The sequence below is a fragment of the Candidatus Uhrbacteria bacterium CG10_big_fil_rev_8_21_14_0_10_50_16 genome, assembly GCA_002774875.1.
Classification (GTDB): Bacteria; Patescibacteriota; Patescibacteriia; order UBA9934; family UBA11717; genus UBA11717.
In genome coordinates this window covers 132,986-190,277 of the sequence record PCYM01000001.1, presented here as the reverse complement: position 1 = coordinate 190,277, position 57,292 = coordinate 132,986, and the positions used below count along the sequence as shown (strand labels likewise).

General features: G+C 48.1%; 68 protein-coding genes and 1 pseudogene (2 of these 69 cut by a window edge). 30 read left to right on the top strand and 39 right to left on the bottom strand.

Annotated elements, in window-relative coordinates:
• A protein-coding gene (locus tag COV06_01055) for a hypothetical protein (GenBank protein ID PIR47972.1) crosses the window boundary here: on the bottom strand, positions 1-479 show its 5' portion. It extends 64 nt beyond the left edge of the window; the window shows 479 of its 543 coding nt (coding positions 1-479); the start codon lies at positions 477-479; the stop codon falls past the left edge of the window.
• A gap of 82 nt (positions 480-561) precedes the next feature.
• Here COV06_01055 and COV06_01050 point away from each other — a divergent pair, with 82 nt between their 5' ends.
• Together COV06_01050 and COV06_01045 are read left to right on the top strand one after the other, a co-directional pair.
• Positions 562-831: a hypothetical protein gene (locus COV06_01050; GenBank protein PIR47971.1), complete on the top strand. Its 270-nt coding sequence runs from the start codon at positions 562-564 to the stop codon at positions 829-831.
• Between the two features lies 1 nt (position 832).
• Positions 833-1,279 (top strand): hypothetical protein, encoded by a 447-nt coding sequence (locus COV06_01045; protein PIR47970.1) that lies wholly within the window; start codon positions 833-835, stop codon positions 1,277-1,279.
• Positions 1,280-1,281: 2 nt separating this feature from the next.
• Here COV06_01045 and COV06_01040 read toward each other — a convergent pair whose 3' ends face one another.
• Positions 1,282-2,130: a GTPase Era gene (locus COV06_01040; protein ID PIR47969.1), complete on the bottom strand. Its 849-nt coding sequence runs from the start codon at positions 2,128-2,130 to the stop codon at positions 1,282-1,284.
• An 88-nt stretch (positions 2,131-2,218) separates the two neighbouring features.
• Here COV06_01040 and COV06_01035 point away from each other — a divergent pair, with 88 nt between their 5' ends.
• From COV06_01035 to COV06_00930, 22 genes and pseudogenes are all read left to right on the top strand, one after another.
• Positions 2,219-2,662, top strand: coding sequence for an RNA methyltransferase (locus COV06_01035; protein PIR47968.1), 444 nt, complete (start codon positions 2,219-2,221; stop codon positions 2,660-2,662).
• A 27-nt stretch (positions 2,663-2,689) separates the two neighbouring features.
• Positions 2,690-3,181, top strand: a complete 492-nt coding sequence (locus tag COV06_01030; GenBank protein ID PIR47967.1) for a hypothetical protein — start codon at positions 2,690-2,692, stop codon at positions 3,179-3,181.
• A gap of 3 nt (positions 3,182-3,184) precedes the next feature.
• Positions 3,185-3,904, top strand: a complete 720-nt coding sequence (locus COV06_01025) for a hypothetical protein (protein ID PIR47966.1) — start codon at positions 3,185-3,187, stop codon at positions 3,902-3,904.
• 178 nt (positions 3,905-4,082) lie between these two features.
• Positions 4,083-5,024, top strand: coding sequence for a hypothetical protein (locus COV06_01020; protein ID PIR48101.1), 942 nt, complete (start codon positions 4,083-4,085; stop codon positions 5,022-5,024).
• Entirely contained in the window at positions 5,011-6,645 is a 1,635-nt protein-coding gene (gene mviN / locus COV06_01015; GenBank protein PIR47965.1) for a murein biosynthesis integral membrane protein MurJ, read from the top strand. Before COV06_01020 ends, mviN begins: the two co-directional genes overlap by 14 nt.
• A 3-nt stretch (positions 6,646-6,648) precedes the next feature.
• Positions 6,649-7,110, top strand: a complete 462-nt coding sequence (locus tag COV06_01010; protein PIR47964.1) for a DNA mismatch repair protein MutT — start codon at positions 6,649-6,651, stop codon at positions 7,108-7,110.
• 62 nt (positions 7,111-7,172) lie between these two features.
• Complete coding sequence (locus tag COV06_01005) at positions 7,173-8,981, top strand: alanine--tRNA ligase (protein PIR47963.1); 1,809 nt, start codon at positions 7,173-7,175, stop codon at positions 8,979-8,981.
• A 137-nt stretch (positions 8,982-9,118) separates the two neighbouring features.
• Positions 9,119-9,337 carry a translation initiation factor IF-1 gene (locus COV06_01000; GenBank protein PIR47962.1) on the top strand — a complete coding sequence of 73 codons (219 nt, stop codon included), beginning with the start codon at positions 9,119-9,121 and terminating at the stop codon, positions 9,335-9,337.
• Between the two features lie 56 nt (positions 9,338-9,393).
• Positions 9,394-9,507, top strand: coding sequence for a 50S ribosomal protein L36 (locus COV06_00995; GenBank protein ID PIR47961.1), 114 nt, complete (start codon positions 9,394-9,396; stop codon positions 9,505-9,507).
• A 2-nt stretch (positions 9,508-9,509) separates the two neighbouring features.
• A pseudogene (locus COV06_00990) lies at positions 9,510-10,301 on the top strand (hypothetical protein).
• A 3-nt stretch (positions 10,302-10,304) separates the two neighbouring features.
• On the top strand, positions 10,305-10,922 hold the full coding sequence (locus tag COV06_00985; GenBank protein ID PIR47960.1) for a 30S ribosomal protein S4: 618 nt from the start codon (positions 10,305-10,307) through the stop codon (positions 10,920-10,922).
• Positions 10,923-10,931: 9 nt separating this feature from the next.
• Positions 10,932-11,654: a DNA-directed RNA polymerase subunit alpha gene (gene rpoA / locus COV06_00980; GenBank protein PIR47959.1), complete on the top strand. Its 723-nt coding sequence runs from the start codon at positions 10,932-10,934 to the stop codon at positions 11,652-11,654.
• Positions 11,655-11,658: 4 nt separating this feature from the next.
• Entirely contained in the window at positions 11,659-12,009 is a 351-nt protein-coding gene (locus tag COV06_00975) for a 50S ribosomal protein L17 (GenBank protein PIR47958.1), read from the top strand.
• 1 nt (position 12,010) lies between these two features.
• Positions 12,011-12,367 carry a 50S ribosomal protein L13 gene (gene rplM / locus COV06_00970; protein ID PIR47957.1) on the top strand — a complete coding sequence of 119 codons (357 nt, stop codon included), beginning with the start codon at positions 12,011-12,013 and terminating at the stop codon, positions 12,365-12,367.
• Position 12,368: 1 nt separating this feature from the next.
• Complete coding sequence (locus tag COV06_00965; protein PIR47956.1) at positions 12,369-12,770, top strand: 30S ribosomal protein S9; 402 nt, start codon at positions 12,369-12,371, stop codon at positions 12,768-12,770.
• Positions 12,771-12,847: 77 nt separating this feature from the next.
• A complete protein-coding gene (locus COV06_00960) occupies positions 12,848-14,275 on the top strand; it encodes a hypothetical protein (protein ID PIR47955.1) in 1,428 nt (475 codons plus the stop codon).
• The gene (locus COV06_00955; protein PIR47954.1) at positions 14,272-15,324 is read left to right on the top strand and encodes a hypothetical protein; all 1,053 of its coding nucleotides are present in this window, start codon (positions 14,272-14,274) and stop codon (positions 15,322-15,324) included. The genes COV06_00960 and COV06_00955 overlap by 4 nt, the downstream gene beginning before the upstream one ends.
• Positions 15,321-16,019 carry a hypothetical protein gene (locus tag COV06_00950; protein ID PIR47953.1) on the top strand — a complete coding sequence of 233 codons (699 nt, stop codon included), beginning with the start codon at positions 15,321-15,323 and terminating at the stop codon, positions 16,017-16,019. Before COV06_00955 ends, COV06_00950 begins: the two co-directional genes overlap by 4 nt.
• Before the next feature lie 9 nt (positions 16,020-16,028).
• Complete coding sequence (locus tag COV06_00945) at positions 16,029-17,564, top strand: hypothetical protein (protein ID PIR47952.1); 1,536 nt, start codon at positions 16,029-16,031, stop codon at positions 17,562-17,564.
• Between the two features lie 133 nt (positions 17,565-17,697).
• The gene (locus COV06_00940) at positions 17,698-18,081 is read left to right on the top strand and encodes a hypothetical protein (GenBank protein ID PIR47951.1); all 384 of its coding nucleotides are present in this window, start codon (positions 17,698-17,700) and stop codon (positions 18,079-18,081) included.
• 39 nt (positions 18,082-18,120) lie between these two features.
• Positions 18,121-18,342: a hypothetical protein gene (locus COV06_00935; protein ID PIR48100.1), complete on the top strand. Its 222-nt coding sequence runs from the start codon at positions 18,121-18,123 to the stop codon at positions 18,340-18,342.
• Position 18,343: 1 nt separating this feature from the next.
• The gene (locus COV06_00930; protein ID PIR47950.1) at positions 18,344-18,727 is read left to right on the top strand and encodes a hypothetical protein; all 384 of its coding nucleotides are present in this window, start codon (positions 18,344-18,346) and stop codon (positions 18,725-18,727) included.
• On the opposite strand, the gene COV06_00925 is transcribed toward COV06_00930, so the two are convergent.
• From COV06_00925 to COV06_00900, 6 genes are read right to left on the bottom strand one after another with little or no spacing between them, the layout of a single operon-like run.
• The gene (locus COV06_00925; protein ID PIR47949.1) at positions 18,708-19,622 is read right to left on the bottom strand and encodes a methionyl-tRNA formyltransferase; all 915 of its coding nucleotides are present in this window, start codon (positions 19,620-19,622) and stop codon (positions 18,708-18,710) included. The two genes, COV06_00930 and COV06_00925, sit on opposite strands and share 20 nt — an antisense overlap.
• A gap of 3 nt (positions 19,623-19,625) precedes the next feature.
• Positions 19,626-19,814 carry a hypothetical protein gene (locus tag COV06_00920; protein PIR47948.1) on the bottom strand — a complete coding sequence of 63 codons (189 nt, stop codon included), beginning with the start codon at positions 19,812-19,814 and terminating at the stop codon, positions 19,626-19,628.
• Positions 19,815-19,817: 3 nt separating this feature from the next.
• Positions 19,818-20,303: a peptide deformylase gene (gene def / locus COV06_00915; protein ID PIR47947.1), complete on the bottom strand. Its 486-nt coding sequence runs from the start codon at positions 20,301-20,303 to the stop codon at positions 19,818-19,820.
• An 8-nt stretch (positions 20,304-20,311) separates the two neighbouring features.
• Complete coding sequence (locus tag COV06_00910) at positions 20,312-21,919, bottom strand: hypothetical protein (protein ID PIR47946.1); 1,608 nt, start codon at positions 21,917-21,919, stop codon at positions 20,312-20,314.
• Positions 21,920-21,925: 6 nt separating this feature from the next.
• Positions 21,926-22,753: a hypothetical protein gene (locus COV06_00905; protein PIR47945.1), complete on the bottom strand. Its 828-nt coding sequence runs from the start codon at positions 22,751-22,753 to the stop codon at positions 21,926-21,928.
• Entirely contained in the window at positions 22,719-24,116 is a 1,398-nt protein-coding gene (locus COV06_00900; GenBank protein PIR47944.1) for a hypothetical protein, read from the bottom strand. Before COV06_00900 ends, COV06_00905 begins: the two co-directional genes overlap by 35 nt.
• Before the next feature lie 96 nt (positions 24,117-24,212).
• Here COV06_00900 and COV06_00895 point away from each other — a divergent pair, with 96 nt between their 5' ends.
• Together COV06_00895 and COV06_00890 are read left to right on the top strand one after the other, a co-directional pair.
• Entirely contained in the window at positions 24,213-24,623 is a 411-nt protein-coding gene (locus COV06_00895) for a hypothetical protein (protein PIR47943.1), read from the top strand.
• A 56-nt stretch (positions 24,624-24,679) separates the two neighbouring features.
• Entirely contained in the window at positions 24,680-25,006 is a 327-nt protein-coding gene (locus COV06_00890; protein PIR47942.1) for a hypothetical protein, read from the top strand.
• A gap of 13 nt (positions 25,007-25,019) precedes the next feature.
• Here COV06_00890 and COV06_00885 read toward each other — a convergent pair whose 3' ends face one another.
• On the bottom strand, positions 25,020-27,686 hold the full coding sequence (locus COV06_00885) for a type VI secretion system ATPase TssH (GenBank protein PIR47941.1): 2,667 nt from the start codon (positions 27,684-27,686) through the stop codon (positions 25,020-25,022).
• A 109-nt stretch (positions 27,687-27,795) separates the two neighbouring features.
• Between COV06_00885 and COV06_00880 the strand changes: the two genes are divergently transcribed.
• Genes COV06_00880 through COV06_00865 form a run of 4 tightly spaced genes read left to right on the top strand, consistent with a single transcriptional unit; the run spans position 27,796 to position 31,843 of the window.
• Positions 27,796-28,350 carry an RNA 2',3'-cyclic phosphodiesterase gene (locus COV06_00880; protein ID PIR47940.1) on the top strand — a complete coding sequence of 185 codons (555 nt, stop codon included), beginning with the start codon at positions 27,796-27,798 and terminating at the stop codon, positions 28,348-28,350.
• A complete protein-coding gene (locus COV06_00875) occupies positions 28,347-29,126 on the top strand; it encodes a hypothetical protein (GenBank protein ID PIR47939.1) in 780 nt (259 codons plus the stop codon). The genes COV06_00880 and COV06_00875 overlap by 4 nt, the downstream gene beginning before the upstream one ends.
• A gap of 36 nt (positions 29,127-29,162) precedes the next feature.
• Positions 29,163-30,617 carry a glutamate--tRNA ligase gene (locus COV06_00870; protein ID PIR47938.1) on the top strand — a complete coding sequence of 485 codons (1,455 nt, stop codon included), beginning with the start codon at positions 29,163-29,165 and terminating at the stop codon, positions 30,615-30,617.
• Between the two features lie 2 nt (positions 30,618-30,619).
• Positions 30,620-31,843, top strand: coding sequence for a hypothetical protein (locus COV06_00865; protein ID PIR47937.1), 1,224 nt, complete (start codon positions 30,620-30,622; stop codon positions 31,841-31,843).
• Positions 31,844-32,571: 728 nt separating this feature from the next.
• Here COV06_00865 and COV06_00860 read toward each other — a convergent pair.
• The 30 genes from COV06_00860 to COV06_00715 form a co-directional block, all read right to left on the bottom strand.
• Positions 32,572-32,751: a DUF378 domain-containing protein gene (locus COV06_00860; protein PIR47936.1), complete on the bottom strand. Its 180-nt coding sequence runs from the start codon at positions 32,749-32,751 to the stop codon at positions 32,572-32,574.
• A 65-nt stretch (positions 32,752-32,816) separates the two neighbouring features.
• Positions 32,817-33,287, bottom strand: coding sequence for a hypothetical protein (locus COV06_00855; GenBank protein ID PIR47935.1), 471 nt, complete (start codon positions 33,285-33,287; stop codon positions 32,817-32,819).
• A gap of 6 nt (positions 33,288-33,293) precedes the next feature.
• Positions 33,294-34,043, bottom strand: coding sequence for a hypothetical protein (locus COV06_00850; GenBank protein PIR47934.1), 750 nt, complete (start codon positions 34,041-34,043; stop codon positions 33,294-33,296).
• A gap of 115 nt (positions 34,044-34,158) precedes the next feature.
• Entirely contained in the window at positions 34,159-35,424 is a 1,266-nt protein-coding gene (locus COV06_00845; protein ID PIR48099.1) for a serine--tRNA ligase, read from the bottom strand.
• Positions 35,424-35,861 (bottom strand): hypothetical protein, encoded by a 438-nt coding sequence (locus tag COV06_00840; protein ID PIR47933.1) that lies wholly within the window; start codon positions 35,859-35,861, stop codon positions 35,424-35,426. Before COV06_00840 ends, COV06_00845 begins: the two co-directional genes overlap by 1 nt.
• A 166-nt stretch (positions 35,862-36,027) precedes the next feature.
• Positions 36,028-36,489 (bottom strand): transcription elongation factor GreA, encoded by a 462-nt coding sequence (locus COV06_00835; protein PIR47932.1) that lies wholly within the window; start codon positions 36,487-36,489, stop codon positions 36,028-36,030.
• A gap of 1 nt (position 36,490) precedes the next feature.
• Positions 36,491-38,413, bottom strand: a complete 1,923-nt coding sequence (gene mrdA, locus COV06_00830) for a penicillin-binding protein 2 (GenBank protein ID PIR47931.1) — start codon at positions 38,411-38,413, stop codon at positions 36,491-36,493.
• The gene (locus COV06_00825; protein PIR47930.1) at positions 38,410-38,907 is read right to left on the bottom strand and encodes a hypothetical protein; all 498 of its coding nucleotides are present in this window, start codon (positions 38,905-38,907) and stop codon (positions 38,410-38,412) included. The genes mrdA and COV06_00825 overlap by 4 nt, the downstream gene beginning before the upstream one ends.
• Positions 38,904-39,710 carry a hypothetical protein gene (locus COV06_00820; GenBank protein PIR47929.1) on the bottom strand — a complete coding sequence of 269 codons (807 nt, stop codon included), beginning with the start codon at positions 39,708-39,710 and terminating at the stop codon, positions 38,904-38,906. The genes COV06_00825 and COV06_00820 overlap by 4 nt, the downstream gene beginning before the upstream one ends.
• Positions 39,707-40,774, bottom strand: coding sequence for a rod shape-determining protein (locus tag COV06_00815; GenBank protein PIR47928.1), 1,068 nt, complete (start codon positions 40,772-40,774; stop codon positions 39,707-39,709). The genes COV06_00820 and COV06_00815 overlap by 4 nt, the downstream gene beginning before the upstream one ends.
• Before the next feature lie 71 nt (positions 40,775-40,845).
• Positions 40,846-41,229 carry a hypothetical protein gene (locus COV06_00810; protein ID PIR47927.1) on the bottom strand — a complete coding sequence of 128 codons (384 nt, stop codon included), beginning with the start codon at positions 41,227-41,229 and terminating at the stop codon, positions 40,846-40,848.
• A gap of 9 nt (positions 41,230-41,238) precedes the next feature.
• Positions 41,239-41,583 carry a hypothetical protein gene (locus COV06_00805; protein PIR47926.1) on the bottom strand — a complete coding sequence of 115 codons (345 nt, stop codon included), beginning with the start codon at positions 41,581-41,583 and terminating at the stop codon, positions 41,239-41,241.
• Positions 41,580-44,453, bottom strand: coding sequence for a hypothetical protein (locus COV06_00800; GenBank protein ID PIR47925.1), 2,874 nt, complete (start codon positions 44,451-44,453; stop codon positions 41,580-41,582). The genes COV06_00805 and COV06_00800 overlap by 4 nt, the downstream gene beginning before the upstream one ends.
• A 29-nt stretch (positions 44,454-44,482) precedes the next feature.
• Positions 44,483-44,965, bottom strand: coding sequence for a hypothetical protein (locus tag COV06_00795; protein PIR47924.1), 483 nt, complete (start codon positions 44,963-44,965; stop codon positions 44,483-44,485).
• Complete coding sequence (locus COV06_00790) at positions 44,962-45,387, bottom strand: hypothetical protein (protein ID PIR47923.1); 426 nt, start codon at positions 45,385-45,387, stop codon at positions 44,962-44,964. Before COV06_00790 ends, COV06_00795 begins: the two co-directional genes overlap by 4 nt.
• Before the next feature lie 82 nt (positions 45,388-45,469).
• A complete protein-coding gene (locus COV06_00785) occupies positions 45,470-46,057 on the bottom strand; it encodes a thymidine kinase (protein PIR47922.1) in 588 nt (195 codons plus the stop codon).
• A 4-nt stretch (positions 46,058-46,061) separates the two neighbouring features.
• Positions 46,062-46,649, bottom strand: coding sequence for a uracil-DNA glycosylase (locus tag COV06_00780; GenBank protein ID PIR48098.1), 588 nt, complete (start codon positions 46,647-46,649; stop codon positions 46,062-46,064).
• Positions 46,650-46,864: 215 nt separating this feature from the next.
• Positions 46,865-48,478 (bottom strand): lysine--tRNA ligase, encoded by a 1,614-nt coding sequence (lysS, locus tag COV06_00775; protein PIR47921.1) that lies wholly within the window; start codon positions 48,476-48,478, stop codon positions 46,865-46,867.
• Positions 48,479-48,580: 102 nt separating this feature from the next.
• The gene (locus COV06_00770; GenBank protein ID PIR47920.1) at positions 48,581-48,895 is read right to left on the bottom strand and encodes a hypothetical protein; all 315 of its coding nucleotides are present in this window, start codon (positions 48,893-48,895) and stop codon (positions 48,581-48,583) included.
• A 41-nt stretch (positions 48,896-48,936) separates the two neighbouring features.
• The gene (locus COV06_00765) at positions 48,937-49,182 is read right to left on the bottom strand and encodes a hypothetical protein (GenBank protein PIR47919.1); all 246 of its coding nucleotides are present in this window, start codon (positions 49,180-49,182) and stop codon (positions 48,937-48,939) included.
• A gap of 749 nt (positions 49,183-49,931) precedes the next feature.
• The gene (gene atpC, locus COV06_00760; GenBank protein ID PIR47918.1) at positions 49,932-50,354 is read right to left on the bottom strand and encodes an ATP synthase F1 subunit epsilon; all 423 of its coding nucleotides are present in this window, start codon (positions 50,352-50,354) and stop codon (positions 49,932-49,934) included.
• Positions 50,355-50,357: 3 nt separating this feature from the next.
• Complete coding sequence (atpD, locus tag COV06_00755; GenBank protein PIR47917.1) at positions 50,358-51,737, bottom strand: F0F1 ATP synthase subunit beta; 1,380 nt, start codon at positions 51,735-51,737, stop codon at positions 50,358-50,360.
• Complete coding sequence (gene atpG / locus COV06_00750) at positions 51,734-52,654, bottom strand: ATP synthase F1 subunit gamma (GenBank protein ID PIR47916.1); 921 nt, start codon at positions 52,652-52,654, stop codon at positions 51,734-51,736. The genes atpD and atpG overlap by 4 nt, the downstream gene beginning before the upstream one ends.
• 10 nt (positions 52,655-52,664) lie before the next feature.
• Positions 52,665-54,176, bottom strand: coding sequence for a F0F1 ATP synthase subunit alpha (locus tag COV06_00745; GenBank protein PIR47915.1), 1,512 nt, complete (start codon positions 54,174-54,176; stop codon positions 52,665-52,667).
• A 3-nt stretch (positions 54,177-54,179) separates the two neighbouring features.
• Entirely contained in the window at positions 54,180-54,563 is a 384-nt protein-coding gene (locus COV06_00740; protein ID PIR47914.1) for a hypothetical protein, read from the bottom strand.
• Positions 54,560-55,207 (bottom strand): ATP synthase F0 subunit B, encoded by a 648-nt coding sequence (gene atpF, locus COV06_00735; protein ID PIR47913.1) that lies wholly within the window; start codon positions 55,205-55,207, stop codon positions 54,560-54,562. The genes COV06_00740 and atpF overlap by 4 nt, the downstream gene beginning before the upstream one ends.
• An 84-nt stretch (positions 55,208-55,291) precedes the next feature.
• Entirely contained in the window at positions 55,292-55,510 is a 219-nt protein-coding gene (atpE, locus tag COV06_00730; protein ID PIR47912.1) for an ATP synthase F0 subunit C, read from the bottom strand.
• 78 nt (positions 55,511-55,588) lie between these two features.
• On the bottom strand, positions 55,589-56,392 hold the full coding sequence (gene atpB, locus COV06_00725) for an ATP synthase F0 subunit A (GenBank protein ID PIR47911.1): 804 nt from the start codon (positions 56,390-56,392) through the stop codon (positions 55,589-55,591).
• Positions 56,393-56,394: 2 nt separating this feature from the next.
• Positions 56,395-56,682: a hypothetical protein gene (locus COV06_00720; GenBank protein PIR47910.1), complete on the bottom strand. Its 288-nt coding sequence runs from the start codon at positions 56,680-56,682 to the stop codon at positions 56,395-56,397.
• 77 nt (positions 56,683-56,759) lie between these two features.
• Positions 56,760-57,292, bottom strand: the 3' portion of a protein-coding gene (locus COV06_00715) for a hypothetical protein (protein ID PIR47909.1). The gene runs 325 nt beyond the window's last position; 533 of the gene's 858 nt are visible here — the last part of the coding sequence; its start codon lies beyond the right edge, outside the window; it ends in the stop codon at positions 56,760-56,762.

The window sequence follows — 57,292 nt, the reverse complement described above, 5'->3', positions numbered from 1 at the left end:
AAAAAATAGTCTGTGTCTAAAAATGTTACGGTCGCCTCGCCGGCAGCGCGGATCTCCACAACTTCACCTGGCGTGTAGTAAAACAACTCAATCGGCTCGTTGCTTGTGGTACATGTTGCGCGCGTGCAGAACGTAAATTGTCGGTCGGGCGTCATCCAAACATGACCGCGTGTAGAAAAAAACGAGAGATGATCTGTTGCAATTTCTTTGATTTTAACCTGTGATCGGGAATCGAGCGTGAGGGATGTCCCTTCGAATGTGAGGAGAGCAGGGAGGGATTGTGTCTGAATAGTTGCTCTACTGAGAATGCGTAGTCCCGGAACAAGATGCACCTCTTTGTGCAGGTGTGCAACGCCGTCTGTGGCATCGGCGACCAAAAAAACGGGTCGTGGAGACCAGTCGAGCGTCTGCCAGAGTGCAAATGGAATCGCGAGTACAGCAAAAAGGCGAAGTGCACGTTGTGATCTTCCTATAGACATAAGACTATAGTACGGTGTTTTCTGTCGTGCAGCAAGATGTTATACTAGCGCCATGTGACAAATTATTCCTAAATGTGACTGTATGGCTTTACTCGAATTTTACGGAGAAACGTGTCCGCATTGTGTAGAAATGATGCCAATTATCGACAAGTTGATTGCCGAGGGCGTGGCAATAGAAAAGTTGGAGGTGTGGAATAACGAGGAAAATGCCAAGAAAATGAATGAGGTAAATCAAAATCGTTGCCCTGGCGTTCCGTTCTTTCTTAACACCAAGTCGGATCAATGGATCTGTGGCGGAACAGATGAGGCAACGCTTCGCCTGTGGGCCGCAGGCGAGAAGATTCAAAATTAATATGCGACTGGTGATTTGTGGCAGTTTGACGTTTGTTAAAGAGATGGATGTCCTTAAGACCGAACTCGACGCGTTGGGTCATGAGACAATTGTGCCTCTTAGCGCGGATTTGGTACGGGCGGGAGACCTCGATCTTGCTCAACTCGAGGTGCTTAAACAAGCAGGTCAACACCACACGTTATCCATCCAATATGATGCTATTCGCACGCATTACAAAAAGATTGCGGAAGGCGATGCCGTGTTGGTAACCAATATTGAGAAAAATGGTGTCCCGGGGTACATTGGCGGAAACACATTCCTGGAAATGGGATTCGCCCACGTACTCAACAAGCCGATCTTTGTTCTTTATCCATTACCCAATCTCACCTACACAGACGAGATGCTTGCCATGCAGCCAACGGTGCTCAACGGAAACCTCAACAAAATAACCCTCCACCAAACGGTGTAGGGTTATTTATATTCCTCGGTCCAATGCTCGTTGACGCTCACCTGTAAGTCCAGGTACACGTTTGAGTTGGTTGCGTTTTCAATCTCTCTACGCGCAGACTGACCAATCTCCTTAATACCGCGTCCGCCTTTTCCTACAATCATTCCCTTATATCGATCCGCGTTAGTGATGATACGTGCTTTGATGTAGAGCGTGTTATCGGCGCGACGTTCAATTTCGTCCACTTTTACCGTGAGAGAGTAAGGGACTTCTTCAGAGAGTCGAAGAAACAACTTCTCTCGAATTAACTCTGCAAACCAGAATTCATTGTCGAGGTTGGTAAACTGACCGTGTTCGTAGATCGGATCGCCCTCTGGCAATAATTCGATAAGCGCGTTCACGAGGGCCTTTGTGTGCTGACCATCCTTAGCGGAGAGTTTCACGACGGTGTCATACTCATCGGCCATCGCTTCAAAAGAGGCGAGATAGCGGGGCTGGTAGACGTCAATCTTATTGATCACGAGGACCTTTGGCAGTTTGAGCTCGCGGATAATGCTAAAAATCTTTTTGTCCTCCGGTCCAATTGGGCGCGTTGGGTCTACCACGTGGATCACAATATCGACGTCTTTAAGAGCACTCTGCGCCGTCTTATTAAGATACTTGGTGAGGTTATCACGAGACGTAGTAAAGATTCCCGGTGTATCCACAAAGACAATCTGTCCGTCCTCTGAATGTACGACCCCCTGAATTTGATGCCGTGTTGTTTGTGGTTTTGGAGAGGTAATGGCAACCTTTGTCCCAACCAAACGATTGAGCAAGGTGGACTTGCCAACGTTGGAGCGTCCAAAGAGTGTGACGAATCCTGTTTTCATGCGGGCATACTAGCCTAAAATGCGGCTTTTGTAAAGGGTGGATGTTCCGCTTGACCGAAACGTTTCATTCCTGTTTACTCTCAGCACTATGGAAGTGGTTATTCACAATATTCGCAGCCTCTTTAATATTGGTGCGTGTTTTAGGAATTGTGATGCATTTGGCGTCAAACATCTCTACCTCGCCGGGTATACAGCTACGCCACCTCGACTGGAGATTGCAAAAACGGCGCTTGGAGCGGATGACACCATTCCTTGGTCACACGAACCAGACATCCTCGCGTTGATCGATCGACTGCAGACAGAAGGGAAAGCCGTGGTTGCTTTTGAATCGAACCCGTCTTTTCCGTCAGTGGAAGATGTCCAAGTCCCCTCGGACGCTGTGATTCTCTTTGGTAACGAGCCGGAGGGATTGCCGGAAGACGTGCTTAATGCCGCGGACTTGCGCCTGTACATTCCTATGCAGGGCACAAAAACATCCCTCAATATTTCTGTTGCGTGCGGGGTAGGACTCTATGCACTCACACATAAATAAGTTATACTTTTACTGAATCAAACAACTATGAAACCTCTCAAACTGCTTTTACCACTTGGAATTATTGTGCTTATTTTGGTCGCTGTCTTTGTTTATAAGCCTGGTGCTCCTGGGGTAACAGGTGATCGTGTGGTCTCTGAAGATGGATCCGCGGAGCTTGTAAGCTTCTTTGATGCGCTTGCGGCAAAAAATTATGCCCAGGCAGCCGAGTATGTACAGGCAAACTGTTCATCAAAGCCTTGTTTCGCAGAAAATAAATCAGCAGATGACATTGCGTCCGATCTTAAGACACTGTGTGAAGATCATTTTTGCACACGCGTCGAGATCGATGGGTTAGGCACCGCCACAACATCGGGTCTCTTTCCTCACACAGTGGCGTTTTTGGATAGTGAAGGGAATCGACAACCTGTCTGTATCGATACCGAGTGTCAGATCAAAAAAAATACGACACAGTTTCGTATGAAAAACGTCGATGGGCTCTTTTATCTCGTAGACGTACCTCCAATAAAACTCAACTAACTTATGTTTGTCTCCATTGTCATACCGGCAAAAAACGAGGAGACCAACATTGAACGCTTACTGACTCAGCTCAGCGAGCAATCCTTTAAGGATTTTGAAGTGATTGTTGCCGACGCGTTTTCTACCGATCGCACCCGTGAGATTGCAAAATCGTTGAGTGCGGTTATTGTAGACGGAGGACTGCCGGGAGCTGGGAGAAATTTAGGGGCGGCTGTTGCAAAGGGGGATATCTTTCTCTTTATGGACGCAGACGCCATTTTACGATCTGATCATTTTCTCCAAGATACTCTGAGTGAAATGCGACACAAGCAGCTGGATCTTGCAGCGATTGATGTACGGCCTTCGGACGGGAATCAACTCGATCGACTCACATACCGGTTTTATAACGCGTATACGCACCTTTTAGGAAAACACCTCCCGCACGCGGTAGGCACATGTATGTTTGCAAAACGGTTTGTACACGAAGCAATTGGCGGGTTCGATGAAACCGTTACGCTTGCCGAAGATATGCACTACGCACGCCTTGGCTCAGATGTGGGAGAGTTTGGTATACTACGTTCACATTCGGTGTACACACCCATGCGCCGCTGGAGAAAAGAAGGACGAGTACGCCTTACTATCAAGTACTTCCTCAGTGAAGTCTTTATGATCCTGAGGGGACCGATTCGCAAACCAGCCATCTATGACTTTGAATACAAACAGGATTCTCCGCCTCGTCCTTAGCTGCTTTGTTTTTGTTCTTTTACCATTTGCTGTTTCTGCGGAAACGGTTGACGTCGGTTTTGCGGGTAAGGGCGTCTATTTGTCCCAGCAAGACGTGTATATTGGTCAGACGGTTCGTATCTATGCGCGTTTGAGAAACTATGGAGATGTCGATGCTACGGGCTCCGTTGGGTTTTATATGGCAGATACAAAAATCGGGAATTCTCAGGCAATCTCCTTGCCCGTTGGAGGATTCGATGAAGAAGTGTTTGTGGACTATATCGTTCCCAATCAACCGTTTAATATTGCTGTTAGGATCGAAAGCACAACACCTGTTGATCAGGTTACGGCAAACAACTCGGTTGTAACGATGCTATTACAACCCATTCAGGATCAAGACATGGATACAATTCTGGATGAGCAAGACAACTGTCCACGTGCAGCAAATGCGGACCAACGTGATACGGATGGAGACGGGGTTGGAGATGTCTGTGACATTGACGACGACAACGATGGAATTACAGATGAAGTAGAACAAACCCTCGGGACAGATCCATTGAAGGCTGATACGGACAATGACGGTATATCAGACCTAGATGACGAGGATCCGCTTGTGCCAAATGTTGTCAATGTGCCTGTCTCAGATACTCACGTTGATCAACAAAAAGAGCCTGTACAAGCAAATAGTACCGAGATAGCTGCAACGGAGGATAGTTTATTTGCAAAGTTATTTGCGTTTGGAGAAACCGGCTCAAGTGACGAGCAACCGACAGATCTCGGTGAACCGGAAGCACTTTCCGCAAATGCCATTTTTGAAGTACACAAACTTGGATGGAATACGTTTTCTTTTGAGACGTTTCAATCAGATGTCGTACCTGTAATCGTGGCGTGGGACTTTGGAGATGGCGAACAATCACACGATGCCTCCACGGTTCACGTGTTTTCTGGTGCCGGCACGTACGAGGTTCAGCTCATGGTCACAAGTCAAGATGGAACGATTAACGAGGATCGAGCATTTATCACCATTTCCTTTTTTCATCTTGCAAATCCCGTGTTCCTTGCATTTGTCATTGTGCTAGTGGTTATTCTTCTCCTGTCGCTTGCAACCATCTTGCGACCCTCTAAACATGAGACGGACTAGAAACAGACAACGAGAAGGCGCAGCAGCACCGACCATTGTTGGCGCTGCTGTTTTGTTAGGCGCCACCGCACTCGCCTCACGGGTTCTTGGACTCATCCGCGATCGACTCCTTGCAGGAACATTTGGTGCGGGTGTCGAGCTCGACGTGTATTACGCGGCATTTAGAATCCCAGACCTCATTTTTACATTTTTGGTTCTCGGCGCTTTGTCGGCAGGGTTTATTCCGTTTTTCTCAAAACGCTTTTCTAAAAATTCCGACCTGGCATGGGAGTTCACCAATAACGTGCTACATATCATGGGGGCATTTTTAATCCTCTTGTCCGGAATTGGAATGATCTATACACCGCAGATTCTGCACATGATTGCGCCAGGATTTAATGCGGCAACCGTAGATCAGGCTGTGGGAATCTCTCGCATCATGTATTTTGCGACGATTTTATTGGGACTTTCAAGCGTCTTTGGCGGAGTACTACAAGGCCTTAAACGATTTACACTGTATGCAATCGCACCTTTGCTCTATAACATTGGAATTATTAGTGGTGTTATTGTCACAGGATTTGTTGGCGGTGGTATCGCAACCGTTGCCTGGGGGGTTGTGCTCGGTTCATTTCTTCATTTTCTTATTCAATTAGTGGGGGCGATCCATTCGGGATGGCGATACCGGATGGTTTGGGATTGGAGAGATCCAGATGTTCGTACGCTTTTGTATTTAATGGGACCGCGCATTGTCGGCCTTGGGATATCACAATTAAATCTCATTGTTATGACGGCCATCGCGTCGTTACTAGCAGTAGGGAGTATTGCTATCTTTAATTTTGCAAATAATATTCAATATGTGCCGATTGGAATCGTGGGAATCTCGTTTGCTATCGCCGCGTTTCCTCTGCTTAGTGAGCAAGCAAACAATGAAGACATGGCAAAGATGCGAGCGACAATTTCCACCACCACTCGTAATATCCTGTTTTTGATTATCCCTCTCAGTGTTGTCTTCTTACTATTACGCATTCAAATTGTCCGTGTTGTTTTAGGAGCAGGCGTCATTGATTGGGATTCGACAATTCTCACAGCGCACACGCTAGCATTTTTTGTCCTGAGTTTATTTGCACAAGCCCTCATTCCGTTGCTTGTTCGCGTTTATTTTGCGTTTAAAAACACGCTCACGCCCGCCCTTATTGCGCTAGCTACGGCTGCTATCAATATTGTCCTTGCCCTCTACTGGAGTCACAGCTACGGCGTAGCCGGGATTGCCATGGCGTTTTCCTTGGCAAGTATTTTGCAGCTCATTTGCTTATGGTTTTTTATCTCACGGAAGCTTCACGGACTCGATGAATCAAGAATTTTGCAGTCACTCATTACCTTTTGTGTCGCGAGTTTACTTGGAGGACTCATGATTCAAGCTATGAAGATACTCTACGAACGCGTGATTCCAACGAACACATTTTTTGGTATCCTAGGACAGGGACTCGTGGCGGGTATTGCGGGGCTTATTGTATATATCCTTGCTGCGTGGATCTGGCGCAGCCCAGAACTCACGACGCTTTGGTGTAGCTTACAGCGTCGATTGTTTCGAAAATATCGACTTTCCGAATCCGCAGACTCTGCGATTGAATCTTCCTTTTAATCTATGGCGCATATTCACGATCTTATAGACTTTACGGCTTCTGCTTTTATTGTGCATGAGGATAAAATTCTCCTTGTGCACCATAAAAAACTCAATAAATGGCTCCAGATTGGAGGGCATATTGAACTCGATGAAAATCCGGACCAGGCACTTTTACGGGAGATTCAAGAAGAGTGTGGATTAGAGGTAGAGGTTCTTGCTGAACTGTGTCCGTGTGAAAAAGACGCACAGACAACACCACTTCTACGGCCGCATTTTATCAATATTCATTGGGTAAGTGACACCCACAGGCATTGTGATTTAGGCTATGTTTGCAGGGCGATCACAACGGATCCCGTTTTAGAAGAGGAAGGCGCTCATGCCATTGGTTGGTTTACCGAGGATGAGATCAAAAATCTCGATACGGTCCCAAATTTGATACAATTAGCCGGGCAGGCACTTGAAATCGCCGCCAAAGCACGCTAGGATCTTTTGTGTATCATGTCCTGTCCCATCTACCAGCATTTCTCTAGAACTATCAATTTCCTATGACCGCCCATCAATTACGCCGTGCCTATATCGATTTTTTTGTCTCCAAGGGACACGTGGAGATTCCTTCGGCGTCTTTAGTTCCCGAGAATGACCCGTCTGTGCTCTTTACCACAGCCGGAATGCATCCGCTCGTCCCATATTTAAAAGGGGAGACACACCCTGCCGGAACACGCCTCGTGGACGTACAAAAGTGTGTACGAACAGGCGATATCGACGAAGTAGGAGACAACACGCACCTCACGTTTTTTGAAATGTTAGGCAACTGGTCTCTTGGCGACTATTTTAAACAGGAATCAATCGCGTGGAGTTTTGAGTTGCTCAAGGATGTTTTACACGTTGACATGGATCGGATTGCGGTTTCTGTGTTTGCAGGGGATGATGATTGCGACAATGACCTAAAATCTTTTAACAAATGGCTTGAACTCGGTATCCCAGAAGGTCGCATTGCAAAACTTGGTAAGGAGGATAACTGGTGGCCCGCAGGTGGTAAACATTCAGGACCGCAGGGACCTGACACGGAAATTTTCTACTGGACAGGTACGGATGCTGTGCCAGATACGTTTGATCCCGAGAATAACCTTTGGGTAGAGATTTGGAATAATGTGTTTATGCAGTTTGATCGATCACCAGAAGGTGTCTATACGCCACTTGCAAAGCAAAATGTCGACACAGGCATGGGATTGGAGCGAACATTAGCGGTGCTTACTGGTAAGTCAAACGTGTTTGAGACGGACTTGTTTGTGCCGATCATCGAGGCGATTGAATCTGTTTCACATGCGTCCTACACCGATAACGAGCGAGCCATGCGCATTATTGCGGATCATGTACGGACGTCAGTCATGATGGTTGCCGACGGTGTATTTCCGTCCAACAAAGATCAGGGTTACATTCTACGACGACTGATTAGACGTGCTATACGCCAAATTTCACAACTAAATGAGGTGGCAGCTCTTGAGTCGATCGCTCGTGTTGCGATCAATACACTTGAGCCCGCCTATCCCGATCTTACGGATAAGACCGAGGCGATCATTAATGCGATAAATGCGGAGGAAGCTAAATTTACCAAAACACTTGCAAAAGGTTTGCGTGAATTTGAAAAAATCTTTGATGCACGGAAAAACGTGAGTGGGGAAGAGGCATTTATTCTTTACTCAACCTACGGATTTCCAATCGAATTAACAGAAGAGCTTGTACGAGAAAAGGGTCAACAGGTGGATCGAGAGACGTTTCAGGCAGAATTCACCAACCACCAAAACCTCTCGCGGGCTGGTGCGGAGCAGAAATTTGCTGGCGGATTGGCAGATCACTCAGACGAGACCACGAAGCTCCATACAGCCACACATTTGCTTCATAAAGCGCTCAGAATGGTGCTGGGTGACCATGTGGAGCAAAAGGGAAGCAACATAACCTCTGAGAGGCTTAGGTTTGATTTCTCACATCCAGACAAGCTTACAGACGCGCAAAAAGCTGAAGTTGAGAGCATTGTAAACGAGCAAATTCAAGCGAATCTTCCGATGGGATTTGAGATGATGACCGTAGAGGAAGCCAAAAATGCCGGGGCAATTGGGCTTTTTGAGGATAAATACGCGCTTTTGGGCGACAAAATTAAGGTCTATACCGCGGGTGACGCAGAACAGGGCGTCTTCTCTCGAGAGATCTGTGGCGGGCCTCATGTGGAACACACGGGCGACCTGGGGGCGTTTGCCATTTTGAAGGAAGAATCTTCCTCGTCCGGAATTCGTCGCATTAAGGCTGTGATAGGTAAAACTGCCGTGAAGGCTCGGGAAGGTAAGAAAACCCAATAAACAAGGTGTTTTTACTGCACTGTGGACAGATAAAGGTCAAGTCCTTGACAGATTTAGAGAAAACCCTTAGAATTCCCCTCGTTATCTCCACCTGCAAATTTGTTAAGAATTTGCTAACCTCACCCACGTTACAAACTATGGGTTCGAATAATGACGCAATTGAAGTCCGTGGAGTTGTTGAAGAACTTCTTCCGGGTGCAAAATTCCGAGTGGTGATCGAAAGTGGCCAAGAGGTCACTGCACATCTTGCCGGTAAACTGCGTCGCTTCCGTATCCGGATTTTACCCGGAGACGAGGTGAAAGTGGAGCTGAGTCCATATGATCTCTCGAAAGGTCGCTTGACCTATCGGTTCTAAATGAACTCCCAGGCAATGCCTTGGAACAAATCTATTCCTCGCTGAATAGCAAGACTATGAAAGTACGAGCCTCAACAAAACCGATGTGCCGTAATTGTAAGGTGATTCGAAGGAATCGCCGTGTTTGTGTAATCTGTATCAATCCAAAGCATAAGCAACGACAAGGATAACTATGGCACGAATCGCAGGAGTTAACTTACCGCGCGAGAAGCGCATCGTTATCGGACTCACCTATATCTTTGGTGTGGGGCTTGTAACGTCAAAAAAGATTTTGGCAGAAGCCGGAGTCGACGAATCCCTTCGTGTCAAGGACCTTGCCGAGGCGGATATTTTAAAGATTCGAACCGTTCTCGAGAAGAACCGACATGTGGAGGGAGATTTACGTCGTGAGATTCTTGGAAACATTAAGCGGCTAAAGGACATTGGTTCTTACCGTGGTGAACGTCACACAAAGCGTCTTCCGCTACGTGGTCAGCGAACAAAGACCAATAGCCGCACCATGCGCGGAAATGTACGAAAGACGGCAAGTAGTGGTCGACGAACCGTCGCAAAGAAATAGTCTATGGCTGCAAACAAGAAATCAGTAAAGTCACGCGCTAAAAAGAAGGTCGCACGTCAAGTTCCTCACGGACAGGCGCACATTCACTCTTCTTACAACAACACGATCATTACGATCGCCGACTTGAACGGAAACGCGCTCGCTTGGTCCAGTTCTGGACATCTTGGATTCAAAGGTCCAAAGAAATCTACTCCCTACGCTGCCTCACAGGTCGCAGAAGACGTTGTTAAGAAAGCATCTGCTTATGGCGTCAAGGAAGTCAATGTCTCTGTTAATGGAATTGGTTCAGGACGAGATTCCGCTGTTCGAACATTGAACACGTCGGGTCTCTCAATTCTCTCTGTCACGGATGTAACGCCAACACCGCACAACGGATGTCGCGCGCCAAAACCACGACGCCTCTAGCCTATGGCCATCAAGAAAAAATTAGGAAAATTGAGCCGACGAGAAGGTATTCCATTGTCACCAAGTGTGAGTATCGCCAAGGTCATGCAACGCCGACCTTATGGTCCTGGCATGCATGGCCCAAAGCAAACACGCAAGCGTGTTTCTACCTACGGCCTTCAATTGCGTGAGAAGCAGAAAGCAAAACTTCTGTACGATCTCCGAGAAAAGCAATTCCGCAACTATTACAAGAAAGCAATCCGCACGGATGGTGACACAGGAGTGATCCTTATTCGCCTCCTTGAGTTGCGACTTGAAAACGTTGTTCTCAAAATGGGTTTTGCAAAGACACGTCAACAGGCACGTCAATTGGTTAGCCATAAATACTTTACGGTGAACGGGATTCCCGTCAACATCCGATCGTACAAGGTAAAATCAGGAGACATTGTCGCGTTCAAGGATACAAAGAAAGACAAGAAAATCATGCCCGACTTACTCGTGCATGCAGAAACAGTTACGGTTCCTAGCTGGTTGTCAGTAGATGTCAAAAAGGGTTCTGGACAGGTTTTGAGTGAGCCAGAGGGGGACGATCTCAACCAACCATTCGATCCAACACTCATCATTGAGTTCTACTCACGCTAAGCTTTCTCTATGGACACATTTGTCTATCCATCAACCATCGCGTACGTTCCCGGTGAACAGCCGCACAGTGCAACCCTTACGATCGAGCCGCTGTTTCATGGGTACGGAACCACGATTGGAAATGCCCTACGCCGCGTTCTTCTTTCCTCGCTTCCAGGTGGAGCGTTGACAGGAGTCAAGATCGCAGGAGTTTCACACGAGTTTACAACCATGAATGGCGTTAAAGAGGATGGCGTCGAGATTCGCATGAATCTCAAACAGGTTGCGCTTAAAGTGTTTAGTGACACACCCGTACGACTGAGCCTCTCAAAGAAAGGAAAAGGACCCGTAACGGCTGCGGATTTTGCGGCAAATGCGGATGTAGAGATTGTGAATCCAGAAGCGGTTATTGCAACACTCACGGATGACACAACAACGTTCGAGCTAGAAGTACTTGCAGAAACTGGTTACGGTTATGTGCCAACAGAGGAACGTTCAAGCGAAGAGACAGAAGTAGGTTGGATCAAGCTTGATGCCCTCTACAGCCCGGTAAAAGCGATTGCATTCCGCGTGGAACCTGTTCGTATCGGTGAAATTACAAACTACGATCGCGTGGTTCTCGATATTGAGACCAACGGCGTGATCTCGCCAGAAGAGGCCGTAAAGGCGTCTACGGAGATTTTGATGAAGCACTTCTCATTGTTGACTGGAGATTCCTCCGCAGCCATTGAGACAGGAGCTGACAACGAATAAGTATATGCGACATCGCAACACGACGAAAACATTGGGACGAAAGAAAGCTTCTCGTGAAGCGATGCTTCGTAATCTCGCAACAAGCATTGTGTTACACGAGACAGTGCGTACAACTTCTGCAAAAGCAAGCGTTGTACGTCCAATTGTAGAAAAAGCAGTGACTCGCGGGAAAGAAAGCACCCTTCACGCACGACGAGAGCTTATGAAGCTCTTTATGACAGAAGGGGCTGTGAATAAGGTTCTCGAGATCATTGGACCTCGATACGCAACACGGCCAGGAGGTTACACACGTATTACAAAGATCGGAAGTCGTCTTGGAGATGGCGCCGAAATGGTAGAGATCTCATTTGTGTAATATGAAAACGGTAGAACGAACAACTCATACCATCGACGCCTCGGGAAAAGCTCCAGGTCGTCTTGCTGCAGAAATTTCCATCCTTCTACAAGGGAAGAATCGTACCGACTATGTCCCAAACTGGGATAAAGGCGAGATCGTAAATGTGGAACATGCAAAAATGATGAAGATCACTGGAAACAAGATGACGGATAAGATCTATTATCGTCACTCTGGACATCCAGGTGGACTCAAGCAGCAGAAACTTATGGACGTGTTCGCAGCAGATCCAGGAGAGGTCTTGCGACGCGCTGTATTGCGTATGCTGCCTAAGAATCGACTCCGCACGGAACGAATGAAACGATTGACCATCAAGTAATATGGCGGAAGAAAACAAGTATATTTACGGATTGGGACGTCGAAAGTGTGCGATTGCACAGGTACGCGTCTATCCAAAAGGAAAAGGAGCGTTTACGATCAATGGCCGAGAGATGAAGGATTATCTTCCTGTATTTACCTGGCAAGAACGTGTAAACCTCGCACTCGACAAGGCAGGATTGAAGGATATCGCAGATATCAGTGTCCGCGTCCTTGGAGGTGGAACCCGAGCCCAGGCAGATGCTATCTCGCTTGGAATCGCTCGTGCGCTTATCAAAATGGATGCGGATCTTCGTGCGACATTAAAGCCAGAAGGTTTGCTTTCACGAGATGCGCGTGTTAAAGAACGAAAGAAATTTGGACTCAAGAAGGCCCGCAAAGCCCCACAGTGGTCAAAGCGATAACAAAAACTGCCTTCGGGCAGTTTTTTGCTAGCTCATTTACTCAGAGTTCGGTACGATAGAGCCAATCAGAAACAACCATGAGTCAACTTGCCAAAAATACTGCTTATCTTACTGCCGCATCGATTGGTCAAAAGATTGTCGCTTTTTTTTATTTTGCCGTCATTGCTCGCATGGTTGGGGTGGAGTTTACAGGGAAGTACTTCTTGGCACTGTCCCTCACGACTATGGTCGGTGTGATTGCCGATTTTGGTCTTACTTCTGTCCTTATTCGCGATATTGCCAAACGTCCAGATGAGCAAGAAGGACTCTTGGCGCACGTGATTGGCCTCAAACTAGGGCTAAGTCTCTTGGCAGTTGCAATTGTTGTGGCACTCTCGTTTGCACTTGGATACGACGAGCTCACACGGACACTCATGTACACCGCGAGCCTCGTAATGGTCCTAGATACCTTTCACCTTACCTTTTACGGCGTATTTAGAGGTCACCACCGGCTCGGAACAGAATCAATTGGTATATTTATTGGGCAACTCGTAACGCTTCTTATTGGAGTCGTGAGCTTGATTATCTCACCAAATCTCCTCTTTCTTATTGTTGCCTTAATTGGCGGAAGTCTTTGGAACGTCCTTTTTGCTGCCACGCGTCTGTCTCGCATGGGGATTCATCCATTTAGACTCTCGTTTAGTCGTCAAAAAGCTAAACGATTATTGCGTGTTGCGCTTCCGTTTGCGCTCGCAGCTATTTTTGTAAAGGTCTATTCTACAGCAGACTCGATTTTGTTAGAACGGTTTTTGGGCGATGAAGGTGTAGGGCTCTACAGTATTGCCTACAAACTCACGTATGCGTTCCAGTTCCTTCCAATGGCATTCGTGGCCGCGCTTTATCCAACGCTCAGTACACTTGTCCATAAAAAAGACACAGAGCAACTTACCAGTGTGTTTCACTCGGCGCTTTGGTATATGTCTCTTCTTGCGGTGCCAGTGGTCTTTGGTATTGCAACAACGGCGGACCTGATTGTGCCACTTGTCTACGGGTCAGCCTACTTTGGATCGATTTTACCGTTGCAACTTCTCGTATTTGTTCTTCTCTTTATTTTCCTCGATTTTCCCATTGGTTCACTTTTAAATGCCGATGATCGACAAGGGACAAAAACGTTGATTATGTTTTGGACAATGATTATTAATGTCGTCGCCAACATCGTTTTGATCCCACGATTAGGCATTCTAGGTGCGAGTACCGCCGCGCTTTTAAGTTTTGCCTTCATGTTTATTGTCGGGCTTTTTGCTGTTCGTAAAACACTTCGTCTCGAAGCACGATCGATCCTTGCACGTATTGGGCCCGTACTTTTGTCTGGTCTTTGTATGGCTACCGTTGTTTTGAGCACAAAACCCGTTCTTGGCATTCTTACGATTCCACTCGGAGGCGCTGTCTACGTGACTTGTCTATTTCTTTTCCGATCCGTCAGCCTTGAATCATTTCGGAACGTAAAACGTGGAATGATCGTATGAAATTTCTTACCATTACAATCGACTATCTTCCAATGCCAGGCGGCGTTGCACGCTATATTGATACATTTTGCGAGGCTTTTGGATCGAGCATGCACGTTGTTGCAGATATTGGTGACGTTCAAACGTCTGTTTGTGACAAAACGTTTAGCGTGGAGTACAGGCAATTCATGCAACAAAAATGGCCACGCTGGATGGGAGCCGTGCACGAACTAGCCAAGCGTGATGTTGACCTTATATTTACCCATCACGTCTTACCGCTTGGCATCGCTTGCTTAATGAATAAGCGTCGCACAAACACCGAGTACGTTGTGGTCCTTCATGGGATGGATTTTGACCTGGCCACACGTAATATGTGGAAACGATGGATCACACGACAGGTGCTTCGAGAGGCGCGCGCGGTCGTGACAAATACACACGCTCTTGCACAGCGAGTAGAACGTTTTGTTCATGTAGAGCCCCTTGTTGTGCACCCACAGCCCTACGTCCAAGCAGCGAAATCAATCTCTTCAAACACATTCAGCATTGTGTCCGTTGGTCGTCTTGTAGAACGGAAGGGGATACAGCGTGTCCTCAATGCTCTTACGTTGATTCCACACCTCCACGATCAACTGCATTATTCTATTCTAGGCGGAGACGGTCCATTCAAACAAGAACTCGAGCGTATGATCATTGATCTTGGAATGGAGGATCTTGTGACGCTGACGGTTGATCCAACGGATGAGCAAATCCAGTATGCGTATAAAACGAGTCAACTATTTGTCTTACCGACCGTCACGACAGCGCTTGATCGTGAAGGATTTGGAATTGTCTATCACGAAGCAGCGCAATTTGGTATCCCTTCAATTGCTTCCAATATCCCCGGCGTCGACGAAGCAGTGATTAACGGTCAGACGGGCATTTTGGTCAATTCAGATCAAGAACTTATCGACGCCATGACAACGCTATTCCATAATGAGGAATTACGAAAAACACTAGGAGATAACGCACGCGAGCACGTAAGAACCTCACGTGCTATGATTGAAGACCTGAAGCAAAACCTCGGCCTGTGATTTCTGTCATTATTCCAACCTATAATCATGCAAGTTCGCTTGGAGAGACGATTGAGTCCGTCCTTAAACAGGAGGGGATAGCGTTTGAACTCATTGTTGTAAACGACGGATCAACAGATGAAACGAGTGAGTTACTTGCCGCCTATGAAGATCGACCGAACATAACGGTTATTCATCAAAAGAACAAAGGGAGAAATCCTGCACGCAACCGTGGATTTTTGGAGGCAAAAGGAGATCAACTCATTTTTTTGGACGCAGATGCAGACCTGGACCCCGACACGCTTGTTCGACTCTCGCATGCGCTAATAGCCTCAGACGCAGCGTTTTCTTACGGAGATTTTCGCTATGGTTTCAAGCATTTTATTACAGGCCCTTTTGATGCGGATCGTCTGCGAAAAATGAATTTTGTGCACGTGTCAGCATTGATCAAACGATCGAATTTTCCTGGTTTTGACGACGCAATATTACGTTTTCAAGACTGGGATCTTTGGCTGACAATCACCGAACAAGGGGGACACGGGCTCTACGTACCGGGAGAATCTATGCGATTTTCTACGCAGGAGAAGGGAATTTCTTCTTGGATGCCCAAAGCTTGGTACCACGCCCCATGGAAGTGGCTTCCTTGGATTCGTTCGCGCGTACAGGCCTACGAGGCGGCAAGACGTATTATTCAGGCAAAGCATCATCTCATTTGATCGCATTCTATGTCCTTTCTTGATCAATTTTCTGGAAAAGCGTTCTTATGGACCGTTGCGGGACTCCTGTGTTTGGATGTTCTGTCCTTTTTTGTCCTTCATACAGCCGCTGAACCAATCCTATTTAGTCTCTTTGTTGTGTGTGCCATTGGCGTAAGTGTCTGGAAGCCCGAGTGGCTGTTTCCGATTGCCATGGCCGAGATTATTTCTACGTCTAACGGTCACAGCCTCAATGTTGAGCTTGCGGGTATTAGTATTGGTCTTCGTATTGCATTATTTGGCGTGCTCATGGTCGCGACGCTGATTCACTTGTCGCGCACAAGGAGAAACCCCATTCCAGAACGCTATCGTCTCCCTGTAATCCTGCTTGTTGGCTTAATGCTATATGGTGTCATTCGCGGCCTGCTCTCCGGATATGATCTGCGCATTCTGTATCTTGATGCTAACGGATACCTGGCAATTGGCTATCTCTTGGCGGCGTTTGTGTGGGTACAAGACGCGCGTTCTCGCAAGCGACTCATGCAGCTCGCGGGCGCCGGCGTTGTCGTTATTACGTTTAAAACCCTCCTTTTCTTATTCGTATTTGGTCACCTTCACCCAAAAACTCTAAATCCGCTCTACACATGGATTCGTGACACGCGGCTTGGCGAGATTACGCTACAAATGGGAAATGTGTACCGCATTTTCTTACAATCACAATGGTTTCTTGTTCCGGCGCTTTTTGTGTCGGCAAGCTACATGCTCCTTGCAGAAAAAACACGTGAGAACGGCGTGCGTTACGTCCATCTAGTTGTGTTTGCAGCGATCGTCGCGAGTTTGTCTCGCACGTTCTGGCTTGCACTTGCATGTGCAATTCTCCTATTTGTTGTTTATATCGTTTGGCAAAAAGGATGGCGCACCCTCGCGTCTCGTGTCCCAGACCTCGTCATTACAAAGATTGGAGCCGTAGCACTGTTGTGGATAATTATTGCGGTTCCTATTTTTCAGACCACTGGTACAAGCATCTTTGGATCGCTACTGCGATCACGCGCAACCGGCACAGACGACATTGCATTGGACAGTCGTCGCAAGCTTTTAGGACCGCTTCTCACAAGTATCGCGCAAGAGCCCCTCATGGGCCACGGGCTTGGAACGCAAGTTGTCTATGAGACGTCGGATCAACGCTACATTGACGGGCAGGGAACCAATATCGTCTCCTCCTATGTGTTTGAATGGGGCTGGCTTGATTTGCTTGTGAAGTTTGGCTTGTTGGGCACAGGAATCTTGTTGTATGTCTTCTATGCCATCGCCGCAGACCTGTGGCACGCCTCTCGCGAGGACCGTGCACACACTTGGCTCTATATGGCATTGTTCTTCTCTTTTATTGCATTACTAATTGCGCACATGTTCTCTCCCTATTTGAATCACCCAATCGGGTGGGGGATGATCGCTATTATCGTGGCTCTTGTTCCACGCACAAATCCAGCCGCTCGACAACGGACAAAGGACATAAAGGCTATGCCTGTCTTGCGACCAATGAAGCAACTCACCACACGTCATCACTAGTATGTTGTTTGATCTTGTTGAATCTATAATAGAAAAGGTGGACTGGGAAGACGCCTCGATTAATGTCGACATGGCGTGGAGAAAGGTCGACGAGCTATTTGGTACGGACACTTACCCAAATCCGTAATGTTGTATACTAACGATACGCTCAAATACGCACGCTAACCGTAAGATCCGTCTATGTCACGCCGATGGATTTATTGTCGTCACTCCAGAATATAATCACGGATACCCTGGGGAGCTTAAACTCATGATGGATCAAGCCTACGAGGAATATCGTCGTAAACCTGTAGCAGTAGTAGGCGTATCCAATGGACCATTTGGCGGAGCGCGCGTTGCGGATCTTCTGCGGCCAACACTTACCGCCTACAACCTCGTTGTCAGCAACAAAACCGCGTATTTTCCAAATGTAACTCGTGCAATGAAGTTGACAGCAGATAAAGATGGGGAGCGATTGTCCGGCATGATAACAGATGTCGCCTGGTTCTCTCAAGTATTAAAAGACGCACAAAAATAATTTATGAAGCTACAAGAAAAAAAAGAAGAGCTTGCCGCCATTCAGGCAGAAGCTTCAACAAAAATTGCAGGATACGTCCTTGCGTCGTTTGGACTCGTGGCAGGTCTTGCGTGGAATGAGGCGATTAAAGCACTCATTGAGCAAATATTTCCATCACCCTCTGATTCTATTTTGGCAAAATTGATCTACGCAGTCGTGGTGACAATTTTTGTGATTGCCGTCACTATCGTTGTGACACGCATTACACGTCGTAAAAGTTAGTATGAAGCCATTCTTTATTGGAATACTTGCGTTGCTGCTTGTAGGTGCTGGATGTCAGCCAAATCCCAACAAATATGTCAACGAGGCAACTGTATGGGTAGAAACAACAGCGCCTACGTATCTTTTTGACGGACACGATTTGCAACTTAAGGAGGCGATTCAGGGCGGGTGTTCGTCTTGCTGGGATGTGTATTTGGATTTTGAATCCAACAGCGCAGGGTTTGGCGACCGAACAGACCAAGTCTCTGCGCAGGTCATCACCACCCACACTATGCGCATTCGCTTTTTACAAGGGGAGATGATTGAGGCGATCACGGATCAAATCTACGACGAGCAGAACGCAAAAAAATTGGAATCCATTTTTATTACCGAACCTGAAGTGTAAGACCCTTTTGTGTCTTTGCAACATCCGTCCCGAGGGCGGGTGTTTTGCTTTCAAATTGAAGTTCATCTAATACGAGTTGACCGATAGACGTAAGGCCATTTGTGGTTGTGAGCACAATCGCCTCGTCGCGCGTTGCATCTACATGCGCCTTAAGGATTTTGATCCGCTGCCAACCCTTTGGCGTTTCTACCTCCGTCCATGTACCGGGCCAGGGCGTGTAGGCTCGCACCTGACGTTCCGTATACGCAAAACCTCGTTGCCAGTCAATACGTGCATCGTCTCGTGAGAGCATTTTGCAAAACGTGGCTGCCTCGTGATCTTGGTCTTGTGGGGTGAGGATTCCTTGAATCCAGTCGTTTGCAACATCTGGTAATCGTTGCGCACCCTGATTCATGAGTTCTGGCAGCAATTCCTGGGTTGTTTTAGAGTCCACAGGTAGCTCTGACACGTCCAAAATGGGCCCGTGATCCATCTTTGCGTCCATGACCATAATACACACCCCTGTAAGCGTGTCTCCCGCTAAAATGGTCGCAGGCACAGGTGCTGCTCCTCGCCAACGCGGGAGGAGGGAAGGGTGGATATTGAGCGTTCCATACGGCGGTAAGTCGACGATTGATTGCGGCAAAATCTGACCAAACGCCACCACTACGTGCAGGTCGGCAGCAATCTCGGTAAGCTCTGGCTCGATCTCCTTAGCCTTGGTTGGGGTGAGAACACGGATTCCAAGTGTACCGGCAAGCGCATGGATGGGTGATGTTTGAATGGTTGCGCTGCGACCGACAGGTTTTGGTGGCTGCGTAACAACGGCGACAACCTCAAAACGCGCGTCGTCCACCAACGCTTGTAATCCGTAAGTTGATACCTCCGGCGTTCCGAAGTAAACGATTTTAACCATAGGTTATTTGATTTTGAGATAGGTCAATATCGCAATCGCCGCTATGACCAAAGTAAGGACCGCGATCGCAACCGTAAGCTTGAACATTGCTTTGTTTAATTGACTTGATCGCTCATTCGAGGTCGTGAGCTCTTTCAAAATTCCTCGAACTGCAACATTATCAGTTGTTTCTTGTTGTTGACCGAATGACATACCCTAAACAACCACATCCCCACCGTGGGTGAAGGAGGTGACTTTGTCGATAAATAAAATGCCATCCAAATGATCAATTTCATGTTGGAACACCACCGCCATGATATTTTTAAGCTCCAAGGTTACGGGGAGGCCATCGATTGTACGCGCTTTAACTTTTACTTTTTTGTGACGTTCCACCATGCCATAAATCCCAGGCACAGACAAACATCCCTCCTCAAATGATATTTTTGAGAGTGATCTGGAGACAATCTTTGGATTCACAAACACCGTAGGACCCGTGTCGTCCAAATCCACGACAATAATTCGGTCATGAACGCCTACCTGCGGCGAGGCAATGCCAATGCCGTTATCTTCCTTCATGGCCCCTTTCAATTCCTCGCCAAAGGCTACAAGTTCCTCGGTACCAAAACGCGCCTCATCCACGAGGAGAGATTTTTTGCGTAACTCTGGATTTGGGTTAGTGAGAACGGTCATACAAAACATCATTATCTCTTTTACTCCATGCTATCAGGAGAAACGAACATATCGCAAGATGGCGGCCATGTCAACCATTCCGGGATGTACCCGTTTGGTTCAGTTCGCAACACTAACTCTTGCCCAGAACCGGCACCTGCGTGCTGCACACGGTAGGATTCAATTAGTTCGCGCGAGCCTTGATCCTTTGCACGCACCACATGGAAGTCGCCAAAAGGAGGATAGTGCAGAGTTTTTCGCATATGCAGCTCTTCCGATCGAATCACCGTTGTGGGACCTAACATTTCCTCCACTACGTGTGGCTCACGAGCCTGAATCAGACAAGGAGCATGCGCCGACGCCGCAAAGGAGACCAATCGACGTAACTCCCGCGTGGCCTGTTCTAAGGATCGAAACCCACGATAAATAAGATTATGCTCAGGACGCAACACAATAAGTCCCGCCATATGCGGTTCCAAATAATCCCATTGAAACAATAATGTCCGTGTAACGATCACGATTCCATTTGCCGGGATATTCGTCTGTGCGTTGACTACGTGCACAAACTTATCTGGAAATTCTTTGCGAACCAACTGTGCGAGTGCCTCTACACCAACATAAGCGTCATTATCGGCACGTTGTAGTCGATTGTAAAAAATAACGAGAGGGGCATTTGTCGTGTCCGTTGTGCGAATGAGCGTCAAGGCCTCGATGGATAGCAAATAATGGTCCGACAAGCGCGCACCTGTCTGCATATCAACAATCTGTACATCTGGCGTCTTCCAAACATCAAGCGTAACATCTCCGTCCTCCACGCGAGGGAACACGTCTATCTCTACGGTGGCGTTACTATGTGTATCGCGTCTCGTCGCAAGACACCATCGCGCATCATAATGCGGATTTTGATCCCACTGTGCAAAATCATCTTCACCCGACCCTAACATAACAATACGCGTCGACGCGTGCGGGGGAACGAGTGCGCCGGACCGCGTAGAAATAATCAGTCGACAGGTTCCTTCACGCAGAGCGCACCAAGACTCATAGGCCTCCGTCTTAGATTGTTTGGCGAGAAACAATTTACAGTCTTCTGTAACGATTGTACCGACACGCAACACCGCTTCGGCCATGTGAACATCCGGCACCAATACAAAAAGTGGATCCGTCGTTGTTTTTAAAAGTGCGAGCACAAGCCCTAGCCCTACTCGATCGTTTGGCAGGCAAAGACAGGAATGATGAGACTCAGTTACCGTCGTGAGACAGGTCTTGAGAGTCAATGCCTCTTGTGGCGTAATACCAAACGAACCCCTTTCAATCACCGGCCGCGATTTGTGAATAAAGCGTTTGGGTGGCAAAGGGATAGCGGCAAACAAAATACTTGATAGTGATTGATACGTGCGAACGGCAAGGCGTTGATAAAAATGCACGTCTTCTGTGGAGAGAGCAGGGATCGATAAAATTTTTGTTAAAAAAGCCACACGAGAAAACTCGGACACGTCCATGATAGCCGTCACAATACCGATCACGGGCGTATTGCGCAACGGAACCTCAACAAAAGATCCCACGTCCACCGTGAGATCCTCCGGAATTTGATAGTCATAGGGCTCCACGGAGCGCGGAAACCGACGGATTGGTGCGACCTTACAGTACATTCTGGACTATTTTATGTGTGCAACTATTGTGAGGTATCCAACCCCAAGTGGGTGCTCGTAGGCACGCTCTTCAAAACGACATTCGGTTGTATCAAGGATCCCCCAGAACAAGCGAATGGCATCAAGTTCTTGTCCGCCAATTTCCTCCAGTTCTTTTGTTGTTGGTTTTAACAAGGGAAGAGAGTTGCCATCAACCAGCGCGGTTCGAATAGATTCATCAAACATCGCTGCATGCGGATGAACTCCACCAAGGGAAAGCTCCGACAAACGCTGAGAGAGCTCCGCCACCGCCAACACGGCCACACGTTTTGTGCTGTCATCAATCGCACGTCGAATCACCTCGCCTAACCCAACGATCGCACGCGGTTCATCTACCGGAGCCGTGAGCGGCAAAACACGCATGCCCTGGACGTACTCCTTTAACAACACGAGTGGCACGGATGTAGCATGGTCGAGTGTCTCGTTTGTGGTCATTGTGGAGTGGTAATCCGAATGGCGAACGGCGCGTTGGATCTTGTCGGCAAGGCGCATGTCTGGCGGAAAAATAACATCGTCCCGCAGGTCGCCAAACTCCTTTAAACTTGCAACGTTTGGGTCATGCAATGCGATACCAAGCGCCCGCTCATAGCGTTCACCATGAATCGTTAATAAAACAAGGGTGTCGATATTGAGTGCCATTAGATCCTCTCCAACTGACTTAATGGCATGAATCGTATCCTTCAAAACATCCGTTTGACTTTGTTTTAACCCCTCAATGGCAAAGGGTGGGTGGGGAATAATGGCTGCGTAATTCAACATACTACTGCGTAATACTAAGTAACATTCCCGGCGCATGTACCTCTACGGAAGCGGGTGTTGTTCGAATAATATGTTCCCACTTGTAGCCAAGCCCCAAGAACGTGTCCTCACTAATGATTGGTCGGCGCTTGCCGTCTGAGATCACATATACCGTTGGGTTACCGTCTACCATCACCAGTGTGCCATCGGGAAATGTAATAGCCGCGCCCTCCGAATAACTTGCAAGTTCCTCAATCGTTGATGGACGTACACGCCAGCTCGCATAGCGTGCTTTAAGGATATCCTCGGATACAATGGCATGACGGACACCGTTCAATACATAGAAAAGGGATTTTGTTTCCGGATGTTGTAACACGGCCCCTTGCGGATACGCCGTGTCGTAAGAGATAGATGTGCCCATTTGATAATCCGCAAGGTCCGCCTCCTGTGCGTCAATTACTTCCTCTGGTGCATAGCCAAATCGCGCAATATCGCTCAGTGAGATAAACCGTCGTTTTGAATCATTAACGAGCAAATAGACATCACCCGTTTCAACACGCACCAGTGAGTAATTTGGGAACGCAATTGCCTTACCTTCCTCGTACGCCAAAATCGTACCGTGATCCACCTCGATCACGGAGGCCGGATCGTAAAACGACGCTAAAATGGCCTGACTTGCAATGTGTCGACGTCGGCCGAACTTAATCAACCATATTGATCCATCCTGAATATCTCGCAACAGTGTACCGGACGGATAATCCGCCGTATCAAACCACGTGTTCCAAATCCGCCAAAAGTTTTGGTTTCCCTCAATATGAGGCGTATAGGTATAGAGAGCCGCAGTGGCGTTGTTGACCGGAGTGACTGTGCGACCGTCGATTGTTGTCTCACGGCCAGGTGCTAATCGTGTCTGTGTTTCGCCGAGCTCCTCCAACGCAGGTAAATACCCTAGTCGAAACTGTTGCGCCATACTGTCTACTTGCTTTGCAAATCCCTTGTAGCGAGAGACACCGCTCGCATTTACATTACACGCGTCACACACGGCATACCCTGTAGCCCAATCGTATTGACCTTGTTTCGGCGTGGGATCCGTCACAAGTGATTGCTCCTTTTGCAGCATGACGAGCAAAAAGCGTGGATTCAACAAAAATTCTTGTGACACGCGATAAATAATATCTGACGCGCGTTTAGAAACGCCGTCCAAATCTTGGGCGACATAGCTTCCAAGCGCACCACGTTTGTCTACTAAAAATGCTTGCACGGCGTCTAACGACATAACACTCTTATTGGTCATGTCACGATCGGAAATAATAAAATTGGGATCAAACTCGGCTGCAGACACGCTTAATACAGGCGTGAGCAGGATCGCACATAAGACCCCGAGTGTTCTAAAAGATTTCTTCTCTTTGGATTGGCTCATGGCGTTATTCTACCAGATATCAAATTTGCAAGAAAGAACGAACGTTTATTGACAAGTGGGAGGAAATCGCATACGTTAGGGCAGAAGGAGGTGCGCATGCCACCAACGTCAGTAATTCGGATATGGGATGGGAACGGACGTCAGCTCATGTTGTGCATGGACAAGCCGGGAGAGGTCTCTCTGGCCCGCGATTTCCGATCGGACTGTATTGATCCGCTCACGGTCCAGGGTCGGCTCACGGCGCAGCTAGGGATGCTGGCTTACGGGCCAGAACAGCACGGCACTCGCAAGTTCTTCAAGGACGCCGCGGGGCAGTGGACGGCGTTCCGGGACACGTTCAAGCTGCCGGACGACGGAACCCTGAACGACTGGTACAAGAACGTCCACAGGATCATCCTGGAATTCGTGCGTGGCGAGATTGATCTACTGGGGCTTTTTGCACAACTCAAAGCTCTTGGAGAGGTGATCGGCCTCACCATGAAGCTGGAAGTACACGACCTGCGCTGAGCCTCTGCTCGGCGCACAATTTTTTTCTCCACGTTTGGGTGTATACTGCCCCTACTATGACATTCAACGATTATCAAACAACAGCGCGCACAACGGCCATTTACCCTGATTTAGGATCAAATTACGTCTACCCAACCCTCGGCCTCGTAGGAGAAGCGGGTGAGGTGGCAGAAAAGGTAAAAAAAATCCTCAGAGGCGGGGAAGAGATGACGGACGAACAGCAACAAGAAATCGTAAAGGAACTGGGAGACGTCCTTTGGTACATTTCTAACCTAGCCACGGAGCTCAACATAACATTAGACGAACTCGCCGACCGTAATTTACAAAAACTTCTCTCCCGCAAAGATCGCGGCGTCTTGCATGGAAACGGAGATAATCGATAGCAAAAGAAGGCTCTCAGGCCTTCTTTTTTGTTACCGTGAATGATAGTGCGTTGGTTTTAACGTCTATTTTAATAGTGTGATCTTCTTCTACCTCCTGATTGATAATCATCATAGAGAGGGGGTTTAGGATCTGGTCTTGAATCACGCGTTTGAGCGGACGTGCACCGTAGAGCGGGTCATAACCTGCATCCGCCAAATAAGTCTTTGCCTTATCGCTCACTTCCAACGTCAGCCCCTGTAACTCTACACGTTCTGCGACGCGCGCAACCTGCAGATCCACGATTTTACGAATCTCCTTTTTCCCGAGTGAGTGGAAAATAATAATGTCGTCGATTCGGTTGAGAAATTCTGGTCGGAACTGCTGTTTTATAAGGTGCATGATTTTTTCGTGCAATTCCGTGTCCTGACGTGACGTTGCCGTATCTGCCACTGTGTCGCTCTCTCCGTTAAAGCCAATCGTGCTACGCGTACCGGAATCGAGAATAATGTCTGATCCAATGTTGGACGTCATGACAATCACGGTGTTTTTGAAGTTGATCTTTCGCCCCTTGGTGTCCGTTACATGCCCATCATCCAAAATTTGCAACATGATATTAAAAACGTCCGGATGAGCTTTCTCAATCTCATCAAACAGCACAACAGAGTAGGGGTGTCGACGAATTTTCTCCGTGAGCTGACCAGATTCATCATGTCCAACATACCCTGGAGGCGATCCAATCATCTTAGAGATGGAGTGCTTCTCCATGTACTCCGACATGTCTACGCGTACAATGCTCGACTCGTCGTCAAACATAAACTCGGCAAGCGCCTTAGCCAGCTCCGTTTTTCCAACACCCGTCGGCCCCAAAAAGATAAAACTTCCAATAGGCCTATTTTCCTCGGAGATTCCCGCACGGGATCGTCGCAATGCGTTAGAGACTGCATGCACCGCCTCACCCTGACCAATCACACGATGTGCCAGGTTATCCTCCATGTTGGAGAGCTTTTCCATTTCGCTTTTGAGCATTTTTGATACAGGTACGCCCGTCCAGTTTGACACAACGCGTGCAACATCTTCCTCTGTTACTTCCTCTTTAAGCAGCCCGCGCTCTGTTTGCAATAGCTTAAGACGCTCCTGGTGCTCATACATTTCTTTCTCAAGTTCCGGAATGCGACCATAGCGAATCTCGGCCACTTTTTGCAAATCGCCTCGACGTTCCTCAATCTCCGCCTCGGCGCGCAATGCATCGATACGCTTAGACAAATCACGAATAGATGTAATCTGATCCTTCTCCGCCGTCCAACGCAATTCAAGTTCATTCACACTTTCCGCAAGCTCGTTGATCTCTTTATCCACAATCCCGAGCCGTTCCTTGGCTTTTTTATCACTCTCCAACTCCAATGCCGCCTTCTCAATCTCCAAACGCTTCATGTCATTTTTGAGTGTATTCAACTCCTCCGGCATGCTGTCGATATCCATACGAAGAGCAGAACCTGCCTCGTCGATCAAATCAACAGCTTTATCTGGCAAAAATCGATCTGTAATATAGCGCTGCGACAAATCAACCGCCGACACGATCGCCGCGTCTGTAATACGAATTCCATGATGGAGCTCATACTTATCCTTAATACCACGCAAAATAGCAATCGCATCTTCACGATCCGGTTCCTCTACCATGATTGGCTGGAATCGACGCTCAAGTGCTGGGTCTTTCTCGATGTATTTTTGATACTCCTTCAGCGTTGTTGCACCAACCGCCTTAAGTTGGCCGCGTGCGAGTGCGGGTTTGAGAATATTTGCAGCGTCTAATCCACCACCTTCGCCAGAGGCGCCAGCACCCACAAGAGTATGTAGCTCATCGACAAACAAAATATACTTGCCGGACGCGTCGTCAATTTCTCGGATAATCGACTTTAATCGATCTTCAAACTCTCCTCGATACTTGGTTCCCGCAACAAGTGCGCCAATGTCTAAACTGATCAATTCCTTCCCTGCAAGGCTTTCTGGAACATCGTTTGCAATAATGCGTTGTGCGAGTGCCTCTACGATGGCCGTTTTTCCGGTTCCTGCTTCTCCAATGAGCACCGGATTATTTTTGATACGACGTGACAATACCTGCATAACGCGTCGAATCTCTTCATCGCGGCCAATCACGGGATCTAATTTTTCCTCCCGAGCAAGATCCGTGAGGTTGATGGTATATTTTTCTAGCGCATCTACACCCGCCTCTGCGTCTGGCGAATCAATCTTCGTGGTTCCACGCAGCGCTTTTAATGTTTCAAAAACAGACGCGTCCGTCACCCCTTGCGCCGTCAAAATACGACCAACCGCTTTACTTGACGCAATCAACCCAAGAAAGAGATGCTCGGTAGAAATATAGGCGTCGCCAAATTCTCGGGCCGCCTGTTCTGCGTTTTGAAACGTACGTGCAAGCGCTTCCGCCAAAAATACCTGGCCTTGGGGCGCGTGTGGTGCTGTAACACGGGGAAGGGCCTTAAGCTCTCGCTCAATGTCTGCGCGGATAAGTGATAAATCGCATCCGAGTTTTTGCAACAACGATACAACAACGCTATCACCGTTAGAAACAAGCGCATAAAACAAATGCAACGGCTCCAATTGCTGTTGTCCTTGTTCCACGGCAAACGCATGCGCACGTTGAATCGCTTCCTGGGATTTTGTTGTGAAATTATTTGGTAGCATGGCGTGTAATTAGCACTCTCAATTCTAGACTGCTAGTCTGGTTTCGTCAAGCATTCGTGTGGACAAATCGTCCCTTTTGCGGCTACTATGGAGATAATCACTTCTGCTTATGGCTCGACTATTCCTAGCCCTCAACATCGGGGAGTCTGCAATTCCATCTTTTCGGGTTATTCAAGAAACGCTTAGGCGAGCAATACGAGACGAACGCGTGTGTTGGGTACCAGAACAGCAATTCCACATCACGCTTCAATATCTCGGAGACGTAAGTGAAGATTCTACAACGCAACTCGTACAGGCCTTGCAAATGTTACAGCTACCTCCGATCTCATTTACAACGTGGTCATTGGAGCTCCTGCCGCACACAAACACACCATTCTCTCTCACAATGAGACTTGCCGATCTTACGTCTGCCGCGTTTCAAACCTACACAGCGCTTTCTTTTGTTTTAAACGATCTTAGCCTGTCCGCAGTAGTCCGGCCTTGGAGACCCCACATCACACTTGCTCGCATGCGCTCCGAAACACGTCCATTCGCACTTGATCTTAAAACCATCCACAGCCCACAATTCACCTTTTGGGCGCATTCTCTCACGTTATTTGAATCCATCCCTGGTCCTGAGGTAAGATACGTCCCTCTTGCAACGATAGACCTTCAGCAATCATGAACACAGCACAGATAGATTTTTTCGATATACCTATTGATCGCCTCACACAACGGACGCTCGAATTGCGTTTGTCACAAGCACTCGACGAGCTAGGACAAGTACTCATCGCTACACCAAACCCAGAGATGTTGCTCGCAGCCCATCAGGACGAGGACATTGCTCGTATTCTTCGTCGAATGCATATGCGCATCCCAGATGGATTTGGTCTGTCACTATTATCTCGTCTCACGGGGCAGGGGACATTGCGACGTTTTCCGGGAGTAGACGTATTGCTTGATATTTGTCGGCTCGCAGGTCAGCGAAACATGCATCTCCTTATTATTGGCGGTTGGGGAGAAGACTCCGCACGCGCAAGTACGATCCTAGAAACAGCGTTTCCAGGGCTACGCGTCTCTTCCTTGAGCGATATGCGTATTCACTGGGACTTGGACGAGTGGAATCAACCAGGCGACTTACTGTCTCGTGTTCAACAACTCGCTCCAGACGTACTCGCAATCGCCCTTGGTGGAGCCGGATATTCGCGACAGGAACGATGGATCGTAGACCACGCGCCACAGTTTCCCTCCGTACGTGTCGCAATCGGTGTAGGCGGTGCTGTCGACATGATTTCCGGCCGTATAATGCGAGCACCAATTTGGATGCGTGCGATTGGTTTAGAGTGGCTTTGGCGCGTTTTGCGACAACCTAGCCGTATTCATCGAATTTACGACGCAGTTATCCGCTTTCCAATCGCTGCTATTTTGGATAGACTTACAGCGACCAGGGGCGATCGCTAGGCCCATGTTTAATTGTATTTGACTCGTTGAAACCCTATGAAAGAACGTACACGCTTCGCTCCAAGCCCAACGGGTCTCTTGCATATTGGTGGTGTTCGTACCGCTCTGTATGCCTACTTTCTTGCAAAACAGTCAGGAGGGGATTTTTTATTACGTATTGAGGACACAGATCAAGCGCGTTCTGTGGAAAATGGTGTTGAGAATATCATCGATACCCTACATAGGCTTGGTCTTGACCCCGACGAAGGCGTCTACCGACAAGGGAGTTCTCTTTCCGAACGTGGGGACTTTGGACCGTACGTACAATCCAAACGTCTTACTATTTACGCAAAATACGCGCAGCAACTCATCGCGGACGGTCATGCCTATCGTTGCTTCTGTGATCGTGATCGACTTGATGCCATGCGAAAAGAACAGCAAGCGAATAAAGAGCAGCCTAAGTATGATCGGCACTGTCTCCATGCATCCGATGCAGAGATCGAGCAGCACCTTAAGGTTAATACGCCTCACGTTATCCGACTCCACGTTCCGGAAGGGAAAACAGTGATTCACGACATTATTCGTGGTGATGTTACGTTCGACCACAAGGAAATAGACGATCAAGTGCTCCTAAAAACCGACGGGTTTCCAACGTATCACCTGGCCGTTGTTGTCGATGATCACCTTATGGAGATTACGACCGTTATTCGTGGTGAGGAATGGCTTTCTTCAACACCCAAACATCTTATGCTCTATACGATGTTGGGTTGGGAGGCGCCTCGTTTTGCGCATGTACCACTCTTATTAAATGCTGATCGCTCAAAGTTGAGCAAACGACAAGGAGATGTTGGCGCGGAACAGTATCTAGAGAAGGGCTACCTGGCAGAAACGCTCGTGAACTTTATTGCAACACTTGGATTTAATCCAACAGGGGATAGAGAGATCTATTCCTTAAAAGAGCTTATTGACTCGTTCGACCTTAAAAAGGTGAATAAGGGCGGGGCAGTTGTAAACTTCGAGAAACTTGATTGGATGAACAAGCAGTATCTTCAACAAATGAGTGGGGAAGGGCTCGCTGCGCACCTGCAGGATTTTGGTCTCGTCCTGGAACCTCAACAATACCGTTTTGCTGAGATAGAAAAAACACGCGCAGTAACACTTGTCGATCTCGTTGAGCGCGTGCGCGACCTTCTTCTTCCTCCAGATTACGAAGCCGCTCTATTGGTCTGGAAGGATTCTGACGCACAGGACGCCACCGAGATGCTTAAAGCAGCTATTGGCTATGTGAGATCATACGGGGATGTGCATATCCTTTCTGAATTTGAACTTTCTATGAAGGAATGGATTAAGGCACAAGATTTACAAACTGGCGCAATCTTGTGGCCAATGCGTATTGCGTTGTCCGGTAATAAGGTTTCCCCAAGTCCATTTGAACTCGTTTATGCCCTTGGGGCAGAGGAGTCCCTACGCCGTATGGAGATGGCCATTGTCTTACTACAAGGTTCTCGCTAACTATGCAGCAAGCGAATCTTTTCCAACGTTACGTCGTTTTCCCGATTCTTCTTGCGCTTTTTGCGACAAGTGCGTTTGTGGTAAGCGTCTCCGCAACAACAGTCGATCAACTCTCGACGGACATTGAGAACAAGCAAGCAGAAATTGACGGTATCCGCAATAAGATTGATCAGTTTCAGGATAAGATCGTTAAGGCTGAGCAACAACAAAAAAGCCTTTCAAACGAGCTCTCCATTTTAGAAAACCGCGTCAAAAAGACACAGCTCGACATTCAATCTGCGCAACTTTCGATCGACAAGGTAGAACTAGAGATCAACAAAACACGAGAGGAGATTGTAAGTGCGGAACAGCAAATCACAGAGGCACGCACAATGATCGGTATTGTCCTCAAAGAACTTTATCAGGTAGACGACGCAGGTCCTATTGAAGTTCTTTTTGGCCATGATGTATTTTCGGAGTTCTTTGATCAAGTACAATACCTAGAAACATTGCAAGAGGATCTATCCCTTACACTAGAACGCGTAAAGACGTTGAGTGCACAGTTGTCCGCACAACAAGAACAGCAAACGGAGCAAAAAGAGCGACTTGTCTCTATGCGGGAGGAATTACAAAAGACAAAACTACACCTAGAACAAGAGAAGGCCGCAAAGGATTCACTCCTAGCTGCTGCGGAGAATTCAGAGGCACAGTTTGGTGTGCTGCTTCGTGAGCTCAGTGAGGAGCGCCAATATATTCAGACACAAATTTTCCGATTGCAGGAGGAGGTTAATCGCAAAATTGACGAGGGAGATGAGCAAGCACAAGAGCTTATTGGACCGACAATTTTGTCCTGGCCCGTTACAGGCCCCGTCATCACGGCAACGTTTCACGACCCAACATATCCGTTCCGTCATCTCTTTGAGCATTCCGGACTCGACATGGCCGTTCCATACGGAACACAGCTACGAGCCGCCGCACCAGGATACGTCGCCTGGGCGCTCACAGGACGCAGCTATGGAAACTACATTATGATTATCCACGCTAACGGCGTGGCCACGCTCTACGCACATTTGTCGCAAATGGACGTAAGAGCCGATCAGTTTGTTGAGCGAGGCCAACCAATTGGTAAAACCGGTGGAATTCCAGGAACCCCTGGTGCAGGACTTTCAACGGGAGCACATCTACACTTTGAGGTTCGGGAGAATGGTATTCCCGTAAACCCTTATGAATATCTTATTAATCAATAAGTTCGTTTGTTTTAACGCTTAAAATTGACCTGTGTTGATTTGAGGGGTAGTAAGGCACGTTAATTTTTCTTTTGTAGTGACACGGGGCTTCAGATAACACAGGGGGAGAGAATATACGGTTCGATAGGGTATCAAAGCACTCATTCGAACAAGATCCCTTTAAACACAAGGAATCTGGATAGAAGACAGGCGAGGTGCAGCACCTCCTTGCGTGACGAAGCAGTTTGTTCTATGTGTCGCGCAATATACCTTTTACGACTCATGGGAGATTCGACTACGTATTCCTTGGTAGTCAATCTATATATACGTTAATGCTTCTATTGATTGCTTTCTTTTTAATACGTCCTACAGATTGTTATTATTGTATCCGATTAACGCGTTTCCATGCGCTGATGCATGTTCACATTGTACAGATAGCCAATTGTGACACGATAAAACATCCTCTCACAAATCTATGAAAATCAAAATTGACCTGTGTTGATTTGAGACGTCCCGGACTACCTTGAAAATATTTGCAGTTAAAATAAAAATATCTCCGTAGCGGAAATTCCTATTTGTATTTAGCAACTTCCCATATCTTAACGGTAAGTATGTGGCGATCTCATTCTGTGTAGTCCTCTACCCTCGCTCCCCTCCCTTGTACTTTGTGTCGTAAAATGTAGCAGACGGATTTGTCTAAAACAAAACGACCATGTGTTTATGGTCGTTTCTCTCTCAATTATGGCAGCCTACTTTTTACCGTGACACCCCGTAAATACCGCGTACACTCCAGAGACTCCAACAAGGATGTAAACGATCGTTTCTACAACCTCACTGAATGAGAAAATCCAGTTAACAAGGTTAAATCCAAAGCCTCCAACAAGACCCCAGTTAATAGCTCCAACGATGATTAATACCCAGGCGACCATCTGGATTCCTCCAGAATTCTTGCAACAACCCTTCATACATGTTTGTTTATGATTTATGTATGATTTTATTCTATATCAATTACCCAGTTCGTAGTAGACGCTATGTGGAAAAGTCTGACCGAGATCTCGTACACGATACTTGCGATTTGTGCATAATTTACCTCCGGTAGCGAAAAGCTGTACGACTCTCCTGGAATATCCACAATACCAAATGCTTTCTCTACAGGCACCTTATAGGATTGTAGAACCTTAAGAGGTTCCTCGCCTGGGTCAGAAAGTGTAAAGATTGTTTGTGTCTGCTGACCAAGATCAACCGTAATTGTATTCCCGTCAGGATCTGAAATACGGACAAACCGCTTCCCACGTATTCTGGCCTCCTGAATAGCTCTTGGCAATGTTGTTCCTTCTATCTCTGTAATGTGGTCAGGGAGAAATCCTTCTGCTTGTTGCTCCGGGATGCCCTGTTTAAACCAAGAGGCGAGGAGCAACACGATAATAACGAGGCCAATGAGAGCAAGTACGGATTTGAGTTTCATAGAAATTTAATGATAGAAGAGTCTATTGGTAAATCGTAGGTCAATATACGAAAGTTCTGCAATGTCCACAAGCCGTCTATCGATCAATGCCGTCAGTTTCTCGATCTGTGTATCGATGCCTTTTTCAATATTTGTATAGAGGACCACACCCGATTCCGTTTCCACATCTACCCTCCCCTCCTCATCTACAATCGTCGCAGATTTTGGCGAGAGCATTGTTTTTTCCTCCAACACATCAAACAAGGTAACAATATTCTCAAGCCATGCTGGAGCAATGATCGGCTGACCCTCCAAAATAGCGACTCCCCTCTCGTCGGTAATAACAGGGACTGTTGCCCCCGATGCGATTTCTAAAACGATACGAGCACGCTCAAGATCGTCCACCTGCTCCAACAACATACCAAATCGGTCTACTGCATAAAGCTTATCCTCCTTTAACAGATAAAATGTACGAATTTTCTCATTCACGCGTACCACAAGTTCACGTTTTTCTCGTTCTATTTGCACTGTATTTAACGGAAGCTCCGCAAGCAGCACGGACTCCAAGCCCGCGATCCCTACAAAATATTTATTTCTCCTCGGAAGAACAAAGAAGTGTTTTTTCTGTAGCCACTCGTTAGACCGTATCGAGATGGCGCTCTCAATGTCTGGAGACGCTCCCTCAACGCGTACCGTGCGAATATCAAAGAATGGACCATATACAAGACCTAGAAAAACGACGATCCCTACAATGCTAATAGAAATACGTACAAACATTGTGCGCGTAGGCCCCACTGGTTTCTGGCGAAAATAAGGATTTACTCGCCGTTGTCGTCGTTGCATGAAAGCCATAAGCACGAACTTACGGGTCAACTAGGACCCAAGGGACTGACTACAACCGAGAGGTAATAACCTCTTGTCCACCCATATAGGGCCGCAGAACTTCTGGAATTTTAATAGTTCCGTCCTCTTGTTGATTATTCTCCAAAATTGCAATCAATATTCGACCAATGGCAAAGGCCGTTCCATTAAGCGCATGGACAAACTGTGTCTTCCCATCTTTCTTAACACGTGTCTGAAGACGCCGCGTTTGAAAATCCGTTGTGTTAGAAGTGGAATGTGTTTCTCGGTATGCGCCCTGTGCTGGCATCCATGTCTCAATATCATACGTACGAGCAGAAGGTGTGCCAGTGTCCATCGCACAGAGCTTCATGACACGGTACGGCAAACCAAGACCATTCATAAGTCGTGTTTGCATAGAGAGCAAAAACTCATGTTCCTGATCAGAATTTTCTGGGTCCGCGTAGGAAAACATCTCGATCTTATCAAATTGATGCACGCGCAAAATTCCGCGCACATCTTTTCCATAGCTACCCGCCTCTCTCCGGTAACAAGGAGAGTAACCTACGTATCGCATAGGTAACTTTTCTGCCGCAAGGATTTCCCCGCTATGCATTGGCCCCACCGATTGTTCAGACGTTCCAATAAGAACGAGGTCATCATTCTTTAGATGATAGATCTCGTCTTCCCCACCATGACTTAGATAACCCATAGCATCCATCATTTCCGTCTTGATCATGTGCGGAGTCAGCGCTGGCACAAATTGTTCCTTTACTAACGTATCCATTGCATAGTTCAAGAGCGCAAACTGCATGCGAGCCCCATCTCCTAGCAAATAGACAAAACGCGCGCCGGACACTTTTGCCGCTCGTTCTACGTCAATAATACCAAGAGCCTCCCCAAGCTCCAGGTGATCTTTTGGTGTAAAGGTAAACGTCGTTGGTTCACTAACGGTTTGTACGAGTTCATTTGCTGATTCATCTGTACCATCTGGAACATCGTCACGCAAAATATTTGGGTATTGCTTGAGCTCTTGCGCTAACGCTGTTTCAATCTCTTTTAGTTGAACCTCCTGTTCTTTTACGTGTGTTCGAATCTGTTTTCCTTTTTCAATCAGTGTCGGTTTATCTTGATCCGCTGCAAAGGGAATCCTGGCTGCAATTTCATTCCCTTCTTGACGTAGTGCTTCAACTCGACCCATTTCTTCTACACGCTGGCTAATGAGTCCCTGTGCGATAGAGATATCAATACGCGCACCTCGGCGCGCGTTATTGGCCTCCACAACATCTCCATGCTCCTGAAGAAACTTTAAATCGATCATAGGACAGACATTTCTTCATCCTGCATTTGCTCTACAATACGCGTCGTATTAAATAAATGTGGCATATACGCGGAAGCATAGGTGCAAGAAATATTATGCAGTTCCTGATCCTCCATCCATGAGGTTAAATTATCCTTGAGCTCGTCTTGGTCATAACCGAGAAGAACCGCATCTGGTTCGTGCTCTGTAAGAACTCCATAGCTACCGAGCTCTTCATCTCCTGCAACCGCAAGTGTTACTTCTGATTCACAACTAATCGCTTCCAGACGGTCATCCAACTGATTAATAGGGAGACGTCCTTTTAACTCAAGAACATGCTCATCTCGTGAGACAACCACAATTACTTCCTCTCCCATTTCCGCCGCTTGTTGCAAAAGATGACGATGTCCATCGTGCACAATATCGAAGGTTCCGAACACCATGACGCGCTTCATAGTCTGTTTTTGTTACGATTCAACCCCCAACATTCTTGGGGCTACTAAACTCTTTAATAGGCATTTTGTCAAGTAACCAGGGTCTCGTGCCTAAATTTTGCACACCTCCTTAGTACGACGCTAGCGTACGAAACTTTGAGAGGTTCGTCAAGGCCTCTCCACAAGTCTAATGAATCGCCTTAACGGTGTATTGTGCATGGCCTGCAGGTGTCTCCACAACAACAACTTCTCCTACACGCGCACCGATAAATGCCTCTCCCATGGGAGACTCATTACTGATCTTTCCCTCCAATGGGTTTGCTTCGTTGCTTCCAACAATTTGGAAGGTCATTTCCTTTTGATCGCGTTCCACAAGGAATGTGACACCTAAATCAATAACAGATCCACCGGACTGTTGCTGGATAATCACGGCATTTTTAATCATGTCCTCGAGAATGATAATGCGCTTTTCATTTGTTGCTTGTCGATCTTTTGCATCATGATATTCAAAATTCTCGGAGAGATCCCCGAGGGACTTTGCGTATTCTAACGTTACGGCGATTTCTTTACGCCCAGCCGTTTTGCGTTCTTGAAGTTCTTGAATCAACTCATCAAGCTTCTCCTGACTCATGTAATGTGTATCTGTCATACTATTCTTTGTAAAACCACCAATCAAAAATATCATAAGCGAGCGGAACGGCAACAGCGGATCCCTCCCCTCCTTCTTCGATCAGAATAGTCACGACTAATTCTGGATCATCGTAGGGAGCAAACCCCGTAAACCATGCATGGTTTTCTTTTGTGCTGTGCCATTGCGCCGTTCCCGTTTTTCCTGCAACAGGAATAGGCAACCCATTCAACCTCCTTCCGGAACCCTGAGTAACCGTTTGTCTCAGCCCTTCACGCACAATCGCAATCGCCTCCGGACTTGCCGTCTCTGAGTTTATAATACGTGGAGCAATGTCCTGTATCTTTCCCTGAGATTCATAGCGATCAACAACCTGTGGTTCAAACAATGTACCTCCGTTTGCAAACACCGTTGTAAACGCAGCAACTTGAAGTGGCGTGACTAAAATATCTCCTTGTCCAATAGAAACGTGATACGTGTCTCCAATATACCACGGCTCCTGTTTTACTTCATTCTTCCAAGCGGCACTTGGAAGAAATCCAGAAGCTTCGTGCGGAACATCAATCCCTAAAGGCTGACCGAGACCAAATGCCGCCGCGGAAGTCATCATCCGATCGAGCCCCAATCCCTCAAAGTCGAGGTACCCACCACCAATCATATAAAAGAACGTATTGACCGAGTCTGCGATCGCTTTGCGTACGTCGACAATGCCGTGTCCGCCCGCCTTCCAGTCGGGGAAAAAGAATTGTCCGATTCTGATTCCACCCGTACTAAGGACTGTTGTGTGTTCTGTGATCACGCCTGCGTCCAAAGCTGCGGCCGCGACGATAGGCTTAAATGTTGATCCTGAAGGAAACTGACCAGAAAGCGCACGCGAGAAGAGCGGTCGTGCAGGATCCTCAAGAAGTGCACGATACTGGTCTTGGTCAATTTTGTCCATAAAAAGATTGCTGTCAAAACCTGGATAGGACACAAGCGCACGAATACCTCCATCGCGAGGATCCATGACAACCACGGAAGCGTTGCGAATCCCCTGCTCATTTTCCAACTGGGCCAGGTGGGCCTCAATCATGGCCTGTAGGCCTGCGTCGATATGGAGCGTAAGTGTTGCGCCGTCAACAGCATCCCGTTTTTCCAATATCGATTGTGGGTGACCAACCGCATCTACCTCTACTCGGCGCGTCCCCGGAAACCCTCGTAAAACTTGCTCATACGACTCCTCGATCCCAATCTTTCCAATGAGCTCATTTTTTTGATAGCCAGATTGCCTATACTCGGCATACTCATCCTCATTCATTGACCCTGTATATCCAAGAAGCGCAGAAAGTGTCTGCGATTGTACGTCGACATCATACCGTCTTACACCCGCCTCGACGCGCAAATACTCATAAGCTTCAGGAGAAGCGAGGACTTCTAACGCCGCAGCCGTTGGCATATTATGCGTCACAAGCAGCTCATCGCTCAAACCGTCGCTTGAAAGCAGTTGATCATGTAGCTCGTGAACATCCTCATTAAGCAATAGGGCCATCTGGTCAATAGCTGCCAGATATTTATCCGAGTCATCCAATACATCACGCTTGATCCACAAAGAAAATGCGGGAATATTATTGACCAACACAGTTCCTGATCGATCCAAAATTCTCCCCCGATCCGCCGGAATGACCTCGTCCCGGATACGGTTTCCCTCGGCCTGTGCATAAAAGCTATTTCCATGCCAGATTTGTAATTGTGCTGCCTGACCAAGCAATAGCGCAAAAAGAACCGCCATGGTAATGCCCGCCCACTTCCACCGTGTTTCTGTGATCGACGTTCCGATAAAATCAGCTTCGGAACGATTTCTATAGGTGTGTCCCAACGTATCCTCAAAATCAATATCCTCCTGCAGCGCAGGAATAACGCCGAGACCATCCATCGGCTGTATGGAGAATGGAGATTGCTGATTCATGTGTAAAAACGTATTGAGCGGCTCAAGTATTTGCTTGCCCGAGGGACAACCAGTAGGAGAAGACCGGACAAAATCATCGCTATAGAGGCCTCCGTGAGAATCATACCAAATCCAAATGAAGAAGAAACGCCCGTCACGCGACGAAGCAATTCTGCACAGGCAAGCCAGACTAACGACGTACTTCCTCCCAGAATCATGACAGAATAGAGCGAGCTATGCGAGATATGCTGCTGCACAATATAGATCAAAACCCCCCCAATAAGGGCCCCAATGACCGTTTCCCCCACTGGATGCATAGATTGCAGGTCCGCCGCGAATCCAACACCAACAAACCAAAGTAGACCAAGATCTGCATGCAGCGTAAAAACAAAAAACACACCAATAGAAAGGCAGAGCGGTATCAATGACCATGGGAGCGGTAACGCATGAATCGCCCCATACTCAAGTGCAAGGCAAACTAGGAGAAAAATGAAATGACCAAAATACCGCATCATAGTGGGGACTGCAGAATTCCCACGACACGTGTTTGTCGCAACTGTGCCAACGGCTCTATATAGAGAGTGAGAAACGGCGCATTCTGATCTTCCTCAATCACGTTTACCAGTCCAATGACAATCCCCGCAGGGACAGACGGATCGACCCCTGACGTGACAACAATGTCATTTACACGAACGTCCGTGTCTTGTGCTACGTAAGCCATACGAACAACAGGACCATAGCCCCCTTCAACTACACCAACGGTTTGCTGTGTGCTCACCATGCGGCCTCCCACAACAACCGAAGGGTCTGTTAATCGCACAACACGCGCCGTGTGCGCAAAGACTTCCCCAACGAGGCCGTAGAAGGCCCCCTCCCCAGTAATAACAGCTTGTTGTGTCTGTACGCCGTCCAAGGCACCTTTGTCTATCAAGACGCTGTCTGAATCACTCGCCGAAGATCGCACGCGAACGCGTGCCGCAAGCACAACCTCTGATGCATCCTTGGAATACCCTAGTAGTGCAAGCGCCTGATCCCGTTCCTGTTGTGCCAATTCCCATTGAGATGCGGTCTTTGCGAGTTGCAGCACCTGTGTCTCTCGCTCTTGTAGCTCCGCGATCAATTCCTTACGTGATGCAAAAATCACTTCCCCATGCCCCCCAACCGTATCTGCGACAACGGTAAACGGAGACTCTAACCAGCTCAAAAATCGCCCACTCGACCCTCGTACAATATTCGTCCGAGCCAAGATCGCAAGCACAAGGGCGACGGCCGCGATAAAAATAAGGCGTACACCCCATTCCACCGAGGTTGACCTCATATTTTTGAAAGAAAGGAACGTCTATCATCTGTTGCCGAAGGCAGTGCAAGATCGCGAAGCAACGCAGGATTATCGAGAAGCGCACCCGTTCCACGCGCAACACACGCTAACGGGTCGTCGGCAATGCGAACAGGAATCTGAATTTCTTTAGCGATCGCTTCATCAAGGTTTGTGAGTAATGCGCCACCACCTACAAGGATAAGACCACGTTCATAAATATCTGCCACCAACTCTGGGGGCGTCACCTCAAGCGTTGCCTTAATATTATCGATGATAAATTTAATGGATCGACTCATTGCCTCTCGGATTTGCGTGTCATTCACGACAATCTCACGAGGTAACCCCGATATGAGATCACGACCTCGCATAGGAATAACCAACGGCTCACTGAGCGTTGCGGCAGATCCTATTTTAATCTTAATCTCTTCTGCCACTTTGTCGCCAATCAAAAGGTTAAACGTGTCACGGGCGTATTGCACAATATTTTTGTTCAATTCCTCTCCTGCTATTGTCAATGATTTCCACGTCACGACACCGCCCAAGGAAACAGCCGCAATCTCCGTGGTACCCCCGCCTAAATCAACAAGCATACTTCCAACGGATTCCATAACAGGCAGACGTCCACCAATTGCCGCCGCCATGGGTGCCTCTACCAAAAACACTTCACGTGCACCCGCAGACAAAACCGCATCCTCAACAGCTTTTCGTTCCACCTCCGTTATTTCTAACGGAACACCCACCACAACACGTGGGCGGGGAACAAACGTAAATGTTTCCGAATGAACCACATCAATAAAATGTTTAAGCATCTTCTCCGTAACCTCGAAATCAGAAATAACCCCTTTTACAAGAGGGCGCACCGTGGAGATATGTGGTGGCGTTTTATCGATCATGTTACGAGCATCGCGACCAACGGCCAAAATCTGACCGGTACGCGAGTTCATCGCCACAACCGAAGGCTCATTAATAACAATTCCCTTTTCCTGGGAATAGACAAGCGTATTGGTCGTGCCAAGATCAATCCCTAAATCCTTTGAAAATTTTCCAAGAAGTTGCTTAAACATGAGATACGAAAAAAGGGATAACGACAACGTCCCCCTGTTGTTTTACAGCCCTGAGTATACACAATCTTCCCCTATGTTGCACGCGATCGGGATGTAAGGAAAAAGAGCTCCAAAAAGGCTAATGCTAGGATCAAAAGAAGTAAGCTCCACGTTGTTAACAATTGCAAATGAGAGAGAAGAAGCGCCAAACACACCAATATTCCTATAAAGGTTCCCTGTCTAAAGGAACGGGTGAGCTGGCGAATCGGCACTTCGGCATGAAAAATCTTTACACGAACAACGGTTCCCAAAACAGTCAGAACACCAAAGACAACCAAAAAAACAAGTGTATAAAAGACAAGCATCCCCCACCAAGCAAGATCCGACGGTGACACTGCAAACACGATCCCAACAAGACCTCCTAGCGCAAGGAGTGATCCAACAGCAATAAAGAAAAGGATGTTGCGAAGAGGCATGTGTCGTATTTATTCGGAATCATACCACGCGGCCTTTCTATTGGTCGACGTTCGATGAACAATTTCTACGTCTAAAACATCGGCACGCGGCACGCGGCGAGTGATAGCGGCAATGAGATCTGTTTTTCGCAGCTTGATCTCTTGAGCTACCGCCGCATGACGACAGGCGATTAGTAATGCCTTGTCTCGATAGGCGCGGCAACGGGCGTATTCTAAAATTCCCGTATCAAAGAGTTCCTCCAAAGATTGATCGGCCGCTTCTACGATAATTGCCGCGCCCACCTGCTGCATAATCCCTGCGCGTTGCAAGGCACCACCAAGCAAATCGCCGAGCAACCGTTCTGGTTTTTTCATAGAGTTTTAAATGGACAAATATCTTTAAAGTCACAGTACTGACACATGAAGCCCGGTGTAGGGTCAAACTTCCGTGCACGAATCTGCGTCACCTCTTCTCGTATTCGTTGCTTAAGTGTATCCAGTTGCTGTTCGGTTGCCAAAAAGGACACATGAGAATGGTCCTGGAGATAATGAAACGTGAGTTGCTTTGGCTCCAACCCAAACAATTCTTTTGCCGCCAACTGATACAGCATGAGCTGCATCTTGTCCGTGGCGGACAAATCCTTTTTTGTTTTTGGCGTGCCTGTTTTGTAGTCGATAATCTCTACACCTCCCTCAATTGCGTCGATTCGATCCACGCGACCACGAATCACAATGTCATCAATTTTGATGGTGAATCCGCGTTCCAAAAAAAGCGGTCTCGGTGGATGTTCCTGAATGATCTGATAATACGCCCGTAGGCTCTCCTCTCCTTGCTGTCGATAACCCTCTTGCTGCCGCTCGTCTTGATACCAGTCATTAATCCACTTCTCTCTATAGACGTTTATAAGTTGATCTTCCGTCATCGGCAAACAACTCGATTCAGACGCGTCCATGGCAAGAAACGTCTCAAAAAACGTTTGAAGCGTATTGTGCATCGTCTTTCCAAAACTAAGTGCCGGTCCACCAAAGGTTGGAATGTTCAACACATGCGCAAACTTATACTGCAGCGGGCAATGATTGTATGCCACCAATTGCGTAAACGAAAACGTTGAAGGAACAGGTAAATTGGCTCCCGAGAGAAAAACATGATCTACAGACAGAGAAGTCTCCAAGGATGCTCCATGGAATGTCTGCGCAAGATCCGGCTTCTCATACCCCATCTCCATCATAAATCGCGAAAGCTTCTTTTGCCGCGCTCCGCCATAGCCATCTGCCGACGTCAAATACAGTCGCTCCTTAGCGCGCGTCATGCCCACATACAACAATCGGCGTTCTTCCTCTAAAAACGGATCACCGTCTGTTTGCGCTTGTTTGATCAATCCACTGGGAATAGGTAAAGAATCTTGTCGATGCTGCGCCGGGAATCTTCGATCCACCATGTTTAACAAAAATACAGACTTAAACTCTAATCCCTTGGACCCGTGCACCGTCATGACGCGAACTTCATCGGGTCCGGACTGAAGGTCCAGAGAAAGACTCCCTTCCTCGCCTGCTAACTGCTCAAGAGCGAATGCTTCGAGAAATAAATGAAGGCTTCCGTGCGCATACGTTTGAATAAATCGCCGTACACGTTCGTAGAATTGCTGTAGGTAGCTTGATTGCTCAAGTTGCTGCGCCTCATCTAACTGCAAGATTGATCCGTAAAGGCCGGATTTCTTCAACGCTTCGGCAAGCACCTCCAGGGCGTTTCTTCGTTTTGCTGAGGCACGAATCAAAGAAAAGAATTCCTGCCACTCGCTCAATCGCGCAACACCTTCAGACGAGATAGTGACATCTGACAGTTGCAACACGTCCATTATTGCCATTCCTTTTTTCTTTGCCGTATGCGTGAGTACCAATAAGTCCTGCTCAGGAATACCAATAACCGGATGTGAGAAAACGCGATACAAACTTGGTGCATCAAAAGGATCGTCAATCGCCCGCAACAATGCAATGGCGTCCAAGACCACGGGTTTTCTGTACAGCCCTCGCATAGCTAAAAACGTATACGGAATCCCAATAGTGTCCATCCCCTCCAAGAACGGCTCAGCATGACTGTTCGCTCGCACCAAAAGAGCCATGTCGCTCCAATCGCAATCCGTGGATTGTTTGAGCGCAAGCATTTCCCGCAGCACCATCTGTACCTCCGCTTCCACTATTCTCGCATGTAGGTGTTTGACCGTTCCCTCATCTCCTACCTGGCTTATGAGTTGTTTTGAAAGGCCATGTGTCGCCTGTAAAGAGACCTCTAGTCGGTGCGGATTGTTCTGTACAATAAAATCGTAGGCTTTGTCCAAAATAGGCTGCACCGTTCGATAGTTTTTGGTGAGTACCACGCGAGCGGTATTGGGAAAGTCTTTTTCGAATGCCAAAATGTTGGCGACAGACGCCCCGCGAAACTGATAAATCGCTTGATCGTCATCCCCCACGACGGCGACTTGCTGGCTGGCGGCGGCAAGCAATCGCACAATCTCATACTGCGCCCAGTTCGTGTCCTGAAACTCATCCACGATAATGTAGTGAAACTGTTGTTGGTACTGCACAAGAACAAGCGGGCGGTCACGAAGCAATGCAAGCGCATACAGAATCAGCCCTCCAAAATCCATCGCGTGTGCCTCGTGAAGAATTGACTCATACACCTCATACGCATGCACAAGCTCTAACAGTCGACGCATTTCTTCTGTCTCCACATCCACGAGCGACTCAACGTGTCGTCGATAATCGGATGGCATCACACCTTCGTCTTTTAATCGCGAGATATGCTGCAGCAACGCCTGTAAAAATTTTGTTGGGTTGCCAAGCGGTTTGTAATACGTGAGATGAAATCGGTCCCAGTGCTTTTGCATCAACAACCAGGCATCCGTCTCGTTGAGGAGATCGGCGTCTGGCGCAACCCCAACATCAAGACCGTGCTCTTGTAGAATCCGCTGGCAAAACGCGTGAAATGTAGAAATCCACAAGTCGACATACCCATACGGTAACAGGAGATCCACACGTTCCTCCATCTCGGCGGCTGCCTTATCCGTAAACGTCAGCGCTAAAATTTGGTCCGGTTCCGCCAATCCCTGCTCAATGAGCCACGCGATCCGGCGGGTCATGACGGTCGTCTTGCCCGTTCCAGCGCCGGCAATAATCATCAACGGCCCTGACGCATGGGTCACCGCCGCAATTTGCTCTTCATTTAATCCCTCTAAGACGTTTGACATGGGCCTATTTTAACACAAGAACGATCGATTTAGACCATGTTCGCCTCCTCTTTGATTTCTCGATGAACACGCACCAATTCTCGCTTCCGCTGTGGATATTCTGGACAATACTGACCAACTAGTCTCCAAAACGCACGAGAATGATTCATCTCCACAGTGTGCGCCAATTCGTGAATCAACACATAGTCAATCAACAATGGATCGACGTGAATTAAATGCAGATTGAGGCTCAGATTCTTGGCACTGCTGCAACTTCCCCAAATGGTCGACTGCCGTCTAAACGAGACCCGTTTAACATGCCAGGACGTCTCTTGCGACAACGCGCGCACACGTTGCGTGAGGTACACCCTTGCCTCACGTTCCACCCATCGATCCACACAACGCTGCACGTGCTCCTCTTGTGTAACCGGCGTCACAATGTGACACGCCTCCCCTTCTAACCAAATATACCGCTCATCAAACGCTGTGCGCGGACAGACAGCATATCGCCTCCCTAAAAAATGCAGCATCATGTGTTATCCACCAGTTGTCCAATCACCTCCTCCATTTGTTGCTCCGTTACGTCCGACCCATAATAGGGGATGATTTGAAATAGTCCAGACTCTGTCTGTAAAAAAAACATGGTAAACACGCCGTTGCCATTTGGAATGACCCCAATAGTGTTATTGCCGATCTGTCGTAATTCGGCGTTGGATGGCATAGTGGCCTTCTTATCAAAAATGATTGTATCAAACACAATCCAATCCTCGTCTGGATAGTACGTAAATTTTTCCTTGTAGGTATAATTGTCTACACGCACGGGCTCTGGGACTGTTTGCAGCCACACACGATCATTGCCATCCACGCGCGAACGTTCTGGGTAAGCAGGAAAATCCACACGCGACTGCCAATAGGGTGTGAAGGCATAAAGCGGTTGGTTGTCAGCACGCGTCAAAAACCAAGAAGATCTCGCAACGGTCGACGTTGGAGGAGGTGATACACAGCCAGCGCCCAACAAGAAAATGAACAGGAATATACTAATGAGTCGTTTCATAAGAAGTTGTAGTTGATTGAACAGGACACACATGGAGCGCGTCACAGGATCGGCACCGCGCCTCGTAAACATCCGTCGCGCCTACCTGCACTTGGTCCCCTTCCCGGCTGAGTCGATGCGATCGACTTGCAGGCCCGCCACACAATACACAGACGGCACGAATTTTTGTAACATCCTCGGCGATAGCCATTAAATGTGGCATGGGACCAAACGGCACGCCCTTATAGTCGGTGTCAAGGCCCGCCACAATCACCCGCACCCCACGGTCCGCCAGATGATTGGCAACCGCCACAATCTCGTCGTCAAAGAACTGCACCTCGTCGATCCCAACAACACGAGTCTCCTCCTTGACCTGCCGAATCAGATCCTGAGCTGTCGCAACCTCCTCCGAGGGAAGCTTTAAAGAAGAGTGTGATTCCACATGGCCCTCCGTATAGCGTTGATCTAGTCCGTGTTTAAATAATTGAATTTTCCGTCGAGCGTACTGCTCCCGACGAATACGCCTCAACAATTCCTCGGTTTTCCCCGAGAACATTCCTCCACAAATAACTTCCACAGATCCGTTTGGCATACCTTCAGGTTGCTGGTTGTTCAAAATCGGCAAGTGACTGCATGTCTGCCAAGAGTTCACTGTACCTGGTTCGATTATACACGGCTACAGCTGGGTGGTAGAGCGGGCGCATGTGGACGGTACCAAACTCCATTTTCAGAGTATGTTGCTTTCCGTGAAGCCCAGAGATTGTCTCCAACCGCTCCTCAAGACCATAACGACGCATCACATATTCCATAGAAAACCGGCCAAGTGTTGCAATAACCGTTGGTTGTATGAGCGCAATTTGACGATCAAGGAACGGACCATAGAGCTCAATCTCCTCGGGCTTAGGGTCGCGATTTTTTGGCGGTCGATCCTTTACAACATTTGTAATATACACGGACTCACGTGATAAACCCGTATCTGTGAGCAACTGATCTAAAACCTTTCCCGATGCACCGCAAAACGGCTTGCCTGTAAGCGCCTCTTTTTTCCCTGGTGCCTCGCCGATAAACATCACCCTCGCGTCAAGCGACCCCTCCCCTATTACGGGGAGCATCTGCGTGCGAATTCGCTCCTCGCACAAAAAAGAAGCCGTGAGGCATTCAATCTCCCTGTGGATAACTTCCATGGCCGTTTGTTTTTCCGCGCGTGTCATAGAACCATTTTAGCACAAATCTCTTTCCTCATGATCGTGCGTGATCATGGGCAAGCTATCGCATTGTTTTATTCCCATCAAATACACTTAACGCGCGAGGTCATCATGCTAATCCATAGACTGTGATCCCTTAGCAGGTAAGTCATTTCTCCAATCTCAAAACGTTCGATCTATGGTTTGTATGGTAACTACACGTTTAGCAGTTCTAACACTTTTTGCCGATCAACCGCCCACAGGAACGTGGAAAGTCTCGGACCGGTATCTTTTCCAATAAGCAGGTTGTAGACGTCCGTAAAAAATGCACGCTGGGCAAGTTTTACGGCTTTCTCATCCATTCCCTCCTGCTTTGGAATCTCATACATTTCTTTCTCAATCGCTGAGATTCGATTTTCCCCGCTCTCCAAAAACGTTCGCAACCGGCCAACGACGGCCTTTCGATCATCTGACAAGGTCAATGTGTATTCCTCGTTCATGCCCTCACGTAGCGCAACCATCTCCTCCCTATTGTACGTCTCCAAATACGCACACGCCTTAAGAAGTCGCGACTCAATACTCGCACGGTCAAAAACCATCTGCAGCGCCGTAAGCATATGTACAACTTTCTCTGTATCCCATTGCACAATCTGTCCCAACGCGATTGCTTGTCGCAATGGCATAGGATTTAAAGGTGCGCTATCGGCACCGGCAATCTGCAGTGCCTCCACCCGCACATCGGAGAGTTTGCCCGTTCGCAACAACTCTACTTCCCTGTCGAACTCGCTGTACTGACGCAAAATCTCTGAGTTGAAGGCTAAATCAAATCGCTGTGATGGCAGCTTACGTGAATACAACCACAGCAACAACGGAACCTCGTAAATATCAAGGAGTTGACCAGGCGTCACCGAATTCCCCTTAGATCCACTCATTTTTGCGCCCAATCCCTGAATGCCAATAAACTCATACGCAAGTCCAATAGGGCCCTCTGCGTCAAACACCTCACGCACAATGTCCGAGCTCACGTCAAAGGATCCGTCTGGCGAATTATGATCTTTACCAGCTGATTCAAAATCCACACCCATCACTGCCCATCGCATGGCCCAATCGGTCTTCCAAGCAAATTTGAGTTGATGTTGTTTTGTAAGATCGATCGTCTCCTCGTTCCCCGTTTCTAAACAGCGATACGTGAGTTGATTTTCTCCATCATAATCAAGGATCTCCGTCGTGTCTTTGTCGGTCCACGTAGAGAAAATGGAAACCGGATAATAGGACGCCACAAACGCATCCTCATTAATCTCCTTGGTGGCTTTTGCCTTATCCGACATGTGACGCAACAAGATACGCGCAATCACCTCACGCTTCTGCAAAGCCGTTTTGATATATGTATCGTAGGTTCCCTGCTCGTACGTTTTTGTTTGATACAAAAATTCCGTCTCAATGCCAAACTCCTGTAATGTTCTTTCAAATGCCTGTTCATGGATCTGCGCCCATGTTCCCTCACCTGCGGGCGACGGGATACGCGACAACGGTTTACGGATATGTTCTACAAATTCCTCTCCAACTCCCGCCGGCACTTTGCGCATGGCATCAAAGTCATCCCACACAAACACAAATCGCACCCGCTTACCCAGTTTCTCCAGTTCTCGTTTGACCACAAACTGCGTCACAATTTCCCGAAAGTTTCCAAAATGAATAGGCCCTGAGGGGCTAATTCCCGAGGACACAACATACACATCCTTATCTGGACGCTGCCGCACAATCTCCTCCGCAATCGCTTTCCCCCAGAATTGTCCCTCCTCCTTTAAAATGTCTTTTCCAATACGCATAGTAATGGCAGTGTATAGAGGATTTTGGGCCTCGTCAATTAAAAAGATGAGCGCACTCGCAGCCGACAGAGAACCTGTCGGGCGAGCACGCCTCAATGTTGATCATGGCCTCCAGCCTCGGGGAGGTCGGATCGGAGCCGAGAGAAGTGAGAGCCTGCTCGGCGTCACCTTCTGCCCATGGGTAACGAGCGCGTCGAACGCGAGGCTCGAGTCCTCGTCAAGAGGTTCTCCCAGCTGGTCGTCCGTCAACGCGTCGGCATCACGAACGCCACACTGACGGAAGATGGCAACCATGAGGTCATCCACCAGCCCAGCGAGCGCGTCTTCCCACCCCATCGGGATCTCTGCCCTTGAGTCGGTGGCGATCCCCTGAATCCGTTCTGCGCGCCGCAGCGCCTCTCTTACCATTTTTGTCATGTCCGCTCCTTCGCGGTTGGTGGGGGTGGGACGAGCTGCTTCTAGAGCGCCGCAGCGTAACGACTCAGCGAACGAAACAAGTTGGCCACCTGATCGCTCAGCGTGGTCGTGACAGGCAACGCATGTGCCTCTTGGATAGACCCGATCCGCAGCTCCGCACGAAGAGCTGCCAGGAGCTCCTCCTTGAGTTCTGCGTACCGGGTGAACCTTGATCCCACCGCGTTTGCGTTCTTGAGCACGCGGCGCACGATCTCCTGCAAATCCCTCAACAAGTCTCCCAGTGTCATCGCAACTCCACCGTTCCAATACGCATTTGTTGCGCTTGGGTGCCACTTCTATACCTTTTTCTTTCACGCTTGTCAATCACGGCGAGTTTATAAAAAACAGACCTCTCGGCCTGCTTTGTAATTACACTTCGATCGAATCTTGAATGGAGGAGAACTGGGTGTTTATTGACTCTCGCCCCACGTCTTCAAAGGAGATTGTTTGATCATCTTCAATGTGCACAAGAATCAATTGACCTCCATGTCAGGATATGTTTGTGAGACCTGCTCGGCTGCACGCAAAAGATCCATTTTATGCTGTTGCGTTTCTTCGTCCCGTGTCTCGAACGCCGAGTATTCTCCGACGTTCACACTCACAAAAGTGATGCCTAGCTGCTGAGGAAACTGTTTCACGATTCACAAAAGCACCGCGGCCCGGAACTCACTCCTCAGGTCGCCAGCGTTTAGCGTGATCACGATCTGGCGACAACTGTGCAGTTGGATGCACGCCTGGATCCACCCCATGATCCGTTCACCCATCACCGTCTTGTCGTGCACATCCTGAGCCAGGTTGCGCGTCGCGATGTCATCCACCGGGTACCCTACAGAATCCTACTCATGCCTCGGATACCCCATAGTACAGAAATGCTCGTCTAACTCCCCTCGAACAACCTTCACCGAGTCACAACGAACCCCACTGTCCACCTTGTCGACTAAAGAAGGTTATACCTAAAAAACACGGCGTATCAACCGTGTTTATTAGCTTTTTGATCCTAGTGACGGGTCTGTTTTCTTACAACACGCGCCCGTGCCAGCTCGCGTTCCAAGGAAGCCGCCGCGTGCGCATAGGCCTCCTCATCTACATTTTGTTTCTCTTCCATAACCTGTTTTGCCGCCTCTTGTGCTTTCTCGATCGCCGCCAAATCCAAATCTTCTGCGCGATCTGCCGTATCTGCCAGCACAATCACGGAATTGTCTGGTCGGACCTCCACAAATCCCGTTGAGACCGCAATCAAACGCTCTGCACCATCATCCGTTATCGCCACAGAACCCGGTTTGAGTTCTGCCACGAGTGGAATATGCTGCGAAAGTATTTCAATTTCTCCAAGGGTCGTGGTCACACGAACCGAATCAACCTCCGCCTGATGAACGGTTTTCTCTGGTGTCACAATGGAGAATTGAATCTTGGCTGCCATAGATTACGCCTTTAACACATCATCGATGCTGCCCTTCATGTAAAAGGCCTCTTCACGGATGGCGTCATGCTTTCCCTCTAAAATCTCCTTAAAGCTGCGAATCGTTTCTGCAAGCGGCACATAGGTACCCACTTTTCCGGTAAATTGTTCTGCCACGGAGAACGGTTGAGATAAGAACTTTTGAATTTTTCGAGCACGAGACACAGCGAGTTTATCCTCCTCAGACAACTCATCCATTCCCAAAATCGCAATAATGTCCTGTAAGTCTTTGTACCGTTGCAATACTTGTTGCACACCACGCGCCACACGATAATGTTCCTCACCAATTATTTGTGGGTCCAACACGGTCGACGTGGAGTCCAACGGATCTACCGCAGGATAAATACCGAGTTCGGACAAGGGACGTGACAATACAACCGTGGAGTCCAGGTGGGCAAATGTGGTCGCAGGCGCAGGGTCGGTAAGGTCATCCGCTGGCACATAGACCGCCTGGATAGACGTAATGGATCCCTTATTCGTAGAAGTAATGCGTTCTTGCAACTGTCCCATTTCCTGTGCCAAGGTTGGCTGATATCCCACCGCAGATGGAATACGTCCAAGCAGCGAAGACACCTCAGAACCCGCCTGGGTAAAGCGAAAAATGTTATCCACAAACAACAACACATCACGTCCTTCTTGATCACGGAAATATTCCGCCATCGTAAGACCCGTGAGTGCCACACGTGCACGAGCACCTGGCGGTTCATTCATCTGACCAAACACAAGCGCTGTCTTATCCAAAACGCCAGACTCCTTCATTTCATGATAAAGATCATTTCCTTCACGCGTACGCTCTCCCACACCTGCAAACACCGAGTATCCTCCGTGCTCTTTTGCAATGTTGTGGATGAGCTCCTGAATCACGACGGTCTTTCCCACACCTGCACCTCCAAACAAACCAGTTTTTCCTCCGCGCAAGAACGGACAGATAAGGTCAATGACTTTAATACCCGTTTCCAAAACTTCTGCCTCTGTTGTCTGCTCCGTAAAAGCAGGCGCCTCTGCATGAATCGGCATACGCATGGAGACCTTTGGATCTGGTAATTCGTCGATCGCCAAACCAGTCACGCCAAACATGCGTCCCAAGGTCTCTGGACCTACAGGTACGCTAATAGGAGCCCCTGTGTTCACAACTTCCTGTCCACGAACCAATCCGTCTGTTGGTCCCATAGCAATCGTGCGAACAACATCTCCTCCAATGTGCTGCGCAACTTCTAACACAAGCGTCTGACCTTCATGTTGAATATGAAGCGCGGTGTAAATTTCTGGTAATGCCGCGTCTGCAAATGAGACGTCGACCACAGGACCAATGATTTGTGCAATTTTTCCATTCATACGCGTTATTCAAGTGCGGCCTTCCCTCCGGAAATCTCCGCAATTTCTTGGGTGATACCAGCTTGACGAGCCTGATTATAGTAGAGCGTTAACGTATCGATCATCTCCTCCGCTGCCTCACTGGCACTCTTCATGGCCATCATACGGGCAGCGTGTTCGCTTGCGGATGACTCCAGCATCCCCTGATAAAGCATTGATTCCACGATCCGAGGCAAAACGCGGTTGAGGACCTGCTTTGCGTCTGGTTCAAAGAGGAACTCCGGTGGCTCCGTAACCGTCTCCACCACAGGCTTCTCTTGGGTGTCTAGAACATGCTCTGGAACCTCACCAAAATCTTCGAACATCTTTGCAAGCGGCAGCAACGGCATAATGCGTGGCGTCTGCGTAATCGCTGACTTAAAGTCGGTATAACAGAGGAACACGTCATCATAAGTCTCGCTCATATACCCATCCATCGCAAGCTTGATAATCGGTCGTGCATCCTCGGCTTTTGGACTTCCGGAAATATCTGGATAGTGGCCGATGATGTTGAGATTGAGCTGTCGTGCAGCAGAACCGGCACGCTTCCCAACCGTTACGATGTCAACCTCCACACCCTCTGCATGTTTCTCCAAAAAAGCACGAGTTTTGCGAACCATCTGCACGTTGTATCCGCCGCAAAGTCCGCGGTCGCTCATCACAAGGATGAGTAAAATGCGCTCGCGCCCCTCACGCCTGTGCAGCAATGGATGTGCCGAGACATCCGTCCGATGCGAAATCTCTCGCACAAGCTCGCGCAGGTGCGTTACATACGGTCGACTCCCAATCACGGCCTCCGTTGCACGCTTCATCTTGGCTGCGGAGACAAGCTCCATCGCTTTAGTGATTTTACGCGTGTTCTTGACCGTCTTGATGCGTCGTTGGATGACTTTTTTATTAATCGCCATAGATGGCCCTTTACGCGCTTACAAAGTCACGAGTGAATGTTTCAATAATGCCAACAAGTTTTTCCTTCACGTCATCCTCCAACTTAAGAGTGGTTGCAATTTCTGCAACAAGGTCTTCGTGCATGGTGGACATATACCCCAAGAAAGCGGTCTCCCATTCTTGAATACGCTCCACAGGAACAGCATCCAAGTAACCTTCTGTTACGGCCAAGATAGACATCACCTGACTTGGAACGGACAACGGCACATACTGTCCTTGCTTCAACAATTCTGTTGTTCGCTTTCCGCGTTCAATAGATGCACGTGTTTGCTCATCCAAATCAGACGCAAACTGCGAGAACGCTTCCAACTCGCGATACTGTGCCAAGTCCAAACGCAGCTGTTTTGCGACGGATTTCATTGCTTTCGTTTGCGCTGCCGATCCCACACGCGACACGGACAATCCCACGTTTAACGCAGGACGTTGACCCTTATAAAAAAGGTCCGACTCCAAATAAATCTGTCCGTCCGTGATAGAAATCACATTGGTAGGCACATAGGCACTCACATCGCCTCCCTGTGTTTCAATAATTGGCAAGGCGGTCATGGATCCTCCACCGTATTTATCATTCAACTTTGCGGCTCGCTCCAATAGACGAGAGTGTAGGTAAAACACATCTCCAGGATAGGCCTCGCGTCCTGGTGGTCGACGTAGCAATAAAGAAATTTCTCGATACGCCACGGCCTGCTTAGATAAATCGTCGTAAACCACGAGCACGTCTTGGCCTTTGTTCATGAAAAACTCTCCTATCGACGCACCTGCGTATGGCGCAATATACCAAAGCGCCGATGGGTCAGATGCTCCCGCCAAAACAACGATCGTGTATTCCATGGCACCCGCGTCCTCCAATCGCTTTACCAATTTTGCAATTTTTGACTCTTTTTGTCCGATTGCCACATAAATACACACAACGCCCTGTCCCTTCTGGTTCAAAATTGTATCAATAGCAATAGCCGTCTTTCCTGTTTGACGGTCACCAATAATCAACTCGCGCTGGCCACGGCCAATTGGGATCATAGCGTCAATAGCCTTGATACCTGTTTGCAGCGGTTCATGCACAGACTGACGTGTCATAACACCCGGTGCAACTTTCTCGATCGGCTCAAAGTGATCCTGTGGCAAGGCACCCTTTCCATCTTTTGGAACTCCCAGTGGATCCACCACACGCCCTATCATCTCCTCAGACACGGGAACCGACAAAATACGCTCCGTGCGCTTAACGGTGTCACCTTTTTTAATATGACGATACGCCCCTAAAATAATCGCACCCACGGAATCCTCTTCCAAGTTCAACAATACCCCATAGGTTCCACCTGGGAACTCCACGATCTCGGACGCCTGTGCCTCCTCTAAACCAGAGATACGTGCGATTCCATCTCCAACTTCAATCACCGTTCCTACGGACACGGCTTCTGTACTTGGAGAAAATCCTTCAAGCTGTTTTTTGAGCGACTCGAGAATAACCGTTTTTGACGTTGCCATACCTTATGTTGCTAGATGTTGCTTCAACTTATCGAACTGACCTGCGACGGTCCCATCAATCACCGTGTTTCCCACTCGTACCAGAGCGCCAGCGATTAACGTCGGATCAATGAGCACGCGAATGTCTTCCACGGGACGCTTGAGTTTCTTTGCAATAGATTGCACGAGCTTCTCGTCTTCTGTTGCCATCTGCATGGACACGGTGCCACCATTTTGTTGCTCCCACGCACGCGTGACCGCACCTGCCAATCGATGAGTGAGGTGCTCGTCCCCACGCAGCCGCATGAGTTGTAATACTTCCTGAAGTCGTTTGTCGAGCTGCGTTCCAGCAGATGCTCCACAGGTTTCCATGACCAGACGACCGTAATCTTCGACAGTTACTTTCATAGATTCTTCATGGCATCTGTCAGTGCCTTCTCTGTTTGTTTTGCCGCAGCCTTTTCGTCGATCGCCCCACCGGTAACATGCTGAGCGACGGTAAGGATAAGGGCTGTCATTTCCTCCTGCGCCTCTCGCATCATCTGAACTTTTTGTGCGCCAAGTTGCTTCTTACTTGTTTCAAGTAAGCGACCTACCTCCGTTTTTGATCGTTGCACGAGTGCTTCTGCCTTTTCTACAGCCAACTTCTCAGCTTCGTTTACCACTTCTCGTGCCTCTAAACGTGCCTTTTCCAATACTTCATCTCGTTCTAATTCAAGCGCCTTCATACGCATATCCATCTCATCCGCACGCTTAACACCTTCCTCAATTTTCTGCGTGCGCTCCTTCATGAGCTTAAGCAATGGTTTGTACGCAAACATCCATAACACACCCAGCACCACCAAAAAGTTCACGAGCTGAGCAAGAAACAACTTGAGGTCAATCCCAAACGATCCTAATAAATCCCCTTCTGCAATATGAGGGACCTCTGTCGCCACTACAAACCCTTGGTTGACCACATCCAACACCTCCGCGGATTCCGCGACAGTCGTTGACGCATGCGCCACCTGAATAAACGTCTCTGCAATAATGTGTAAAATAGGTAGTTCCATAAGTAGTCTTATCTCTTCTGAGCAGAACAAGCGCACGGGTCACTTTCTCTGCCCAGAATCCCGCCTTGCGGGCTCTGAGGTCACTTAGATGGTAAACGCAATAATCAATGCGTAGATAGCAACGGCTTCTGCGAACGCCATACCGAGTAACATAGGAACAAACACCTTTCCTGATGCTTCTGGGTTGCGACCAATTGCCTCCATGGCTTTTGCACCAATGATACCGATTCCGATTGCGGGTCCAAATGATCCGAATGCGATTGTAATTGCTTTTGCAATTGTTGAAAGATCGAGTCCTTCCATACAACGTAGATAAACGAATGAATAAGTGTGATTAAGAACTGGAATTGAGAGTGAGATTTCCCTCTCAATATACAGATCTTAATGCGCCTCCTCGGAGTCTCCATGTGGTGACATCGTGGCCACCGCTCCAAATGCCAATACAAGCACCGCAAACACGGTTGCTTGAATGACACCCACGAGCAATTCCAGGAACAAAAACGGAATTGGCAATCCAAACGCCAACAGCCCCGCGAGCACCGTGAGCAAAACTTCTCCCGCAAACACGTTTCCAAACAATCGCAAGGACAAACTAAGCGTCTTAGCCACCTCTCCCACCAACTCAATCAACCCGACGCCAAACTCGATCAATGAGACAAGAATGGCCATGGGTCCTTTTTTAAACGCATGGAAAATTCCGCGAAGATTAATGAATTTATTCGCATGCTTCCAAACGCCAATCGCCATCACACCAAAAACATGTGTCATGAGAATCGATAACGCGGCCATAGCAAGCGTCATATTGAGATCCGAACTCGCGGGACGCAACAAAGGAATCAATTCAACCTCCCCTGCGTGCAACTGAAACACCCCAATAGATCCTGTTCCAGGCAACAAACCAATCCAGTTCGAGAATAAGATAAACAGGAACAAGGTCATCGCGAGCGGAAAGAATCGTTCTGCCGTCTTTCGATTTCCGGTCACCTGTTCCGCAAACGACAATCCCAATTCCAGTATTGACTCAAAAACATTTTGAATGCCCCGCGGAACCATGGATCGTTTCCGAGACAAGACAAGCGCCAAAATCACAAAAAAAACAACACCAATTAATGCGTTAATCATCGCATTGGTGATTGGCATGCTTGCAAGATAGAAAATAGGTTCTGCAGAAAGTGGAGGTAGCATATCTACGCTTCGTACATGTTCTGATAGATTTTTGCCTTTTTAACCAGCCAATGGGCCGTCAGGGTAAAGGCGACAACGAGGCACGCAATCAATAACCAGGGATGGCTTTGAAACCGTGTGTCTAATTTTTGTCCAACATATGTAGCGACAAGCGCCGGAACGGCAATCGAGACACCAAAGTCTGCGGCTATACGGAGAGCGAGTCGAACGTAGTAGGCGTCAGGTTTCTTTGAATCTGGCGGCGTATTTCCACGTTTTACCGGGCTCTCCATACAGCGACTTGGCCACATGTGACTAAAAAGACGCGCGGATTGTACTACGCGAACCGGAATAGGTCAATAGAAATTTGCCAATACATGTGTATTTCTTATGACCTTTCGGCTAGTTGAAAAAATGTTTTTGCTGTGTTTGTTGTGATTCGATCTACTTCCTCCACAGAAATTCCCTTTAATTCTGCAATTTTCTCGGCGACAAATCGCACCATCCACGGCTCATTCTGCTCTCCTCGGTGAGGTTCTGGTGCTAGATACGGTGAATCCGTCTCGATCATCATCATTTCCAAGGGTAACTCCTGCACCGTTTTCATGAGGGGCGTGAGCTGATCCGGGTGTTTTTTATCCCTAAACGTAATGATACCGGTAAACGAGGTGTAGATTCCTAGGTCATGGTACGCGCGCGCTTCCTCCGTTGTCCCCGTAAAACAATGAATGACCGCCCCTCGCGAGATCATCCGCTTCTCTTGTGCGGCGCGAATGAGCGCTTGCATGTCTGCATGGGCATCTCGAATATGCAAAACAAGAGGAAGATCCGTCTCTGTCGCCAACTCCATAGCTTTCCAAAGCTCAATTTTTTGCGTGAGTTTGACGTCAGCTGCTACCTCATCCGATACGCGAAAATAAT

Coding starts and splice junctions, on each gene's coding strand:
- COV06_01050 (PIR47971.1), top strand. CDS start 562: ATGGCTTTACTCGAATTTTACGGAGAAACGTGTCCGCATTGTGTAGAA.
- COV06_01045 (PIR47970.1), top strand. CDS start 833: ATGCGACTGGTGATTTGTGGCAGTTTGACGTTTGTTAAAGAGATGGAT.
- COV06_01040 (PIR47969.1), bottom strand. CDS start 2,130: ATGAAAACAGGATTCGTCACACTCTTTGGACGCTCCAACGTTGGCAAG.
- COV06_01035 (PIR47968.1), top strand. CDS start 2,219: ATGGAAGTGGTTATTCACAATATTCGCAGCCTCTTTAATATTGGTGCG.
- COV06_01030 (PIR47967.1), top strand. CDS start 2,690: ATGAAACCTCTCAAACTGCTTTTACCACTTGGAATTATTGTGCTTATT.
- COV06_01025 (PIR47966.1), top strand. CDS start 3,185: ATGTTTGTCTCCATTGTCATACCGGCAAAAAACGAGGAGACCAACATT.
- COV06_01020 (PIR48101.1), top strand. CDS start 4,083: ATGGCAGATACAAAAATCGGGAATTCTCAGGCAATCTCCTTGCCCGTT.
- mviN (PIR47965.1), top strand. CDS start 5,011: ATGAGACGGACTAGAAACAGACAACGAGAAGGCGCAGCAGCACCGACC.
- COV06_01010 (PIR47964.1), top strand. CDS start 6,649: ATGGCGCATATTCACGATCTTATAGACTTTACGGCTTCTGCTTTTATT.
- COV06_01005 (PIR47963.1), top strand. CDS start 7,173: ATGACCGCCCATCAATTACGCCGTGCCTATATCGATTTTTTTGTCTCC.
- COV06_01000 (PIR47962.1), top strand. CDS start 9,119: ATGGGTTCGAATAATGACGCAATTGAAGTCCGTGGAGTTGTTGAAGAA.
- COV06_00995 (PIR47961.1), top strand. CDS start 9,394: ATGAAAGTACGAGCCTCAACAAAACCGATGTGCCGTAATTGTAAGGTG.
- COV06_00985 (PIR47960.1), top strand. CDS start 10,305: ATGGCCATCAAGAAAAAATTAGGAAAATTGAGCCGACGAGAAGGTATT.
- rpoA (PIR47959.1), top strand. CDS start 10,932: ATGGACACATTTGTCTATCCATCAACCATCGCGTACGTTCCCGGTGAA.
- COV06_00975 (PIR47958.1), top strand. CDS start 11,659: ATGCGACATCGCAACACGACGAAAACATTGGGACGAAAGAAAGCTTCT.
- rplM (PIR47957.1), top strand. CDS start 12,011: ATGAAAACGGTAGAACGAACAACTCATACCATCGACGCCTCGGGAAAA.
- COV06_00965 (PIR47956.1), top strand. CDS start 12,369: ATGGCGGAAGAAAACAAGTATATTTACGGATTGGGACGTCGAAAGTGT.
- COV06_00960 (PIR47955.1), top strand. CDS start 12,848: ATGAGTCAACTTGCCAAAAATACTGCTTATCTTACTGCCGCATCGATT.
- COV06_00955 (PIR47954.1), top strand. CDS start 14,272: ATGAAATTTCTTACCATTACAATCGACTATCTTCCAATGCCAGGCGGC.
- COV06_00945 (PIR47952.1), top strand. CDS start 16,029: ATGTCCTTTCTTGATCAATTTTCTGGAAAAGCGTTCTTATGGACCGTT.
- COV06_00930 (PIR47950.1), top strand. CDS start 18,344: ATGAAGCCATTCTTTATTGGAATACTTGCGTTGCTGCTTGTAGGTGCT.
- COV06_00925 (PIR47949.1), bottom strand. CDS start 19,622: ATGGTTAAAATCGTTTACTTCGGAACGCCGGAGGTATCAACTTACGGA.
- COV06_00920 (PIR47948.1), bottom strand. CDS start 19,814: ATGTCATTCGGTCAACAACAAGAAACAACTGATAATGTTGCAGTTCGA.
- def (PIR47947.1), bottom strand. CDS start 20,303: ATGATGTTTTGTATGACCGTTCTCACTAACCCAAATCCAGAGTTACGC.
- COV06_00910 (PIR47946.1), bottom strand. CDS start 21,919: ATGTACTGTAAGGTCGCACCAATCCGTCGGTTTCCGCGCTCCGTGGAG.
- COV06_00905 (PIR47945.1), bottom strand. CDS start 22,753: ATGCGCCGGGAATGTTACTTAGTATTACGCAGTAGTATGTTGAATTAC.
- COV06_00900 (PIR47944.1), bottom strand. CDS start 24,116: ATGAGCCAATCCAAAGAGAAGAAATCTTTTAGAACACTCGGGGTCTTA.
- COV06_00895 (PIR47943.1), top strand. CDS start 24,213: ATGCCACCAACGTCAGTAATTCGGATATGGGATGGGAACGGACGTCAG.
- COV06_00890 (PIR47942.1), top strand. CDS start 24,680: ATGACATTCAACGATTATCAAACAACAGCGCGCACAACGGCCATTTAC.
- COV06_00885 (PIR47941.1), bottom strand. CDS start 27,686: ATGCTACCAAATAATTTCACAACAAAATCCCAGGAAGCGATTCAACGT.
- COV06_00880 (PIR47940.1), top strand. CDS start 27,796: ATGGCTCGACTATTCCTAGCCCTCAACATCGGGGAGTCTGCAATTCCA.
- COV06_00875 (PIR47939.1), top strand. CDS start 28,347: ATGAACACAGCACAGATAGATTTTTTCGATATACCTATTGATCGCCTC.
- COV06_00870 (PIR47938.1), top strand. CDS start 29,163: ATGAAAGAACGTACACGCTTCGCTCCAAGCCCAACGGGTCTCTTGCAT.
- COV06_00865 (PIR47937.1), top strand. CDS start 30,620: ATGCAGCAAGCGAATCTTTTCCAACGTTACGTCGTTTTCCCGATTCTT.
- COV06_00860 (PIR47936.1), bottom strand. CDS start 32,751: ATGGTCGCCTGGGTATTAATCATCGTTGGAGCTATTAACTGGGGTCTT.
- COV06_00855 (PIR47935.1), bottom strand. CDS start 33,287: ATGAAACTCAAATCCGTACTTGCTCTCATTGGCCTCGTTATTATCGTG.
- COV06_00850 (PIR47934.1), bottom strand. CDS start 34,043: ATGTTTGTACGTATTTCTATTAGCATTGTAGGGATCGTCGTTTTTCTA.
- COV06_00840 (PIR47933.1), bottom strand. CDS start 35,861: ATGAAGCGCGTCATGGTGTTCGGAACCTTCGATATTGTGCACGATGGA.
- COV06_00835 (PIR47932.1), bottom strand. CDS start 36,489: ATGACAGATACACATTACATGAGTCAGGAGAAGCTTGATGAGTTGATT.
- mrdA (PIR47931.1), bottom strand. CDS start 38,413: ATGAATCAGCAATCTCCATTCTCCATACAGCCGATGGATGGTCTCGGC.
- COV06_00825 (PIR47930.1), bottom strand. CDS start 38,907: ATGATGCGGTATTTTGGTCATTTCATTTTTCTCCTAGTTTGCCTTGCA.
- COV06_00820 (PIR47929.1), bottom strand. CDS start 39,710: ATGAGGTCAACCTCGGTGGAATGGGGTGTACGCCTTATTTTTATCGCG.
- COV06_00815 (PIR47928.1), bottom strand. CDS start 40,774: ATGTTTAAGCAACTTCTTGGAAAATTTTCAAAGGATTTAGGGATTGAT.
- COV06_00810 (PIR47927.1), bottom strand. CDS start 41,229: ATGCCTCTTCGCAACATCCTTTTCTTTATTGCTGTTGGATCACTCCTT.
- COV06_00805 (PIR47926.1), bottom strand. CDS start 41,583: ATGAAAAAACCAGAACGGTTGCTCGGCGATTTGCTTGGTGGTGCCTTG.
- COV06_00800 (PIR47925.1), bottom strand. CDS start 44,453: ATGTCAAACGTCTTAGAGGGATTAAATGAAGAGCAAATTGCGGCGGTG.
- COV06_00795 (PIR47924.1), bottom strand. CDS start 44,965: ATGATGCTGCATTTTTTAGGGAGGCGATATGCTGTCTGTCCGCGCACA.
- COV06_00785 (PIR47922.1), bottom strand. CDS start 46,057: ATGCCAAACGGATCTGTGGAAGTTATTTGTGGAGGAATGTTCTCGGGG.
- COV06_00780 (PIR48098.1), bottom strand. CDS start 46,649: ATGGAAGTTATCCACAGGGAGATTGAATGCCTCACGGCTTCTTTTTTG.
- lysS (PIR47921.1), bottom strand. CDS start 48,478: ATGCGTATTGGAAAAGACATTTTAAAGGAGGAGGGACAATTCTGGGGG.
- COV06_00770 (PIR47920.1), bottom strand. CDS start 48,895: ATGACAAAAATGGTAAGAGAGGCGCTGCGGCGCGCAGAACGGATTCAG.
- COV06_00765 (PIR47919.1), bottom strand. CDS start 49,182: ATGACACTGGGAGACTTGTTGAGGGATTTGCAGGAGATCGTGCGCCGC.
- atpC (PIR47918.1), bottom strand. CDS start 50,354: ATGGCAGCCAAGATTCAATTCTCCATTGTGACACCAGAGAAAACCGTT.
- atpG (PIR47916.1), bottom strand. CDS start 52,654: ATGGCGATTAATAAAAAAGTCATCCAACGACGCATCAAGACGGTCAAG.
- COV06_00745 (PIR47915.1), bottom strand. CDS start 54,176: ATGGCAACGTCAAAAACGGTTATTCTCGAGTCGCTCAAAAAACAGCTT.
- COV06_00740 (PIR47914.1), bottom strand. CDS start 54,563: ATGAAAGTAACTGTCGAAGATTACGGTCGTCTGGTCATGGAAACCTGT.
- atpF (PIR47913.1), bottom strand. CDS start 55,207: ATGGAACTACCTATTTTACACATTATTGCAGAGACGTTTATTCAGGTG.
- atpE (PIR47912.1), bottom strand. CDS start 55,510: ATGGAAGGACTCGATCTTTCAACAATTGCAAAAGCAATTACAATCGCA.
- atpB (PIR47911.1), bottom strand. CDS start 56,392: ATGCTACCTCCACTTTCTGCAGAACCTATTTTCTATCTTGCAAGCATG.
- COV06_00720 (PIR47910.1), bottom strand. CDS start 56,682: ATGTGGCCAAGTCGCTGTATGGAGAGCCCGGTAAAACGTGGAAATACG.